The sequence below is a fragment of the Pseudomonas sp. AN3A02 genome, from assembly GCF_011765255.1.
GTDB lineage: Bacteria > Pseudomonadota > Gammaproteobacteria > Pseudomonadales > Pseudomonadaceae > Aquipseudomonas.
The window spans coordinates 1-56,114 of record NZ_JAARNI010000014.1 but is presented as its reverse complement, the minus strand read 5'-3'; the positions used below and the strand labels follow the sequence as shown (position 1 = coordinate 56,114).

Here is a 56,114-nt window from a genome sequence, read left to right as displayed (position 1 = left end):
AGGCGAGATTTGATCGCCAGGACCAGGTCTCCCGCAAAGCTATATCCCAGGGCCTTTACGATATCGTTGAGGAACTTTGGCGAGGTAATGTCAATTGCATACACACGGCACGGTTTTTTAAGCTTCAGCGCTTGACGTATATCCTCTTCAAGCCTGAGTCGATTAAACAGCCCCGTGGGTTGGTCTATAAAGTTGCGAGACCGCATGCCCTGTATGCGCATCATCACCAGCTCGGCGAAGCCGTTGAGCATCGCACTGTCACGCTCATTCATGGGGGGGCGGGAGACGGTGTCAATGATGCAGAGACTTCCCAGTGTAAAACCATCCTCCGTGGTCAACGGCGCGCCCGCGTAATAACGAATATGCGGCGGCCCTGTTACCAGGGGGTTGTGTTTGAAACGGGCATCCAGCGTCGCGTCCATCACCTCCAGCAGGGAATTGTCCAGCGTAGAGTAGGCGCAAAAAGAGACTTCTCGCGGTGTCTGCGTTTCTGTCAGTCCCACGCGTGCTTTGAACCATTGCCGGTGTTTATCGACAATTGAAATCAGTGCGATGGGGGCATTGAAGTATGCAGACGCCATCTCGACGATTTTTTCAAAGACGTCATCGTAGTCGCTGTCGGGTGGACAAAATTTCGCGACCTCTTTTAGCCGTTCAACTTCATTCGGCGGAATAGGAGCGCCTTCGCCCATGACAATCCTCGGAGTGGCTAAGTTCGTACAACAAAGTATCAGACAGTGCCATCATTATGATGTTATTTTTTCTATGCACCAGATAGCGCAAACGTATGCATCCGGGCGGCCACTCCCGGCAAACCTGCTCCCAGGGCATCGTGGTGCCAGGCATTTCCCCGCGTCTAGTTCACCCGGGGGGCTGCCTTGATGGCCATGTACTCATCCTTGACCGCCTCAAAACCATATTTCTCTTCAAGCCGTTTGACGATGAAGTGCCCCCGCGCCATGTCCTGATAGAAGTGGGTGAACAGCGTATTGATGGTCGCCCCGGTAAAGGCGCCCATCACGGGAACGGCCTGCGCCGCGAACTTGCTGGAAATGGTAAAGCCAAACTGGGTCGCGACCTTATCGATCAGGATCGCCAGCCATTTGCCAGCTTGCCCCGGGGACAAGGTGCTGATGGCCTTGGAACCCTGCTTGGCGGCGATCCCCGCCAGTTCCTTCGACAGTTGTTGCATGGCCTGGGTAGTGAAGCTGCGGGTCATGTAGTAACCCGTCTCCGTCGCATCGTCGGCCTGGCGGTTGCCGCCCATGGCAAACACCTCAATACACGCCTGCTTGGTCGCAAAGTCCCCCAGGTCAAAACCTTCGCTGCGCGCCACATCGGCGACCGCGCGCATCATGATGGTGGTGGAGATCGGCAGTTCGACAAACAGCGCCGCAAAACCGAAGGCCCCACCGATAGCGCCCGAGGTCGCCGCGAAGGCTTTGTGCAGCCGGGTCGAGGCCGGTTTTTTCGGGCTGTTCTCCAGGCTCTTCAGCGCCGCGCCGGCGGAGGAGTGCAGCGCCGCCGCCACGGCGCCGTTGATCCTTTTTGAAACCACCCCCGGCAATGCCTTCACCGCGCTTTCAATCGGTGAGCCGATCATGCCGGACAGCCTCGCTGTCAGGGAGGGTGACTCCAGCAGGCCGACGGCCCGCTTGAGTGCCTGGTAGTCCTCGGCGTTGTCTCTGATGCTCACAGGCGTCTCCATGAAGTTTTCCGGTTCTCATAAAACAAAGACACGCGAGGCGGGCCATCGTGCCGTCACGCTTTGCCCAGTATTGACCTGCGCACGTGCTTCGTTCGCCAGCGGGTCGTTTGGCGGTCAGTCATCTTGAACTCGGCTTTTTTTGTCAGGCTCGCGCGGGCAGCGATGGATTCGCTACTATGTGGTTCACCCGAACCCCGTCCGCCGTACCCGTTGGAGCCTCGAATGCCAAGCCAGAAGGACATCACCGCCGAGAGCGGCGCACCGATGATTCCTGATCAGCGCCGTGAGCTGATACTGCGTCAACTGCGCAAGCACCAAGTGCTGAGTGTTCATCAGTTGATGGAGATGTTCGATTGCTCGCACATGACCGTGCGGCGCGACATTGCGTTGCTGGAGCAGGAAGGCCGGGCGTATTCGGTCACCGGCGGGGTACGCATTGCCAGCCAGCTTCACAGCGAGCCGAGCCATCAGCTCAAGGCCGTGGTGGAGTTGCCGCAGAAACAGGCCATGGCCAGGCTTGCCGCGCGCTTGCTGCGTGCGGACATGACGGTTTACCTGGACGCAGGCACCAGTACGCTGGAGATCGTGCCTTACATCAAGGCACTCGCCGGCATGACCGTGGTGACCAACGACTTCGGCGTGGTACAGGCGCTGATGGACGCCCCGCAGGTGACGGTGATTCACACGGGCGGGCAGTTGGATCACTCCAACCATTCGTGTGTCGGCGGGCTTGCAGTGGCCACCCTGCGCCAGGTGGTCACCGACATCGCCTTTATCTCCACCAGTTCCTGGGACCTGCGACGCGGGATAACCACCCCCTCGGCGTTGAAGGTGGAGGTCAAGCAGGTGGCCATGCAGTCGGCGTCGCAAGTGGTGCTGGTGGCCAGCAGTTCCAAGTACGGCACCTTCAGCATGTACAAGATCGCTGGCCTGGAGCAGTTCGATATCGTCATCAGCGACGCTGCGTTGGCCCCCGCCGCAGCGGACGGCATACGCAAGCAAGGCGTCGAACTGATGTTGCCGTCCGACCTCACGTCTGCCTGACGGGTCTTTTCGGTCTGCTGCGAGCGCTGCGCAGGGCAGGGTAGCGTTGTTTAGCGTGCCTTCCAGTCCCGCAACCATTGCAGGCCGGCCGAGGTGTCGCCCCGCGGTCGGTATTCGCAGCCGATCCAGCCGTCATACCCCAGTTCATCGATCAGCTCAAACAGATAAGGGTAATTCAGCTCCCCGAGGTCCGGTTCATGCCGGTCAGGCACGCCGGCAATCTGGATATGGCCAATGCCACCCATGTCGCGGCGCAGCTTCACGGCCAGGTCGCCCTCGACGATCTGGCAGTGATAGCAGTCGAACTGGACCTTCAGGTTGCGGGCGCCGACCTCCTTGCAGATGGCCTGTGCCTGATCCTGGCGGTTGAGGAAAAACCCCGGCATGTCTCGAGTGTTGATCGGTTCCAGCAGCACTGTAACGCCGGCCTGCGCCGCTTGGGCGGCAGCGTAGGCAAGGTTTTCCAGGTACACGCCATGGTGCTGCGCTCGGTCGCTTTGCGACGGCAGCAAGCCGGCCATCACATGGATGCGGGTATTGCCCAGCACGGCGGCGTACTCCAGCGCCCGGTCGAAGCCGGCGCGAAACTCGTCCTCGCGACCCGGTAAGGTCGCGATGCCGCGCTCGCCCGCCGCCCAGTCACCTGGCGGCGCGTTGAACAGGGCTTGCACCAAGCCGTTGTCGCTCAGGCGTTGCTGAAGTTCCTGCGGACTGTACTCATAGGGAAACAGATACTCCACCGCTTCGAATCCGTCGGCGGCAGCAGCGGCGAAGCGCTCTAGAAACGGACGTTCGGGGTAGAGCATGCTCAGGTTGGCAGCAAAGCGAGGCATGTGAACTCCTTCAGACAAAAGGCCAGATCAACAGGGTGACAAGGAAACCCAGGGTACCCAGGAGGGTGGTGATCACCGTCCAGGTGCGCAGGCCGTCGGCCACATTAAGGCCGGCCAGTTTAGTGAAAATCCAGTAGCCGGCATCGTTGATGTGCGACATCGCCAGCCCGCCACCGCCCATGGCCAGGCACAGCAGGGCCATATGGTTGGGCGTCAGGTTGAGCGTGGCAATCAACGGGCTGATGATACCCGCAGTCGTCACCAGTGCCACGGTGGTCGAACCCTGCACCGCGCGCAGCAGCATGGTCAGCAAAAAGCCCAGCGCCAGCACCGGCAGCCCGGTGGTGCGCAGCAAGTCGGAGACCACCGCACCGATCCCGGTGTCCACCAGCACCTTGCCGAACACGCCGCCGGCACCGGCGATCAGGATAACCATGGCCACGCCAGGCAATGCCGAGCCGATCACATCGGACACCTGGGTACGGCTCCAGCCGCGACGGGAGCCCAACAGCCAGGCACACAGCAAGGTGTCGAGCAGCAGTGCCACCAACGGAGCGCCGAGGACCGTCATGATCGCCCGCAACGTCGACTCGATGGGCAGCAGCGACGTCGCCAGGGTGCCCAGCAGAATCAGGATGATGGGCAACAGGATCAGGCTGACGATCAGCCCGAAACCCGGCGCCGGAGCGGGCGGCAGCTTGGCAACGAGACTGCTGGTGGACTCTTCGAGGCCCATGTGCGCGACGGCGCCAGCCCCCTGTTCGACGTTCTGGGCGTTGCCGTTATGCCAGGCGCGCAGGTCATCGTTGGTCACGTGAGGGCCGTAGACTTCGGCACGGATATCATCGGACATCGGGTAGAAACGCCGCGTCATGCGTCCGGCCACGCGGTAGCCGACGTAGCACAGGAAGGCCGTGAGCGGCAGCCCGAACATCAGCACCCGGCCCAGGTCGGCGCCCAGTTGGCTGGCGGCCGCGACGGCACCTGGATGCGGAGGCAGGAAGGCGTGCACCGTGAGCAGCGCCGCGCACATCGGCAAGGCAAACATCAGCAGCGGTTTGCGGGCACGGCGGGCAACGCCATAGGCCAGCGGCATCAGGATGATCACCCCGACTTCGAAGAACACCGGCACACCGATGATGAAGCCGGCCACCGTCAACGCCAGTGGCGTGCGTCGGTTACCGAAGCGTTCGATCAGGGTTTTCGCCAGCGCCTCGGCGCCACCGGACAACTCGATGATGCGACCGATCATGGCGCCCAGGGCGATGATGATTGCAATATGGCCGAGGGTCTTGCCCATCCCGCCTTCGATGGTGGCGACCAGGTCTGCCGGTTTCACTCCGGCGACCAACGCCACCAGGATGCTCACCAGCATCAGCGCCACAAACGGCTGGAACTTGTACTTGAGGACCAGGAACAGCAGCAGCGCGATCCCAAGGCCGGCGGTTGTCATCAGAATAAGCGGGCTCATAGCATCCACCCTTCGCGCTGAACGTCCGGAAGGTAAGTGCCACTGTAAGGGTCAACACTGCAGTAGGGTTTGATCATGCTGGAATGTCCTGTTGTTTTTATTGTTCAGGCACGCAGTCGCGACAGCGTGGCTGCCTCGTCGCGAAGGCGTGCATCAGGGGCGTTACGGGTAAAACCGGAGACCTACCACTGGGCGCCGAAGGTCTCCCGCAGTTCGTCCAGTGCGGCCTGGTCCAGTGGCGCCGGGCGCGGGTTGCTCATCAGCCAAAGCCGTGCGGTTTCTTCGAGTTCTTCCAGGGCATAGCTGGCCTTGGACACGGAGCTTTCCCAGACCACCGGCCCCAGTCGTTCGAGCATCACGCCGCGTACGCGGTTGGCCAGTTGCGCCACCTGTTCGGCGACATTGGGGGCGCCAGGGCGTTGATAGTTGATCAACGGGATATGGCCCACCTTCATCACCTGGTACGGCGTCAGCGGCGGCAGGATGTCGTCCTGGCTCCACACCCCGGCCAGGGTCAAGGCCACCAGGTGCGTGGAATGGGTATGCACCACGCCACCGACGCCAGGGTTGCGATCGTAGACCTGGCGATGCAGGGCCAGGGTTTTCGACGGCTTGTCGCCCGACACCCATTTGCCCACCAGATCGACCTTGGCAATGGCCGCAGGATCCAGGCGCCCAAGGCAGGCGTCGGTGGGGGTGATCAGCCAGCCGTCATCGAGCCGGGCGCTGATGTTGCCGGCGCTGCCCACGGTAAACCCGCGCTGGTAGAGGCTGTGCCCAACCGTACAAATTTCCTCGCGCAGTGCGTTTTCGCGGCTCATTGCGCACCTCCGGCCAATTGCTTCAGGGCCTTGTCGAAAAAGTCCCGGCCGCCGAAGTTGCCGGACTTGAGCGCCAACGCCAGCGGCTCAACCGTGTTGCTGACGGTGGCCGGTACGCCGGGGTCGATCTGCGCGCCAATCTGCAACAGCTGTACGCCGAGGGCCTTGACTACCGCACCGGAGGTTTCACCGCCCGCGACAACGAAGCGCCGCACGCCGCTCTCGCGAAGGGCCTGGGCGATGGCGCCCAAGGCGTTCTCCACCAGCTCGCCCGCATGCTCGGCGCCCAGTTGCTGCTGGACCGCTTTGACTTCGTCCGGAGTACTGGTGGCGTAGATCAAGACGGTGTGTGGCTGGTTGCGTGCAAAAGCCACGGCGTTTGCCACCACCGGTTCACCGGCCGCCAGGGCCAGCGGGTCGATGCGCAGCGCTGGCCGCCCGGCCTCGATCCAGGCGGCAACCTGGCCGTTGGTGGCGATCGACGCGCTGCCGGCCAGCACCACTTCGCCGCCTTCCACCGTTGGCAGTGAGGCCGGGTCGAAGTCGCGCAGCTTGCCGGCACGGCGGAAGTTTTCCGGAAGCCCCAGGGCCAGGCCCGAACCACCCGTCAACAGTGGCAAGTCGGCGCAGGCGGCGCCGAGGGTATAAAGGTCCTGGTCGGACAGCGCATCGGCAACCGCCATGCCGACACCTTGGGCGCGCAGTTCGGCGATCTTCTCGCGAACCTGCGCAACGCCCTGGGCGATGCTGTCGTAGCGCAGCAGGCCAACCTTGTATGAGGTTTGCGACTGCAGCACGCGGACCAGGTTGGCATCGGTCATGGGTGTCAGCGGGTGGTGCTGCATGCCCGACTCATTGAGTAACTGGTCTTGCACGAACAGATGGCCACGGAAGATCGTCCGGCCGTTTTCCGGAAACGCCGGGCAGGCGAGGGTGAAGTCACTGCCCAGCGCCTTGAGCAGCGCTTCGCTGACCTGGCCGATATTGCCGGCGGACGTCGAGTCGAACGTGGAGCAGTACTTGAAGAAAATCTGCTCGCAACCCCGTGCGCGCAGCCATTCCAGGGCGGCCAGGGAGTCGGCGATGGCTTCGGCAACGGGCAGGGTGCGAGACTTCAGGGCAATGACGATGGCGTCTGCGTCCAGCCCGGCCGCGACTTCGTCGCTCGGAATGCCAATGCTCTGCACCGTACGCATTCCGCCGCGCACCAGCATATTGGCGAGGTCAGTGGCTCCGGTGAAATCGTCGGCAATGCAGCCCAGCAAAGGGCGTGCGGCAGGTAGGTTCATGGCGCGGTCCTTATACGGAGTCAGGCTTGGCGGTCGGCAGTTCGATGCCAGGGAAAATCTTGATCACCGCCGAATCGTCCTCACGCCCGAAACCGGCGCTGGAGGCCTGCATGAACATCTGGTGCGCGGTGGCCGACAGCGGCAGCGGAAACTTGCTGGCCCGTGCGGTATCCAGCACCAGGCCCAGGTCCTTGACGAAAATATCCACGGCGGACAATGGCGTGTAATCGGCCTTGAGAATGTGCGGTACGCGGTTCTCGAACATCCAGGAATTGCCGGCGCTGTGGGTGATCACCTCGTACAAGGCATCGGCGTCGACCCCTTCGCGCAGCCCCAGCGCCATCGCTTCGGCGGAGGCGGCAATGTGCACGCCCGCCAGCAACTGATTGATGATCTTGACCTTGGAGCCCAGGCCATGCACGTCGCCCAGGCGATAGACCTTGCCGGCCATGCCCGCGAGCACCGCATCCGCCTTGGCATAGGCTTCGGACGGGCCGGAAGTCATCATGGTCATTTCGCCGGCCGCGGCCTTGGCGGCGCCGCCGGAGATCGGCGCGTCCAGGTACAACAACCCGGCTTCTGCCAGGCGCTGGCCCAGCTCCACCGCATAGGTCGGCGCCACCGTGGCACAGCCAATCACCAGGCTTCCCGGGCGCAATGCGGCGGCCGCCGAGTGCTCACCAAACAGGACGGTCTCGGTCTGTTCGGCATTCACCACCACGGTGATGATCACATCGCATTCACCCGCCATCTGTGCCGGTGAGCTGCAGGCTACGCCGCCTTCGCTGGCGAACTGTTGTGTGACGGCTTCACGCACGTCACAGGCATGCACATTGAAACCGTTGCGCAGCAACGAGCGGGCAATGCCCAGGCCCATCGCGCCAAGTCCAATAACGCCTACGTTCTTATTATTCATGGGGGTTCCTGTTTTGTGGTCAGGGGGTGATACGTGTTGGGCTGATAATCCACCAGTGATCAGATTATGTGAAGTAATTTTTTCAAATAACATATTTTAACATTGGCGGTGTGAGCGTCGCGCAGGCTCGGGTGGCACCCGGCAAAGCGCACTAAATTGACGTCAAATAAAAAGGCTGCCGGGCTGTGTTTAGTTCCGTACCGGACAGCCGATAGCGCCTTTAGAGTCCATTGCTCTGAAGGGGTACGTCATGTTCAATAAAACGTTGAGAACAGAACTGGCGGCCAGGACGGCCGATGTTGCAGGGTACAAAGGATTGGTGGCTGCGCTTGAGCGCTCGATGGCCGTGGTCGAGTTCGACTTGAACGGCAAGGTGCTTCGCGCCAACGATAACTTCTTGCAGGCGTTGGGATACCGCCCGGATGAATTGAGTGCAACGTCACATCGGGACTTTTGCTTGCCTGCATTGACGAACAGCGCGGCGTACGGCGAATTCTGGGCCGCGCTTCGGGCCGGCAAATTCGTTTCCGGCACCTTTCAGAGGGTCAATAAAGACGGGCAGACGGTCTGGCTGGAGGCCAGTTATAACCCGGTGCTGGACGAACGTGGCCAGGTGTTGAAGGTCGTCAAGTATGCGCTTGTCGTCACCGACAAAGTGGCCCAGGAGGCCGCCACCCGCAGCAAGCTCGTGGCGCTGGACCGGGCCATGGCGGTGATCGAGTTCGACCTGAGCGGCAATGTGCTGGTCGCCAACGAAAACTTTCTGAATGTCATGGGTTATGGGCTGGCGGAACTCAAGGGTAAGCATCACCGCCTGTTTTGCGAACCCGGCCTGGTTAACAGCAATGAGTACACCGACTTCTGGCGTCGCCTGAATGCGGGCGAGTTTTTCAGCGGGCAATTTAAACGCCTGGGCAAGCACGGCCGCGTCGTGTGGCTGGAGGCAAGCTATAACCCGGTGTATGACGCCGACGGCAAGTTGACCAAGATCGTCAAGTTCGCCAGTGACATCACCGAGCGGGTCGAGAAATTCGAGGCCGACTCCCGCGGCGCTTCAAGGGCTTACCATATTTCTGCCGAGACCGAGAAGTTTGCCGAGCAGGGCACCCAGGTCATTCAAGAGACCGCCAGTGAGATGCGCCGCATTGCCGAAAACATCGGGGCGTCTGCGCGACTGGTGGGGCAACTGGGCGATCGCTCCGAGCAGATCACCGCGATCGTCAATACCATTCGCGGGATTGCCGACCAGACCAACCTGCTGGCGCTCAATGCCGCCATCGAGGCCGCCCGGGCAGGGGATCAAGGGCGAGGGTTTGCCGTGGTCGCCGACGAGGTGAGGCAGCTGGCGGGGCGCACCAGCCGCTCCACGGCGGAAATCGCCGAGATGATCAGCAAGATTCTCGCCGAGACACGGGACGCGGTCGTCAGCATGAATGCCACCCAGGAAGGTGCGCAGCGCGGCGTTACGCTGGCCGATCAAGCCGGTTCGGTGATTTTGCAGATTCGCAACGGCACCAGCGACGCGGTCGAGGCTGTGAGCATGTTCGCTTCCAAGCTCGATGAATCCGAAGTGATTCCAAAGACCGCCATCAGCTGGGTGGGGTAGAGCCTCAAGCTGCGCCTTGCTCTTGACGTCGAACAGGGAATAGAAAAAGCGCCACTCGTTGAGTGGCGCTTTTTTTTGCCCGCGCTGTTAGCGGTTCAAGCATTACCCTCAGCGAAATGCCTAGAACTTGAAGCGCCCCACCAGGCCCTTGAGCTGACCGGAAATATCCGTCAACCGTCCGGACCCGGTCTGTGCCGAATGCGCAAAGCCTTCCACCAACTGCGCGTCGGCATGGATCTGCGCGATGTGCCGGTTGATCTCTTCGGCCACCTGGTGCTGCTCCTCGGCGGCGGTGGCGATCTGGGTGTTCTGGTCGCGAATCGAGTCGACCGAGCCGCGGATCTTGTCGAAGCTGTCGCGAGCCTGCTGGATGCGTTCCACGCTGGTGTGGGACACCAGCAGGCTGCCTTGCATCTGCTGAGTGACTTCCTGGGTGCGGCGGGCGAGGTTGCCCAGCAGGCTGTCGATTTCGCCGGTGGAGTCGGCGGTGCGTCGCGCCAGGGCACGTACCTCGTCGGCGACTACGGCGAACCCACGGCCCTGGTCACCGGCACGTGCGGCTTCGATGGCGGCATTGAGCGCCAGCAGGTTGGTCTGTTCGGCAATCGAGCGGATGGTGTCGAGGATGGTGTTGATGTTTTTGCTGTCCTGCTCCAGTTGCTGCATCGTCTGGGTGGAGCGCTGCAGGTCTTCGCTGAGCTTGAGCACGCTGCCGGTGGCTTCGCCGATATGCTGCTGGCCGTCGTGTACATCGCGGTAGCCTTCGTCGGCACTCGATGCGGCGGCGCTGCAGGAGCGGGCGACTTCGTTGGCGGTCGCCACCATTTCGTTGAAGGCGGTGCTGACCAGCTCCACGGCCTCACGTTGGCGGCCTGCCGCCTGGTTCATGTTGTGGGCCACATCGCGGGTGTCGGCGGCGGCGGCTTGCAGGTCGGAAGAGGCATTGCCGATGCGCTGCACCAACTGGGCGATCATGCTCAGGAACTGGTTGAACCAGCCCGCCAGGCTGGCGGTTTCGTCCTTGCCCTGCACCTTGAGCTGGCGGGTGAGGTCGCCTTCACCTTCGGCAATCTCTTGCAGGCCGTCGGCCACCCCGCGAATCGGGCGCACGATCACGCTGGCAAAGCTGGCGCCGACAATCGCGAACACCACGGCCAGTGCGGCGGCGATGGCGGCGATCAGCCAAGTCAGGCGAGTGGCGCCGGCCATCACTTCGTCACGTTTGATCAGGCCGATAAAACGCCAGCCCAGGTCTTTGGAGCTGACCACGTTGGCCATGTAGGTCACACCCTCGATGTCGACCTGGGTCACGCCGTCGCCGCGCTTGGCCAGCTCGGCATAATTAGCGCCCAGGTCGGCCAACGGTTTGAAGTTGTGCTTGGCGTCGCTGGGGTCTACCAGCACGTTGCCGTTGGCTTCCACCAGCATCAGGTAGCCGCTGTCGCCGAGCTTGATGTTGCGCACCAGTTCGGTGAGTTGCTTGAGCGACACGTCCAGGCCGACGACGCCAAGGATCTTGCCCGCGTCGTCGGCGACGGTGTGCACGGTGCCGATCAGCGACACATCGTCTGGCGCCCAATAGTACGCGCCGGTACGCACGGTCTTGCCTGGCGCGGCGATGGCCGCTTGGTACCAAGGGCGCACGCGCGGGTCGTAGTTGTTCAGTTTGGTGTCGTCAGGCCAACTGGCGTAACCGCCGTCGCTCAGTCCCAGGGACAGGTAGGCGGTGCTGGGATGGCTTTTGGCGAACTGGTCGAAAATCCCCAGAAGGTCCTTGTTGGTCGTAGTCAGCGGGATTTGCGCAGCGTCGGCGCCGGCATAACTCTTGAGGTCCCTGGCCGCGACAACGCGCGGGTCTTTGGCCACGTATTCGACGTTCTGGCTGATGCCGTCGAAAAACTGCTTCATGCCGTTGTCGATCTGACGGATCTCGCGGCCGCTGCTGTCGAGGAAATTGGCCATGGCCCCCTCGCGCACATTCAGCACCACCAAAATGGCCACCAGGATGACCGGCAGACACGCGATGGCCGCAAAGGCCCAGGTCAGCTTCTGCTTGATATTCATGACTTCACCTGCGGGTATTTATAGTTTTGGCAAGGAGAAAACAGTAGCGTCGAACGTCGCATGTGTTGTTTTGAAGGCGGGTGTGGCCATGCGTACCCTCTGTGTATCGACTGCGGGGCGCTCACTTGAGGCCGAAAGAACGGTTTACCGGTGGGGGCTGGTGGTCTCAGTCCTCGAACACAGCGCCATCAAACGCCGCTGCTAAACGTGATGTATAAGTTTCTCAAACGTCATCAACCATCTTTTTCCGGCGTGATACGCTAGCCTCACTTTTGAATTGGCACTGGTCGTTCCCGCGTATACGGCGACAGTGAGGAGTGAACATGTCGAAAATTTCCCACCATGATCTGCGGCGCTCGTTTCGCGAGCTGCTGGCCTCCCAGCACTGCTTTCACACCGCCTCGGTGTTCGACCCGATGTCTGCCAGGATCGCTGCAGACCTGGGCTTCGAAGTCGGCATCCTGGGTGGCTCGGTGGCGTCGCTGCAGGTTCTGGCTGCGCCGGACTTTGCGCTGATTACCCTGAGTGAGTTCGTCGAGCAGGCCACCCGCATCGGCCGGGTGGCGCAGCTTCCGGTGATCGCCGACGCCGACCACGGCTACGGTAATGCCCTCAACGTGATGCGCACGGTCCAGGAACTGGAGCGTGCGGGCGTTTCAGCGCTGACCATTGAAGATACCTTGCTGCCCGCGCAGTTCGGGCGCAAATCCACCGACCTCATCAGCACGGAAGAGGGCGTGGGCAAGGTCAAGGCAGCCCTGGAAGCGCGGGTCGATCCGCAGCTTTCGATCATCGCGCGGACCAACGCCGCCGTGCTGCCAGTGGAAGACGTCATCCATCGCACCAAGGCATATCAAGAAGCCGGCGCAGATGGCATCTGCATGGTGGGCATCCGTGACTTCGACCACCTTGAGCAGATCGCCGAAGGCCTGACGGTTCCGCTGATGCTGGTGACCTACGCCAACCCGAACCTCAATGACAACGAACGCCTGGCCAAGCTGGGTGTGCGGATTGTGGTTGCCGGCCACGGCGCCTACTTCGCCTCGATCAAGGCCACCTACGACAGCCTTCGTGAACAGCGCAACCTCACGCGCAGCACGTCGAACCTGACCGCCAGCGAACTGACCCATACCTACACGTTCCCCGACACCTACGTGAACTGGGCCAAAGAGTTCATGGATGTCCAAGAGTGACAGTGGCGGCCTGACCAATGGTGTTGGCGCGGTGGTGATTCACCGCGCCCGGGCGTCACCGTCCTTGTCTAAGCTAATTCCATAAAATTATTTATTTTATTTTTTATAGAACAATATCCTCTAACTGAGTTGACCCTTGGTGCGCCGGGACTGGCGCTGCTCAAGCCTTATCCGCTCAGGAATCTATAAAAATGAAAACGCTGAAACTGGCCCGGAATCTCATTTCGGCCGTGGGCCTCGCTGTCCTTTCCCTAAGCGCTCACTCCGCCGACCTTACCATTGGCTACATCAACGGCATCGACCCCCTCAAACGCGCCATCGCCGACGGCGAATATGAAAAAGGCATCGGCCAGAAAATCGATTGGCGAAAGTTCGACGCCGGCCCGGCCGTCCTTGCCGCCATGGCTTCAGGCGATGTGCAGATCGGTAACCTGGGTTCCAGCCCGCTTGCCGCGGCGGCGTCGCGAAACATGCCGCTGGTGGCGTTCATTGTCAGCGCGCAGATTCGCAGCTCCGAGGCGCTGGTGGTACGCGATGGCAGCGGGATCAGAATCCCTGAAGACCTGATCGGCAAAACCATCGCCGTGCCGTTTGTGTCGACCTCCCATTACAGCCTGCTGGGCGCGCTGAAGCATTGGAACCTGGACCCGCGCAAGGTCAACATCGTCAACCTCACCCCGGCGCAAATCACCGCCGCCTGGAGCCGTGGCGATATCGACGGGGCGTTTACCTGGTCGCCTGCCCTGGGTGAAATTCGCAAGACCGGCAAGATTCTGACCGATGCTGCCGAGGTTTCGAATTGGGGAGCACCGACCTTTGAAGTATGGGTGGCACGCAAGGACTTCGCAGAAAATAACCCGAAAGTGGTAGCCGATTTTGCCAAGGTCAGCCTGGCAGCGATTGCCGATTACGCTGCGCATAAAAAGGACTGGACCGCTGATTCCGCACCTGTAAAAAGCATCGCCCGACTCACAGGCGCCAACGCTGCGGATATTCCCGAGCTGCTCGAAGGCTCATCGTTCCCGAGCGCCGCCGAACAAAAAAGCGCCCAATACCTCGCCGGCGGCACCGCCAGGGAAATCGGCAAAACCGCCGAATTTCTGAAAGAGCAGGGGAAAATCGAAAAAGTCCTGCCTGACTACTCCGCCTTTGTCAGCGACAAGTTTGTCGGAGAGTAACCATGGGCCTTACGCTTCGTCCTCTCGGCCCAACCATCGGCGCCGAGGTCGAGGGGCTGGACATGTCCCGGCCTCTGAGCGATCAGCAGCAGCACTGGGTGGAGCAAGCGCTGCTGCAGCACCAGGTGCTGTTCTTCCGTAATCAGGCAATTACACCTGCCGAACATGTGGCGTTTGCCGCGTGTTTCGGAGATTTGCACCGGCATCCGATCTATCCCCATGTGGACCAGCACCCTGAGTTGCTGCTGATCGACACCGCGGTGACCGACGTACGCGACAACGCCATCTGGCACACCGACGTGACGTTTCTCGCCGCGCCGGCAATGGGCTCCGTGCTGGCGGCCAGGCAGGTGCCGGCTTTCGGTGGCGATACATTGTGGGCCAACGGCGTGGCCGCGTTCGAGGCGTTATCGGCCCCCATCCGGCGCCTGCTCGACGGCCTGACCGCTACCCACGAATTGATCAAGTCCTTTCCCACCGAGCGCTTCGGCAGCACGCCCGAAGCACTGGAGCGCTATGAAAAAGCCAGGAAGGATCATCCGCCGCTGTCACACCCGGTGGTCAGGACGCATCCCGCCACGGGCCATAAGGCGCTGTTCGTGAATGAAGGCTTTACCACGCGAATCAATGAGCTGGAGGCGGCGGAAAGTGATGCGCTGCTGCGGCTGTTGTTCAGCCATGTGAGTCGCCCTGAATTTACCCTGCGTTGGCGATGGAAGGCGAATGATGTAGCTTTCTGGGATAACCGCATTACCCAGCATTACGCGATCGATGATTACCGTCCCAATAGACGGGTCATGCATCGCGCGACGATTTTGGGGGATGTGCCTTTTTGATGGAGAATCAGGCGATGGACCTGCCTTTGGTGATCAACCCGGACGACTATCTGGAAACCGAGTTCGGCCGGGAGTACACGCCTGAGCGCAATCGACAGGCATGGCAGCTCGCGTATGCACGCTTGAAGGAAGTACTGTCACAAGCGGTCGAGGGCTCTCATGTCTACGTGGTCATGGGCGTGCAGGGCGCTGGCAAGTCTCGCTGGGTGGCGGAAAACCTTGACCGATTGGGTCGCGGGGCGATCGTCTTCGATGCTGCCCTGCCGGCGCGGCGTCATCGGGAGGAGCTGCTTTCCATCGCGAGGGAATATGCAATCCCGGTGATCGGCATTCTGGTGAGTGCACCGCTGGCGTTGGCGCTGTCGCGAAATGCCCAACGCAATGCTGACAAAAGAGTGCCAGAGGACGCGCTGAAAAGCGTGTTCAGCATGCTTGAGCCACCCAGTGAAGATGAAGGATTTGTGTGGGTACAGACCATTGAACAACAGGCGCCGCTGCCCACAACCCTGCAAACTGCCCGGATGACCCTGGTTGCGCCTGATGTGGCGCTCGCAGAAGAACTCGCCGATGCCTTGAACGCCAGCTACGCACTGCACCGCCAGTTTCTCGAGTGGAGCAAGCCGCACTGGACGCTGGAGGACACGCAGGAAAGCCTCCAGCGCGCGATAAAAGACTTCGATGCACCTGCCGGGGAGAAAAGGTACTTTCTGTTATCTCGTGATGAGCCCCAGGCATTGGTGGGCTGTATCGGCCTGCTGCCGCTTGCCGATGAGGTTCACAGCTTCGAAATCGGCTATTGGGGTAATCAGGCTCACACCGGTCTTGGGCTGATGAGGGAGGCATTGACTGTTCTGGTTTCACAGTTGAGCGGGCACACACTACGCCTGACCACCTCTTCGGCGAACTTATCCAGCCAACGACTGGCTGAGGCAGCGGGGTTTGAATGGGTGGAAACCCTTCAAGGCGCGCGGCGCTGCGAGTACTTCGGGGTACGCGATACACTGGTTTACCGTCGGGTCGCACGCTGACCCTAGAGGTACTCACACTCCGCCCGTAGCAGCGATAGCTGAACCAAGTCCTGATGAGCCCCGTTCCAGTAACCCGCCTGCCTCAGCGTTCCTTCACGCACGAACCCGGCTTTTTCAAGCAGGTTCAGTGAGCGGGCATTGTCGGGATGAACCAGCGCCTCGATCCTGTTGAGTTCCATGTGCTGGAACGCCCATCGAACGGCGGCGTAAACCGCCTCCTTCATCAGCCCGCGGCCTTGTGCCGATTGCGCCATCTCAAAGCTGATCGCACAGCTTCGCCACCCACGATTCCATTTAAAGAAACCACAGGTGCCGATCAGCTCTGCCGTGGCGGTGTCCTCAATCCCCCAGCGAATGCCTGGGTTGGGCGACGTACGCCAACTGGCAAATACCTCAATCAATTGCTCCGCTTGGAGAGGCTCGGTCAGCGGATCGGTGCCGAACCACTTCATTGCCTCTGCGTCGCCATGAATCGCAAACAACGCCGCCGCGTCCTGCTGTCTCAGCTCCCTGAGGGTCAGGCGTTCGGTTTTGACGATGGGGAATTCGGACACTGGCGGCGTCACCTTTAAGAAAAACGATTCTCTAAGGTGTGTCTTACACGGCAAAAAATCAATCAAGTGGGCCCATGATCGCTGCCACGCAGCGTGTGGGGAGTGAAAGCAGAGCTGCTTTTATGTGGGAGCGGGCTTGCTCGCGAAAAACCTGAGAGCGCCGCGTTCATCCAGAATGCCAGCGTCATCGTTAACGACCTTCGCGAGCAAGCCCGCTCCCACATTTGGACCGTGCCCGCTTTAGCTTTTGATTTACAACACTCAAGCCGGCCGGGAGGCCGCTGTGCTCTTGATCTGCTTTTGATCTTAGGCGCCCCAATAGCCGCCGTTACCTAAACAATGGATATGCACACATCACCCCGCCCAGCGCCCCCCACATTGCACCCACGCCCCAGAGCCGATAGTCTTGCAAACCATTACCAAAAACCCAATCCCCTCGGGCCCATTGGGTAAAAGGAGAGGTTTGTGAACATCGGACAGTTCGCCTTTCAACGCCAGGTTGAAACTCTATACGTCGACCACAACAGCTGGCTGCGCACCGTGCTACGGCGCAAATTGGGCAACGCATTCGATGCCGCCGACCTGGCCCACGACGTCTACCTGCAACTCATGCGTAAGGGCCAACTCCCGCCCACCGGCGAATCCCGCCGCCACCTGACCCAAATCGCCAACGGCCTGGTCATCGACCTCTACCGCCGTCGCCAGATCGAAACCGCTTACCTGCAAGCCCTGACCCTCTTGCCCGAACCCTGCGCGGCCGATGAAGAAACCCGCGCCCTGGCCATCGAGGCCCTGATCGAAATCGACGCCGCCCTGCACAGCCTGCCACCCAAGGCACGCCAGGCCCTGTTGCTGTGCAAACTCGATGGCCTGAGCTACCGCGAGATCGCCGCCGAGCTGCAAGTCTCCGTCTCATCGGTGGAAAAATACATCGCCGCCGGCCTGCTGGCCTGCTACCAAACCCTGCACGGCTGACCCACAGCGATGTCGACCGAACAGCCAATCGCCCCCGTTATCATCGAGCGCGCCACCGCCTGGATGGCACGTCTATGGGCCGATGACGCCAGCGCCGAAGACCACGCCAACTGCCTGCGCTGGCGCGCCGAACACCCCCATCACGAGCTGGCCTGGACACGCCTGCTGGGCTTCGAGCAAAAACTCAACAGCGTCCCTGCCGCAGTAGCCAAGCACAGCCTGGCCGAACCCGAAGCCCCCGACTCCCTCAATCGCCGCAGCACCCTGCGCCTGCTCGGCCTGTTGGTCGCAGCCGGTGGCCTCACCTACGGCGTGCGCCGCACCGACGCCTGGCAACTGGCGAGTGCCGGCCATAGCACCCGCACTGGCGAAATTCGCGAAGTCGTATTGCCCGACGGCACTCGCCTGGTGTTGGGCTCGGCCTCGGCGATTGACGTGCAATTCGACGACCACCAACGCCTGGTGCTGCTGCGGGCCGGTGAGGTCTTCATCACCACTGCGCCTTCATCCCGGCCGTTTCGGGTGCAGAGTCACCAGGGCCTGTTTCAGGCGCTGGGCACGCGCTTCAGCCTGCGACAGTGCGACGACAGCTGCCAGTTGGCAGTGCTTGAGGGCGCCGTGCAGGTGCAGCCTGAGCAGGGCGCAGTCGCGCGAGTGGAAGCGGGGCAGGGTGCCACGGTTTCCAGGGACAAGGCGCAACCGACTGCGGCGGTGACCGATCGCAGCATCGCCTGGGTCAAGGGGCTGTTGTTGGCCGATGGCACCCGGCTCGACGAGCTGATCACCGAACTGGCGCGCTACCGCCCCGGTGTACTGCGCTGTGCGCCGGAGGTGGCGATGCTGCGGGTCAGCGGCGTGTTGCATCTGGAAAACACCGACCTGGCCCTGGACAATCTGGCCGCCGCGTTGCCGATACAAGTGGTGAAGCGCACCCGCTATTGGGTGACGGTAAGTGCCCCTGCCTGAAAAAACCTTGAGATTTGATTGAGGGTTTTGGCTGCTCGTTCGGAAGATAAGGTAAGGGCGAGCAAAGGCTCATTCAGTCAGGGAGACTTCATGAGTAACAAGGATGTGGCTGCGGCCAAACCCAGGGAGCGGGGCGCGGTCTCGCAAGTGTTGCGGCCGGTGCGCGGGCGACTGATCGTTGCGGCACTGCTGGCCGGTGTGGGCAGTATGCTGACGTTGGTGCCGCTGGGGGGCGTTGTGCATATCGCCAGGATCGCCCTCGGCGGGCCGTCGATGGCCCAGACATCGGTCGAGCTGTGGTTGACCATCAGTGTCAGCCTGGCGAGCCTGTTCGTGGGCTTGCTGTTGATGACGGTTGCAGAGACGGTCGCGCACCTGGCCGACAACCACCTCACTCGTCACCTGCGCCTGGCAATCGCTCAGCGACTGAGCCAGGTGCCGCTGGGCTGGTTCACCGAGCGGGCGTCGGGCGAGGTCAAGCAGGCGATGCAAGACGATATCGGCACCCTGCACAGCCTGACTGCGCATTTCTATACCACCGCGGGGCGTTGTGCCGGGGCCGTACTGTTGTCGGCGGCCTATCTGTTCACGGTCGACTGGCGCATGGCGCTGGTATCGCTGTTGCCGTTTCCGGGGTTTTTCCTGTTCTTCAATCATGCGATGAAAGCCAGCGGCAGCGCGATGCAGTCCTTTGTCGAACGCATGACCCGGGTCAATAACGCAGTCGTCGAGTTCGTCAACGGCATTCCGGTGGTCAAGGCTTTCGGTGCCATCGGCAAGGCCCACGCGGGCTACCGCAAGGCGGTGGATGATTTCAGCGAAGCCTTCGTTGAGTTCACCCGGCCGCTGGTGGGGACGATGGCCAACGCCAACGCAATGATCGCCCCGGTGACGGTGCTCGCGGTGGTACTGACGTTCGGCCTGGTGTTTGTCAGCCTGGGCTGGATCAGCGCCGTGGAGGTGCTGCCGTTCGCCATTGTCGCGCCGGGTATTTGCGCGCCGCTGATGCTGCTGAGTTACATCACTCACGACCTGAACAACGCCGTTGGCGCCGCCGAGCGTGTACAGGCACTGCTGGCGACGCCGGTGCTGGCGCAGGCGGAGCCGGGCTCCGAACGCTTGCCCAAAGATACCGAGGTGCGCGTGGAAAACCTCGGGTACGCCTACGACCCACGGAACCCGGTACTGTCAAACATCAGCTTCACCCTCAAGCCCGGTACCGTCACCGCCATCGTCGGCGCTTCGGGCTCGGGCAAGTCGACCTTGGCGCGCCTGCTGCTGCGCTTTTTCGACCCGACCGAGGGGCGTATCACCTTGGGTGGCGTCGACCTGCGGCAGGTCGAGACTTCGCAGCTCTACAACCTGATCGGGTTTGTGCTGCAAGAGGTACGCCTGGTCCACGCCAGCGTTGCCGAAAACATCGCCCTCGGCCGGCCCAGCGCCAGTCGCAAGGAAATCGAGGCGGCCGCACGGGCGGCGAATATCCATGAGTGCATCATCGGCTTGCCACGGGGCTACGCCTCGGTGATCGGCGAGGATGCGCAGTTGTCCGGTGGCGAGCAGCAGCGCATCAGCATCGCCCGCGCGGTATTGCTGGCGCCGCCGGTGCTGGTGCTGGATGAGCCCACGGCCGCCGCCGATGCCGGGAACGAGGTGGCGATCCAGGACGCGCTGTCGCGCTTTGCCCAGGGGCGCACGCTGTTGGTGATCGCCCATCGCCTCGACACCGTGATGCACGCCGACCACATCATCGTGCTGGAAAACGGCCGCATCGTTGAACAGGGCAACCATCCTCGACTGATCGCGCAGGAAGGCCGCTACGCGCGCCTGTGGGCGTCGGGCGGCTACAAACAGACCCGCGAACAGGCGCTGCCGACATGCTGAAAACCTTTATCGAACTGTTGGGCGACGACGGGCCAGTCTTGCATCGCTATGTGAGAAACGTGGTGTTCTACGGCGCGCTCTGTGGGCTGACCATCGCTGCGCTGGTGCCGGTACTGACCGATATGCTCAACGGTGATCTTGCCGAAGCAGCGCTGTGGCTGGTGGTATTCCTGGCGGCGGTGGCGACGTGTTGGACGACGCGACGGGAAGTTGAAAAGGCCGGCGTCGCGGTGGGCGTGGCGGTGCTGCAAGGCGGTCGCCAGCGGATCGGCGACCACGTGGCCGGGCTGCCTGTCGGCTGGTTTACCCCGGATAACACCGCGCGGCTCAACCAGGTGGTGACCCAGGGCATGATGACCGTGGCCCAACTGCCGGCCCATGTATTTACCCCGGTGCTCAGCGGCGTGGTGACGCCGTTGGTGCTGGTGCTGGCGCTGTTCGTGCTGCACTGGAAAATGGGCCTGATCGCCTTGTTGGCGTTGCCGATTCTCGGTGCCGCATTCTGGCTCAGCGCACGGCTTGGCCGGCGTGCCGACCGGGCGTTCCAACGCAGCTCGGCTGACACCAGCCAGCGCATGCTGGAGTTCGCCCAGTCGCAGTCGGTGTTGCGTGCGTTCAGTGGCGGCGGTAGCTCGGTGTTCCTGCAACGGGCGATTGAGCAGCAACACGCGACAGGGGCTCGCCTGATCCTGTTGTCCGCAACCTCGGTGCTGCTGAATACGTGGATGGTGCAGGTGGTGTTCGCCGCCTTGTTGATCGCCGCCGCATTGTGGCTCGACGCGTACCTGGGTAATCCCTTGCACGTAGGCTCGGTGATCGCGGTGATGGTGTCGCTGTTGCTGGTCAGCCGCTTCATTGACCCCCTGCTGGAGGTGGCCGGTTATGGCGAGACCTTGCGCGGCGCCGGGATGCAACTTGAGGCGGTGCGCGAGATCCTGGCCGCATCGCCGCTGAAAGAGCCGAGCGCCCCGCAATCCCCACGGGATGCCTCAGTGGAATTGTGCGACGTGAGTTTTCGTCACCCGGGTGGTCCTCGGGACGTGCTGCGTGGCGTGAGCCTGCGAATTGAACCGGGCAACATGACCGCGCTGGTGGGCGCTTCCGGCTCGGGCAAGACCACGCTGCTGAGACTGGTTGCGCGGTTTTTCGAGGTCAGCCAAGGCCAGGTGTGTATCGGTGGCGTGGATGTGCGACAGATGTCTGGCGAGCAGCTTAACGCGCAGATCAGCCAGATATTCCAGGACACGTACCTGTTCCAGGGCAGCGTCGCCGACAACATTCGCCTGGGCAAGCCTGACGCAAGCGATGTGCAAGTGCTGGAGGCCGCGCGGCAGGCCGGTGTGCAGTCGATTATCGAGCGTTTGCCCATGGGGCTGTCGACCAGTGTCGGCGAGGGCGGGGCACGCCTGTCCGGCGGCGAGCGCCAGCGTATCGCGATCGCCCGTGCGTTGATCAAGGGCGCGCCGATCCTGCTGGTGGATGAAGCCACTGCTGCACTGGACGCCGAGAACCAGGCAGTCATCGCCGAAACCCTGGCACGCTTGCGCGGCAAGTGCACGTTGATCGTGATCGCGCATCAGTTGTCGACGGTGGTGATGGCCGACCAGATTGTGGTGCTTGATGAGGGCCGGATCGTAGAGCACGGCACGCCAGAACAACTGACGGCTCGGCAGGGGCGTTATGCCCGGTTCCTGGCGCAACGGAGGGCGTCGAAGGGGTGGCGTATCGCCTAGTGGACCCGCCAGGAAGGCGGGTCCGAAGAGCAGGTTAGAGCTTCGGCAGTTGCCCGATGCGGCCCATCATTTCAGTGACGATCTGCAGGTCCAGCAGGAACTGGTCGACGGTCTTGAACTCGTTGTCGGTATGGCCGGTGTACTTGACCTCTGGCCGTGCCAGGCCGAATTGCACGCCATTCGGCAACTCATGCACCGAGGTAGCGCCGGCCGAAGTCCCGTACTTGTGCTCCATGCCCAGGTTCTCGCTGGCCACGGCCAACAGCGCCTTGACCCACTCGCCTTCAGGGTTGCGGTACATCGGCTCGGCGATCGAGTAGTCGAAGCTCACGGCCACGTGGTTCTGTTTAGTCCAGGCTGCCAGCTTGTCGGCGATTTCAGCCTTGAGCGCTTCCGGCGACTTGCCCTTAGGCACACGCAGGTTGACTGCCAGCTTGAAGGTACCGTCATCCTCACCGACATAGGTCAGCGACGTGGTCAGCGGCCCCATGAACGCATCGGAGAAGCCCACACCCAGTTTGCCGCCCAGGTAATCCAGGCCCCAGTTGGTGGCGGCATAACGCGCGGCATCGGTGAACTGGTTGTGCTTGAGCGCCACCTTGCCGTCGAGGCTGTTGAGGAAGTCGAGCATGCGGGCCACCGGGTTCACACCGGATTCTGGCTCGGAGGAGTGAGCGGACACGCCAGTGACGATCAGCTTGACGTCCTTGCCGTCGACCTTGACTGCCACTTCGAAGTCACCGCCATTGCGTTTGGCGTATTCGCTACCGGCCTTTTGCAGGCTGGCGGCCAGTTCGGCGGGCTTGTCGCTCAACAGTGTCACCACCGACGCCGACGGGATCTGGTTGGTGGCCTTGCCGCCGGTCATCGAGATGATTTCTGCGCCTTTGCCTTCAGCCTTGCGCTTGGGGAACTTGGCCATGACCGTGCCGTAGCCTTTCTCGGCGATCACCACCGGGTAGCCGCCATCCAGCGCCAGGTTGTAGTTGGGCGTTGGGTTGTGTTCGAAGTAGTACGGGATCGCGTCGCCGGAGGTTTCCTCGGTGGTGTCCACCAGCAGCTTGAAATTGCGTGCCAGCGGCAGTTTCTCTTCCTTGATCACCTTCATCGCGTACATCGCCACCACGATGCCGTTCTTGTCATCCTCGGTGCCGCGGCCATACATGCGGTCGCCGATCAGTGTGACCTTGAACGGATCGAGTTTGGTACCGTCCTTGAGCACCCAGTTTTCCGGGGTTACCGGTACCACGTCGGCGTGAGCATGAATGCCGACGACTTCATCGCCGCTGCCTTCCAGGGAGATCTCATAGACGCGATTGTCGATGTTGCGGAAGTTCAGGTTGAACGACTCGGCCAGACTCTTGATCCTGGCGGCGATCTTGATGAACTCGGGGTTGTCGTGCTGGGCCACGCCGGTCACCTGGAACGTCGGGATCTCCACCAGTTCGCGCAGGGTTTCAGTGGCGGCAGCGCCGTACTTCACCCGCGCATACAGGCCCAGCAGGCGATGGATTTCGTTCTGCTGGTCGGCGGTCAGGTCCTTGTTGTCGAGGAACGCGCTGATAGCTGGGCCGAGGTTGTCGCTCTTGGCCACGTCACTCTTGGCCAGGCTACCGAGAAACTGCCTGAAATCCTTGACCGAAGCGTCACTGAAGGTCTTCAGGATGATCGCATTCTGTTGCGGGGTGAGGTTGGCTTGAGCTTGGGTGGTGAACACCGAAAGGCTGGCGGCCATCAGGGTGGCTACGGCCAGTTGCTTGAGGGAAAAATCCATTGCTGAGGGCATTCCTTTGCAGGGAGTGAGTGAGAAATGTCTGATCATAAGGTCAGAAACAATTTCACACACTACCATCGGGAGGCTGGGGGAGGGGAGTGCTTGAGTAGGAAATTTCCCATAGAAATGCGCGATGACCCACAGAACGGAAAGCTCCGGTATGGTTCTGCGGTTAGGGTGTTATTTGTGCAAAGGAGTGGTGTTGATGATGCTTTCAGACCGTTACCGCGGCAGCCTGCTTGGGCTGGCCTGTGGTGATGCAGTAGGGACCACGGTTGAGTTCATGCGCCGAGGTTCGTTTGCCCCGGTCACCGATATGGTGGGTGGTGGGCCGTTCCAGCTTTTGCCTGGCCAGTGGACGGATGACACATCCATGGCGCTGTGTCTGGCCGAAAGCCTGCTGCGCAAGAATGGTTTTGACGCTGGCGATCAGATGGGGCGTTATTTGAACTGGTGGAAGTGGGGCTACCTGAGTGCTACGGGGGAGTGTTTCGATATCGGCACAACCGTTCGTGATGCATTGACGAAGTATCAGCACACAGGCGATCCGTTCGCGGGCTCCACCGACCCGTACTCGGCGGGTAACGGGTCAATGATGCGCCTGAGCCCGGTGGTTCTGTTCTGTTTCCCAGATGCCGAGCGCTTGCGGGAGTTTACCGTCGACAGTTCCCGCACTACCCATGGCGCGTTGGAGGCGATTGAGTGCTGCCTGGTGCTGGCGGAGTGTATTTCCAATGCGCTGCGTGGGGATTCGAAAGCGCAGGTACTAAAGGTTGACTATCTGGACTTGAGCGAACCCAAAGTTGTGGACATTGCTGATGGGCACTACCTCGATAAGGCGCGCAGCGACATCGTTGGTTCTGGTTACGCGGTGGCTTCGCTTGAGGCGGCGCTATGGTGTTTTCATCACGCCGAGAGCTTTGCCGAGGCCGTGCTGGCCGCGGCAAACCTGGGGGATGACGCCGACACTACGGCAGCGATCGTGGGTCAACTGGCGGGTGCGTATTACGGTGTGCAGGGTATTCCGATCGAGTGGTTGGGCAAGTTGTGGCAGCGTGAAGAGATTCAGGAGACTGCCGACGCGTTGTTTCAGGCGGCACAAGGCCAGGCAGCGGCACTTTAGGTATCCGTCAGCCCTTCAACTCCGCCAACTGTTTCCACTCAATCGAAAATCGCGCCAGGTATTTGCGTAGTCGGTCGGCATCGTTCGGCTGCGCCTTGGCTTGTCGGGAGACGCCGAACAAGCGTCGTCCGGCATCGGAAATGCTGTCGGACTGGAGGCACGTTTCGATCACGGCGTTAAGTTGCAGTTGGTCGAACAGGTCCAGTTCGGTATCGACGCCCAGGCGTGACAGCCAATCGTTTTGCGGCGACTCCAGGCCCCAGGCATAACGCAGTCGGTCGATTTCTTCCTGGGTCTGGCTTTCGTCGATGCGCCCGCTGTCCGCCAGAGTGGCCATGCGCGTGATGGAGGCAGACAGTTCGCGAAAGTTACCCAGCCAGGCCGCTTCGCTGGAGCAGGCAAAGGCGAGGTAGCGCCGCCGGGCTTCGAGGTTGAAGCGCACCACTTGGCCCTGTTCGCGGGCGTGGCGTTCCAGTTCGAAGTCGATGTTCGGTTCGATGTCTTCACGGCGCCCGGCCAGGCCCGGCAGGTCGAATGTCCAAAGGTTGATCCGGGCGTACAAGTCTTCGCGGAACAGCCCTTCCGCGACGCGGCCGCGCAGGTCGCGGTGGGTGCCGGCGATGATCAGGAAGTCGCTGGTGACTTCCTGGTCGCCGCCGAGAGGGAAGAAGCGCTTTTCTTCGACCGCCTTGAGCAGCATCGCCTGTTCGTCGAGCCCCAGTTCGCCGATCTCATCCAGGAACAACATGCCGCCGTCTGCTGCGCGGAGCAGACCATCGCGGGCGTTCTGGGCGCCGGTGAAGGCGCCTTTGATATGGCCAAACAGCGCCGACATCGCGCCATCGCCGCGTAAGGTGGCGCAGTTCACTTCAACAAAACGTCCCTGGACCTGATGCCGGCTGCGCTTGAGTTCGTAGATGCGCCGCGCGAGGAATGACTTGCCGGCACCGGTGGGGCCGATCAGCAGCATCGGTGCCTTGGAGCGCACGGCCACGCGTTCGATCTGTTCGATGGAGCGGTTGAAGGCCGGGTTGCGTGTGGCGATTCCGGATTTGAGGAAGGCCAGGCTTTCCAGGCGTTTGTGGGCGAAGCGTGATGCGATGCGGTCGTAGCGCGACAGGTCGAGGTCGATCAGTGCATGAGTGCCGGTGGCGCGTTCCTCTTCGTTGCGGCGGCGAGCCGGAGACGTCTGGATCAAGCGGGCTGGCAGATAGCGCGCTTCTGTCAGCAGGAACCAGCAGATTTGCGCAACGTGGGTGCCGGTCGTGATATGGACCAGGTAATCCTCGTGGTCGGTGTCGAAGCGGTAGCCGGTGGTGAAGTCGTGCAGTGCGCCGTACACCTCCTCGAAATCCCAAGGGTTCTTCAGGTGCATGGGGTGCAGCCGCACCTCGGTTTCCGGCGATACCTGCTGGATGTCGTCGCGTACCCGCTGAGCGAGGCTGATGTCTCGTGCGTCGACACCGTGAATCAGCTCCAGGCGATCAATCAATACTTCCTGCTGCTGGCAAAGGCCGACGCTGGGCCGCCAATGGTTCCAGCGATTGCCACCTTTGCCGACCCGGTCCAGGGTTGAACCGATAAAACCAATGGCGACCGTGCGCTTTTGAATCATGGCGATACCAAAATATAGATGACGATATGTAAGGATAAGTAATTTCTGAAGGAATTGTCATTGCAGTCGAGCTGATTAGTTATCTAAATTAAAAATATTCATATAAAAGAAATAGATAAGAATATTTATCGGCGAAAACAAAAACCTGGCATGGCAGCTGCAATAACTCTCGCAACGGAACACACAACAGAGCGAGACGCCACGATGGCCAACTCCCAGATCTTCAACACCCAGCAGGCGAAACTGCCTGCATGCGACACCTTGAACGCTACACAGGTACCGGCTTATGCCTACAGCGCCAAGCACAAGCTGGCCCAGTTGGCAGTCACCGGTTGCCTGAACCAGACCTTCCACGCCTCGGCCGAAAGCCAGCTGGAGAGCGTGTTGCAGTTGGCCAGCGAGCTGGACAGCCGCTATATCGCCAAGGTTGCGTGCTACGCCCGCCGCCAAGGCCACATGAAAGACATGCCGGCATTGCTGTTGGCCGCATTGGTGGCCCAACGTTCGGTGATGGTGCCGCAGGTGTTCGAACAGGTGGTGGACAGCGGCAAGATGTTGCGCAACTTCGTGCAAATCCTGCGCAGCGGTGTGACGGGGCGCAAGTCCCTGGGCTCGCAGCCCAAGCGCCTGGTGCAGAACTGGTTGAACACTGCGACGGAGCGTCAGCTTTTGCAGGCGTCAGTCGGTAATCAGCCATCGTTGGCGGATGTGGTGAAAATGGTTCACCCCAAGCCCACTGAACCATGGCGTGAAGCGTTCTTCGCCTGGTTGATCGGGCGGCCGGTGGATGTGCAAGCCTTGCCGGAGCTGACTCGGGCCTTGCTCGCCTTTCGTAGTGGTTCGACCACTGAGGTGCCGGCGGTACCGTTCCAGTTGCTTGGAAACGAGAAGCTCAGCAAAGAACAATGGGCTGCCCAGGCCGATAACATGGGTTGGCAGGCCCTGCGCACGAACCTTAATACCTTTGCACGCCAAGGCGCGTTCGAGGTGCCAGGGTTCGCATGGCAAGTAGCGGCGCGGTTGGCTGATGCAGAGGCGATCGCCAAGGCGCGGGTTTACCCGTACCAGTTGCTGGCGGCGTATCGAATGGCGGGGGATGACGTACCGGCCTGCGTGCGTGAAGCCCTGCAGGACGCTCTTGAGTTGTCCCTGGCCAACGTGCCGGTGTTGCAAGGTTCGGTGGTGGTTTGCCCTGATGTGTCGGGCTCGATGCACAACCCGGTCACCGGGTATCGCGAGGGCGCCACGAGCGCTGTACGTTGCATCGATGTGGCGGCCTTGATCGGCGCGGCGATCTTGCGCAAGCAGCCAGACGCACGCTTGATGCCGTTTGAAAACCATGTGGTGGATATCCGGCTCAACCCGCGTGACAGTGTGATGAGCAATGCGCAGAAGCTGGCCGCCATCGGCGGAGGCGGGACTAACTGCTCGGCGCCGCTGGCGAAAATTGCCGGGGCCAAAATGAAAGTGGATACGGTAATCCTGGTGTCTGACAACGAGTCGTGGATTGACGCCAGGCGTCAGCGCGGTACCGAAACCATGCGTCAGTGGGAGTTGATCAAGCAGGTCAACCCGCAAGCGCGGCTGGTGTGTATCGATATGCAGCCGGGTGCCACCACGCAGGCGGCAGACCGCCAGGACATTTTGAATGTGGGAGGCTTCAGTGATGCGGTATTTGATGTGGTCGCGCAGTTCGCCGAAGGGCGCTACGGTGCGCAACATTGGGTGCAGGCGATTGAAGCAATAGAAGTTTGATTTCACCGGCGCTGAATGCCGACGGGACTACATCCAAGACGTCTCGTCAGACCCTTGTCAGCGCCAGTGACGGCACGAATGCCTGTGGCTGTACATCTATGGTAAGCCGGTATGTTCCGGCGCTCAGTCACACTTTTTGTCGTGCCACCTTATTACGATTGCCTCGGCGAATGCCGGTGAAACTACAGTACGGAATGGTCGCGGGTTCGAGTCCCGCCAGTCGCAAGACTGTAGCTCAGCGGCAGAGCGTGCCGCATGTTTCACCCCTCTTTTGTCGCCGTCTGTTTACTTGAAACGCCGCGCCTGCGGCACATACAAAAAGAATCGAGATCATGCAAGAGAAGACCTACCAACTGCTGGAAGTTGCCAACGGCAAGCCCATCAAGCTCTGGACCCAAGGGGTACCGGTTGAGCCAGAGGCTCGCCAGCAACTGATGAACACGGCGAAGATGCCGTTCATTTTCAAACACCTCGCGGTGATGCCGGATGTGCATCTGGGCAAGGGCTCGACCATTGGCAGCGTGATTCCCACCGTGGGCGCGATTATCCCGGCCGCTGTTGGCGTGGATATCGGCTGCGGCATGATTGCCGCACGTACCTCGCTGACTGCCGCCGACCTGCCGGATAACCTCCACGGCCTGCGCTGCGCGATCGAGGCGGCGGTGCCCCATGGTCGCACCAGCGGACGTAACGGGCGTGACAAGGGTGCCTGGGACACTGTTCCGCAGCAGGCCGACCAGGTGTGGGCGGCGTTGCACCCACGCTTCAAAACGATCACCGACAAGTACCCGAAACTGAAGAACACCAACAACCGCCAACACTTGGGGACGCTGGGTTCGGGTAACCACTTTGTCGAAGTCTGCCTGGATGAAGCCAACCGGGTCTGGTTCATGTTGCACAGCGGTTCCCGTGGCGTCGGCAATGCCATCGGTAACCTGTTTATTCAATTGGCTCAACAGGACATGCGTCAGCACATCGCCAACCTGCCGGATCGCGACCTGGCTTACTTCGAGGAAGGCAGCCAGCACTTCGATGACTATGTGGAGGCGGTCGGCTGGGCCCAGGATTTTGCCCGTCAGAACCGCGAGATGATGATGCGGGCGGTGGTTGAGGCGACGCGCAAGGTGATCCACAAACCGTTTGAAGTGGCGCTGGAAGCGGTGAACTGCCACCACAACTATGTGCAAAAAGAGCGGCATTTCGGTGAGGAAATTCTGGTCACTCGCAAAGGTGCGGTGTCGGCAAAGAAGGGTGAGCTGGGAATTATTCCCGGTTCGATGGGCGCGAAAAGTTTCATCGTGCGCGGGCTGGGTAACGAAGAGTCGTTCTGCTCCTGCAGCCATGGCGCCGGCCGGATCATGAGCCGCACCAAGGCCAAAAACACCTTCACGGTGGCCGACCAGGTGCGCGCAACGGCCCACGTGGAATGCCGTAAGGATGCTGCGGTAATCGACGAGATTCCGATGGCCTACAAGGATATCGACCAAGTCATGCACGCCCAGCGCGAGCTGGTGGAAGTGCTGCACACCTTGCGTCAGGTGGTGTGCGTGAAGGGATAAAGTCTGGAATTTGATGGTTGTACAGGAGCATTCAAAATGAATAGGGAACAAGACGACCTTCACCCCCTCAGTCTCGCCATGCGCGAACGGGTCTTGCTCGAACTGGAGCGCATAGAGCGCGAGCGAAACGTCACGGTGCTGTATGCCTGTGAATCCGGCAGTCGCGCCTGGGGCTTTGCTTCCACCGACAGTGATTACGACGTGCGTTTCGTCTATGTGGAAAAGCCAGACTGGTTTGTCCAGGTGGATGCGCCACGGGACGTGATCGAACGTCCGCTGGACGACGAGCTGGATATCAGCGGCTGGGAGTTGCGCAAGACCCTCGGCCTGCTGCGTAAATCCAACCCGACGCTGCTGGAGTGGCTCGATTCGCCGCTGGTGTATCGCAGCGAAACGCCTGCGACCGCGCGCCTGCAGGCCCTGGCGGAAGCGTTCTACAGCCCGCCTGCGGCCCGCAGTCACTATTTGTCGATGGCCAGGAAGAACTTTCGTGGGTACCTGCAAGGCGACACGGTGCGCTTCAAAAAGTACTTCTATGTGCTGCGGCCGTTGCTGGCGGTGCGCTGGATCGACCTTGGGCTCGGACGGCCACCGATGACCTTTGCCGACCTGTTGTCGACGGTCACGGATCCGCTCTTGCTGGATGAAGTGGCGACGCTGCTGGCCCTGAAACGTAATGCCGGGGAAGCCGCCTACGGGCCCAAGCGCCCGGCGTTGCACCGGTTTATCTCGGCAGAGCTGGAGCGCGAGGCGCCCAAGTTGCCACGTACCCAGGAACACACTCATTTGCTGGACCACTACCTGAGGGAAACGGTAAAGCACTACGCATAAGGAATGGACATGAACCAGGATCTGATCGAGCTGGACGGCGCCATCGGCGGAGGCCAGGTGTTGCGCAGTGGCTTGAGCCTGTCGATGGTGACGGGGCGCACGCTGCGGATTAAAAATATTCGTGCCAGGCGCAGTCGGCCAGGGCTGTTGCGTCAGCACCTGACGGCGGTTCTGGCCGCTGCCCAGGTATGTGGCGCCCGGGTCGAAGGCGCCGAGCTGGGTTCCCAGGCGTTGCTGTTCGAGCCTGGCCTTATCCAGGGCGGGGACTATAAATTTTCTATCGGCACGGCCGGCAGTTGCACCCTGGTATTGCAGACAGTGTTGCCGGCGTTGCTGCTGGCCCCGCAAGCCAGTCGCGTCAGTATTTGCGGAGGCACCCACAATCCGATGGCACCTCCGCTGGATTTTCTTGAGCGCGCCTGGTTGCCGCAATTGCGGCGGATGGGTGCCAGAGTCGAGTTGACGCTGGTGCGTCACGGCTTTGTACCGGCGGGCGGTGGTGAGCTTGTGGCGTTTATACATCCGAGCACATTGATGCCGTTGCACCTCACCGAGCGGGGTGAATTGCAGGGCTCGCGAGCAACCACACTGAGTGCCGGGTTGCCTGTTCATGTCGCCGAGCGCGAACTGGAACGTGTGCGTCAGCGGCTGGCGATCAAGCAGGAGCAGCTGCACGCGGTGAACCTTGACGCGGAGCACGGGCCAGGCAATGTCCTGTTGCTGGAATATGCACATGCGCACGTCACCGAAGTGTTCAGCGCATTTGGCCAGGCCAGGTTGCGCGCAGAGGCGGTGGCCGATCAGGCCATCGAGCAGGCGCTCGAGTGGCTTGCCAGCGAAGCGGTGGTCGCCGAGCATCTGGCCGACCAGCTATTGCTGCCGATGGCACTTGCCGGCGGTGGCAGTTTCACCACGCTGCGGATGACCGAGCACCTGCAGAGCAACATGGCGGTGATCCAGCGGTTTTTGCCGGTGGTACTTGAGGGCCACGAACAAGGCCCTCAATTACTGAGGATTGAATGCCGGGCGCTGTAGTCTGGCCGACCGCGTACTGTAGGAGCGAGCTTGCTCGCGAAAAACGCCCAGGCACTGTGTTTATTCAGGCTGGACGCGTCATCGTTAACGACCATCGCGAGCAAGCTCGCTCCTACAGGAACCCGGTGCTCACCGCCACAATCAGGAACACCCCCAGCGCCGCACGGTAGATCACGAACGGCCAGGTGGAAAACCGCTCCAGGAACTTCATCAGGCCCCAGATCGCGAAGAACGCCGAGACACTGGCAACCACCAGGCCAAAGATCAAATGCGGCCAGGCATGGGCGGGCAGGTCGGCGTGGAACAGCACCCACAGCTCCTTCAGCCCCGCCAACGCGATTGCCGGCAAGCCCAGCAGGAACGAAAACCGCGCCGCTTCTTCACGCTTGAAATTGAGGAACAGTGCGGCGGTCAGGGTCGAGCCCGAGCGGGAAACCCCGGGAATCAGCGCGCCGATCTGCGCAATGCCGACAATCAGCGCATCCCGCAGGCGCATTTCGCCCACCGTGCGCTTATGCCTCGCGCTGAGTTCGGCCGCGGCCAGCAGCACGGCCATCACCAGGCAGGAAATTCCGATCACCATCAGCCCGCGCAACGGCGAGTTGCACGAGTTGAGCGTCGACGACAAGGCAATTCCGGCGATACCAATCGGAATCGTCGCCAGCACAATCGCCACCGCCAGCTTGAACCACTGGTTGTTGTAGTCGCCCTGGCGCACCGCGCTGATGCTGCCCACGGTGACCTGGCGCACATCCTTCCAGAAGTAACTGACCACTGCCGCCAAGGCAGCCAACTGCATGGCCGCGGAAAACGCCGAGCCGGGATCCGGCCAGCCGAGCAGGGCGGGCACGATGCGCATGTGGGCGGTGGAAGACACGGGCAGTAATTCGGTGATGCCCTGAATGATGCCCAGAATGCCGATTTGCAGGTAATCCAGGGACGCAAAGCCGACATCGAGGCCGCTGGTGCAGACGTTTGTCAAAGTACTTATCCTGAAAACGAAGGGAGGGAAGTGGCGCGGAGTTTAGTCTAACTTTGTAATGATTTTGTAGTTGACAAGAGAAAACTGTGATCTGTTCAGCCAACAGAAAGCTTTGCCGGTGTATTGGCATTGCCTGTGGCTTTGTTGACAATGGCGCCCTGTTTTTTTGCCGAGATGCCCATGCCTGCAATCCCCGATACCACCGTCGAATTGATCGAAACCGGCCCGGAACACGCCGCGCTGATCGCCAACCTTTACCAGTTCTACGCCTACGAGTCCTCGGACTGGGAACAGGAAGACGTCGAGGTGGACGGGCGTTTCTACATCCATGAGGAGCACCTGGCCCGCTACTGGGAAGACCCGCAGTGGAGCGCCAACCTATTGCTGGTCGACGGCTTTATCGCCGGCTTTCTGCTGATCGAAGGCAGCGAACTCCCCGGGATCGACGCGCTGGAACTGGCAGACCTGTTCATCTTGAAACGCTATCGCCGCAAAGGCATTGGCCGCGCCATCGCCACTCAGGTCTTGAGCAGTGGCGAGGCGAACTGGCTGGTGCGTTTCTATGATCAGGATGAAGTGAGCCAGGCGTTCTGGCGCACGGTATTGGATAACCTGCCCCGTCCGGTGCAGGCCATTGAGCTGGATGATGAGCCGAACCTGCTGAGCTTCCTCGTGACCCGGGCGGCGCTGCACTGAGGCATCAGCTGAACGCTGCGCCAGCCCCTGCACTGAACAGCGCCGCCTGCATCGTCTGAGGCGGTTGCCCGAATGCGCGCAGGAACGCCTGGCGCATCCGCTCGCGATCACCGAACCCGGTCTCGCGGGCGACCACTTCCACCGGATGGCGGCTGGTCTCCATCATCGCTCGCGCAGCTTCTACTCGCAGGGATTCGATGGCCTTGGCCGGGGTTTGCCCGGTCTCCTCGCGAAACACCCGGCTGAACTGGCGCGGGCTGAGCCGCGCCACGGCCGCCAATGCCTCGACTGAAAGGTCGTGAGTCAGATTCTCCCGAGCGTAGGCCAGGGCCAGTTGCACGCGGTCGGATTTGGGGTCCAGTTCCAGCAGCGCCGACAGTTGCGACTGTTCGCTGCCACGCCGCTGGGCAATCACCAGCTTGCGCGCGATGCGGCGGGCGAGGTCGCTGCCCAGATCGTTCTCCACCATCGCCAGCGCCAGGTCCACCCCGGCGCTCATGCCGGCGCCGGTCCAGATCTGGCCGTCGACGACGAACAGTTTGTCTTCCTCCAGGCGAATCTGCGGGTAGCGCTTGGCAAACGCCGGCGCATGCAGCCAGTGGGTGGTGGCGCGCTTGCCCTCGAGCAACCCGGCTTCGGCCAGCACGAAGATGCCCATGCACAGCGAAGCAATCCGTCGGGATTGCTTGGAGGCCGCCTGGACCAGCTTCAGCAGGTTGGCATCAGGCAGTTGGAACTCCAGGTAGCCGCTGACGATCAATGTGTCATAACCCTCGGGCCGGATCGGTGTGCTGTTCACCGAGAACCCTTGGGACGTCATGATCGGGCCGCCACTCTCCGACACCAGGTGAAACTCATACGCCTGCTCGCCCCGCAGCAGATTCGCGCACTCGAACACCGAGCCCAGGCTAAGGCTGAGGGATTGAAAGTTCGGGTAAACCATCAGCGCAATGCTGTGCATCTCATCTCTCCAAGGGGCGCGGAGCGGTGATTGTCGGCGTGTAACCGGTAAACGGCAACCGGCTTGGCACAATGTCCGGAATCCTTGCGGACATGACATTGTGCGGTTTTGGCCCGGCTCCTAAGCTTCATTCCATTCCAACCCACATCACTCCGAGGCACTGGCACATGAAAGTATTGATGGTTTTGACTTCTCACGACCAGCTGGGCGACACCGGCCGCAAGACCGGTTTCTGGCTCGAAGAATTTGCTGCTCCCTACTACGCGTTCAAGGACGCCGGGGCCGATGTGACCCTGGCCTCGCCAGCCGGTGGGCAACCGCCGCTGGATCCGGTCAGCGACCTGCCGGATTCGCAAACCGACCAGACCCGCCGCTTCGCCACCGACCCGGCGGCCCAGCAGGCCTTGGCCACCACGCTGAAGCTGGAGTCGGTGAACGCCGGCGACTTCGACACCGTTTTCTACCCAGGCGGCCACGGCCCGCTGTGGGACCTGGCAGAGTCGAAAACCTCCATTTCCCTGATCGAAGCCTTCGAGCGTGCCGGTAAGCCGATTGGCTTTGTGTGCCACGCCCCGGGCGCCTTGCGTCACGTCAAGGCCGTCAACGGCGAGCCGCTGGTCAAGGGCCGACGCGTCACCGGCTTCTCCAACTCCGAAGAAGCCGCGGTTGGCCTGACCGACGTGGTGCCGTTCCTGATCGAGGATGATTTCAAGGCACTGGGCGGCAAGTACGAGAAGGGTGCCGACTGGCAGTCCTTTGTGATTGAAGATGGCCTGCTGGTCACGGGGCAGAATCCTGCCAGTTCCAGTGACGTGGCCAAAGCGCTGTTGAAGCTGACCGCGTAACCCGCTAAATCCCCCAAAAGTAAGTGATTGGCGGCTCCCCTGACCGGGAGCCGGCCACTTCTGCACGCCCGAAATTCGCTTCTGGAACCCCCATCATGAGTAACAGCGCTTTAGGTACCCCGATCAAACTGGGGCACCACACCCTGAAAAACCGCATCGTCCTGCCGCCACTGACCCGCCAGCGAAGTGCCCAGCCCGGTGATATCGCCACGGACCTGATGGCGCTCTATTACCGCCAGCGCGCCACCGCCGGCTTCATGGTCAGCGAGGGCACGCAGATCGAGCCCCGCGGCCAGGGTTATGCCTGGACCCCGGGCATCTACACGCCGGAGCAGATCGACGGCTGGCGTACCGTGACCGATGCCGTGCATGCCGAAGGCGGCGTGATCTTCGCCCAGCTTTGGCACGTCGGCCGCGTGTCCCATCACGATCTGCAACCCGACGGCGCAGCACCCGTCGCGCCGTCGGCGATCCAGCCGCAGCAAGCCAAGGCATTCGTTGCAACCGGGCCCGGCACCGGTGAGTTGGTGCAGCCGCCAGAGCCCCGCGCCTTGGCTACTGCCGAGGTCAAGGAACTGGTGGGGCTGTATGCCCAGGCTGCAAAAAACGCGTTAGCCGCCGGCTTTGATGGTGTGGAGATTCATTCGGCCAACGGCTACCTGGTCAACCAGTTCATCTCGGCGCATTCCAACCAGCGCGAAGATGAATACGGTGGCTCGCTGCACAATCGCCTGCGTTTTTTGCGGGAAGTTGTCGAGGCGGTGGCCGAAGTGGTCGGCCCGGAACGCCTGGGTGTGCGCTTTGCGCCGTTGTTCAGCGGCACTGATCAGGATCGGGTTTACATTGGCCTGGTCGAGGAAGATCCACATCACACCTACATTGAGGCGATCAAGATACTTGAGGCCACCGGCATCGCCTACGTGTCCATCGCCGAGGCTGACTGGGACAACGCACCGGAATTGCCCGAGTCGTTCCGCCGGGCTGTGCGCGACACCTTCACCGGTCGCATCATCTACGCCGGCCGCTACACCGCAGAGCGCGGCGTGCGACTGGTGGAGGCGGGGCTGGCGGACCTGATTGCATTCGGCCGGCCATACATTGCCAACCCCGACTTGCCCCAGCGCCTGCTCAACGGTTGGCCGCTGAACCCGTTGAACGCTGCCGGCCTGTATGGCGGCACGGAAGTGGGCTTTACCGATTACCCGGTGTACGCCGGGTAAATGGTGCTACTCGGTCGGGTACTTGTGAAACGCCGAATGCTGTTCCGCACGTGCCGCATGGCGCTGCAAGTGCGGGAACGCATCGGCCTTCACGACGTTGGCTATCTTGAGCTGGGTGAAGGACCAGGCGACCGCCACCGTCAGGCTCGCCTGGGTCAGCGGCGCGTTGCTGTCGCGCGCCGCCACCAACGCCTCCAATAACGAATAAGCCTCCAGCAGTTGCCCGGTCACGCGGTCGATCCACGGTTGGTGCAGTTTTTCGGCGGGCCGCAGGTGGTGTTCGTAGACGATCTGCACGGTTTTTTCGCACGCGGCCAGCGCCAGGCCGATCACTTGCAGATCCCGGGCAAGTGTCACTGTTTGCTGGGGCAACAGCTTTTTGTCAGCCGGCGCCAGGGCTTCCAGGTATTCGAGGATCAGGCCGGAATCCATCAGCACCGTCCCGTCGTCGAGCACCAGCGTCGGTGCCTTGACCACCGGGTTGATCCTGGAAAACTCATCGAAGGTGCTGAACACCGACAGTGCCTGGTGTTCAAACGCGACACCGTACAGCTCCAGGGAAATTGCCACGCGGCGCACGTAGGGCGAGTCCAGCATTCCGACCAGTTTCATGAAGCCTCCATTTACCGCAGTGTTAAATTCAGATTACTTTATCGGGGGATCCACCCCTGCAATATCGATCTTTTTTATCACGAAAGGTTAGCCGCGCTTACATGAACGCTTTCCCCCCCTTGACCGCACTGCGCAGTTTCGAAGCCACCTCCAGGCTTGGGAGCGTGACCCTGGCCGCCAAGGAATTGCACGTCACCCACTCGGCGATCAGCCAGCAGATCAAGGCGCTGGAGGAGATGGTCGGCCTTACCCTGTTTGTGCGTGAAGGTCGCGGTCTGCGTGTCAGCGAGGATGGCCGCTTGTACGCGCTGCAAATCCGCCAGGCGCTGGCGGACATTGAGCACGCTACCCTGACGATCCAGGCCCAGCCGAAAATGGGCGAGCTGGTGGTGGCCGTCATCCCCTCGTTTGCCCGCGCCTGGTTGATCCCCAGGCTGCCGGCGTTTCAGCAGCGTTACCCGGACATCAACATCCGCCTGCAAGCCAGCCTGACGGTTTCCAACCTGCATCAGGAGTCGGTGGATATCGGCATTCGCATGGGCAAGGGCGACTGGGAGGGCGTGGAGCAGACGTTACTGTTTCATGACGAACTGGTGGTGGTCGCGGCGCCACACTTCAACGGCGGGCACCTGCCGTGCACGCCCGCGCAGATCATCGAGAGCCGGATAATTCACAGCACCGAATCCTGGCTGCCGTGGTGCCAGGCGGCCGGTGTGGACATGGCGGTTGAGCGTCAGGGCCTGTGCAGCAACGATTCGAACCTGGTGCTGGAGGCGGTGCGGCTGGGGCAGGGCATCGCGCTGGATCGGCGCAGCCTGGTGCAGGACGCCATTGGGCGAGGTGAGTTGGTGCAGTTGAGTGAGATCACCGCACCGTACCCTTATCCGTATTGGCTGGTGTGGCCGCCACGGGAGCGTGCGGCGAACAAGCAGCGGGAGTTTTCCGAGTGGTTGTTCGCCGAGGCGCAAGCGTATCAGGCCCTGTTGAAACCCCAGGCCTGACCCGCAGCGTTTTTTCAGTCCACCCGCAACACAATCTTGCCTATGTGATCACCACCTTCCATCCGCGCATGGGCCTTCGCGGCGTCGGTGTAGGCATACACCTCATCGATCATCGGCAGGCAGCGCCCGGCCGACAGCACCGGCCACACGTATTCGCGCAGTTGTGCGGCAATCGCGGCTTTTTCTTCCCGGGTGCGTGAGCGCAACAACGAGCCGGTAACGATCGCGCGTTTGCCGAGAATCGCCAGCAGGTCGATGTCCTTGGCGCGTGCGCCGCCCAGGAAGCCCAGCATCACCAGTCGACCTTCCATGGCCAGGGCGCTGATGTTGTCGTTCAGGTAGGAGCCACCCATGATGTCGAGGATCACGTTGACGCCCTGGCCAGCGGTTTTGTCAGCGATGACCTCGGCGAAATTCTGTTCTCGGTAGTTGATCGGCTCGGCCCCCAGCTCGCGGATGGCGGCGCATTTTTCTGCGCTGCCGGCGGTGGCGAACGCTTCGATACCGAACTCGCGGCAGAGCATCAGCGCGGTGGTGCCGATGCCGCTGGTGCCGCCGTGGATCAGCACGCGCTGGCCTTTATGCGCGCCGCCGATGCCGAACAGGTTGGCCCATACGGTGAAGAAGGTTTCCGGAATCGCTGCCGCGTGAATCCAGTCCAGGCCATCGGGAACCGGCAAGGTCTGGCTGGCGGGCACTGCGCAGTACTGCGCATACCCGCCGCCATTGGTCAGGGCGCAGACGTTGTCGCCCAACGCAAACTCGCTGACGCCTTCGCCCAGGGCGACCACCACACCGGCCACTTCAAGCCCGGGAATCGGGCTCATGCCGGGTTTCATCGGGTACGTGCCGGCGCGCTGCAGGGCGTCCGGGCGATTGACGCCGGCGGCGTGCACGCGGATCAGCACTTCGCCGGAGCCGGCGACAGGTACCGGCTCCTGGCGTGGTTGCAGGACTTCGGGGCCGCCGGGGCTGGTGATTTCGATCAGGGTCATTTCGTGGGGCAGAGTCATTTGAGCGCACCTGTAGCAATGAACGTATGGGTTGGGACCGCGCCCGTTACCGAGCGGTTCAGCCTGCTGGCGATCCTGGGTATTTTTTCTGGTGCCCAGCATAGCCGTGATGAGTGATGCAATAATGCTGCGATTACACGTCACAATGATGCAAAACCGCATCGCAGGGAGAAGCCATGAACTGTGACGATGCCCGGGTATTTCTCGCGGTGTGCCGCGAGTCCACATCACGCGGTGCCGCGCGGGTGCTGGGGGTGGATCAGGCCACCGTGGGGCGGCGGGTCAATGCCCTGGAAAAGTCCTTGAACGCGACGTTGTTTTTGCGCACCTCCGAAGGCTATGCGCTGACAGCCGTGGGTGAGGCCGCGTTGCAATCAGTGGAGAAAATGGAGCGTTCGGCCATTGACCTGGAACGTCAGGTCCAGGGCCTGGACGACCGCCTGACCGGCACCGTGCGGGTCACCACCACCGACTCCCTGGCCATCGACTTCTTGATCCCGGCCATCGCCCGGCTGCACGACGCGCACCCTGACGTGCGCGTGCAGATGGACGCTTCGACCCAGATCCTGAGCCTGGCCAAGCGTGAAGCCGACATCGCCGTGCGCAACACCCGCCCGGACAACCCCGACCTGATCGCCCGGCGCATCGCCCGCTGGCCGGTGGGGCTGTTTGCCTCGCAGGCGTATATCGACCGCCACGGCGTACCGGAACCGGGTAGCCTGTTCGAAGGGCACGACCTGGTGGTGTACGAGCCGCACCTGCAAAGCCAGAAAGACATGACCCTGGTCTCCGAGCCGCTGGGCCGTGGGCGCATCGTCGCTGCCTTGAGCTCCAGCCTGCTGGTGCGCCGGTCCATCGCTGCGGGCCTGGGCATCGGTGAGATCCCGGTGATTTCCGGCGAACGGGACGGTCTGGTGCGGCTGTGGCCGGACCGTACGCGGCCGTTGCCCTACGATGTGTGGCTGGTGACCCACGCCGACTTGCGGCATACCGCGCGGGTGCGGGTGGTGATCGATGAGATCGTCGCCGGGTTTGCCGACACGGGTGAGTAAGGTCCCAGGTCAGCACAACGCTGCAATTTCCGAGGCGTCCGTGGCCGCACAATCGGCTCCGGTTCCGGCGTAAAAACGTCGGTAAACGTCACGGGAACAGGTCGCTTATGAACGCATCACAACGGGAAGAATGGGCACGGGATTTAGGGCTGCTGTTTTTGCGGGTCAGCGGGGGATTGTTCCTGCTGTGGGTCCATGGCCTTCCCAAGCTGCTGGACTATGGCGAACAGTTGAAGGTGATCGAGGATCCTTTTCACCTGGGGGCGAGCGTGACACTGCTGCTGGCGATTTTCGCCGAAGTACTGTGCCCACTGTTGATCATTTCCGGGGTGCTGGTGCGCCTGGCCTGCTTGCCGATCCTGAGTGTGCTGTGGATTGCCATGTTGGTGGTGCATCCGCAATGGACACTGCTCGAAGGGCAGTTTGGCTGGCTGCTGTTGATCATTTTCACCAGCATCCTGATTGCCGGGCCCGGGCGAATAGCGTTCAACCAGCGGTGGGTCGGCGCGCTGCGTTACGCCTGAATAAAAAAGGCCGGGTGCAAACCCGGCCAAAAGGAGTGGAGCAGGGTGATGCAATCGCTTCAGCGCTTCAGGAACGCCAGCAGGTCGGTATTCAAGGCTTCGGCATGGGTGACCGCGAAGCCGTGTGGCGCATCCTTGTACACCTTCAATTCGGCGCCCTTGATCATCTCGGCGGCCACCTTGCCGGTGGTTTCGAACGGTACGATCTGATCGCCATCACCGTGGATCACCAGCGTTGGCACGTCGATCGTGGCCATGTCTGGGCGGAAGTCGGTTTCCGAGAATGCAGTGACGCAGTCCACGGTGGACTTGAGCGAGGCGAGCAGGGCGATCTGCAAGGTCTGGGTCAGTACGCCCTCGGAGACTTTCTGACCCTTGTTGATGCCGAAGAACGGTGTGTTGAAGTCGGAAATGAACTGCGCGCGGTCCTTCAGCAAGCCGGCCTTGATGCCGTCGAACACATCTTTGGGAACACCTTGCGGGTAGTCGGGTTTCTGGCCGAACAGCGGCGTCACCGCCCCCAGCAACACCAGGCCGGCAACGCGCGCGCTGCCATGGCGCGCGATATAGCGGGCGACGTCGCCACCGCCCATGGAAAAGCCCACCAGCGTCACGTCTTTCAGGTCCAGGTGGTTGATCAGTTCGGCGATATCGTCGGCGAAGGTATCGTAGTCGTTACCGGTCCAGGGTTGGTCCGAGCGGCCAAAACCACGGCGGTCAAACGCGATGGTGCGGTAGCCGCGGCTGCTCAGGTACTCCATCTGGTATTCCCACATGTCCGCGTCCAGCGGCCAGCCGTGGCTGAACAGCACGGGTTTGCCGCTGCCCCAGTCCTTGAAGTAGATTTCGGTGCCGTCTTTGGTGAGGAATGTGCTCATGGAAACTCCTTGGGTGAGTACGAATGCAAAGGCTGACTATTGTCGAACAGGCGCTGGCAGCGCTTGTACGGGTGTGCTTGGTTGGGTTTACCAGCTGAACTTGAGTTCGACCCCCAGGTAATTGCTGTCATGCCCGCCGGCATCCCGCAGCGTCTGGCCGACCGCGTAGTGCACGGCCTCGACGGCGCCGGTGAGGTTGGGGGTAAACCCGTAGTCGGTGCGAACTTGAGCATAGGCGCCGGTCCAGCGTTCGCCCTGGCCTGCGGTTCCGGCCACCGGCAGGTTGGGCTGGGTGTAGACCGCGTCTGCGGTGGTTTGCCGCCAGAGCAGGCCCACGGCGGTCTGAACGCTGAGCTTGGCGATGGGCTTGACGGTGATCGACGGCTTGACGTGAATCAGGTTGCTGTAGCCCGTATAACCCGCCAGGGAAAAGTAGTAGCCATTGGGGAACAGCGGGTTGAACGTCCCTACCGTGCCGTCACCGGCGTGGCGGTCGCCCGAGGCGATATCCATCTGCAGTCCCAGGCGCGGTGTCCAGGCCAGGCTGTCGAAGGTGTAGCCCACGCGGCTGCCGCCACCCCAGGCACGGATATCCTTGTGCCCCACCGAGCCACCTTGCAGCATGGCTTCAATGTCCCAGTCAAAGCCCAGTGCCGCGCCGCCCAATCGCGCGTCGAACAGTTGGCGTTTTTCATCGCCGTCGCCGTCCAGGTAGTGGGCATCGCTGCGTTCATACACCCCGTAATAGGCCGACAGCTCATTTTTGCCACCCACCAACCGCTCGACCCGCAGCATGTGAAACTGCGCGTCAGCGTTGGATTTATCGTCGAAGTGCCGCTCGTCCTGGTACTGCACCGGGTGGCTGGCGATCCCGATAAAACGCCAGTTCGAGGTTTCCCAGTCAGCCCACAGCGCATCAAAGGACTGGCGCACATTCGGCCCATCCCGTGATGAGATGAAGCGCTGCAAGTCGAAGGCGAAGTCCTGCCGGCCGACGCGGCCCTTGAACGTGCCGGCACTGAAGGTGTTGATGTATTCGGCAAAGGCCAGGCGCAGGTCGACACGGTTTTGGTCGGCGCCGCCGATTGACGTCTTGTCATAGGCCCGGGCGTCTTCCAGCTGGGTGAACACCCGCCAGTTTTCATTCAGATGCAGGTCGGCATGCATCTGGAAACGCTGGATCAGGTAACGGTCACGGGCCACGTTATTCACGCCGAAACCGCCCGCGTCATTCATCTCGAAGCGCTCGCGCAAGGTTGCGCCCAGGGACAGGTAAGTGAACGGGTTGGCACTGGACAGCGGGATGTACTTCAGGCTGTCCAGGGGTTGGGGGCGCAGCGTTGGGTCCTTGAGCACGGACCAGTCTTCCTGCCAGCGGTTGGCCTTGATCGCTGGCCGTGTCGCTTGCTCGTCAGCGTGGGCGCTGCCTGCCAGCAGCGACCACAGCACCGCCAGGCTCCAGCCCGTGCCGCGGATCATTTTGCCCCGCTGAGCTGGTGAATCTCCGCGACGTAACCGCCCGGGAATTCCACCAGCGCGCTGCGCCGGCCCTTACTGTCAAGCGCCGGAACCAGCACCTTGGCACCGGAGCCAGTGGCTTTGCCCAGCGTGTCGGTCAGGTCGGCCACCTGGTAGCCGGTGGTTTCATGGCCGAAGGGGTAGGGCAGTTGGCCGTTGGTGACCAGTACCGCCATGTGCCCGAACGGCGACTCGATATCGACGCGGCGATAGCTGCCGCTGGCCTGGCCGATCTCGACCGCCGGGGCATGCTTGTCATCGGCCAGGACTTTGCCGTGGGAAAACCCGATGAAGGATTTGATGAACGTGTCGGCACGGTCGCTGGAGACATACACGCGGTTCTCCGGAACGGTCTGGAACGCCGCGTAATCCGGGGCCTTGGTGTGCCAGTAGAGCTGCATATTCACACCGCCCGGCCACTGGATCACCGCATCACGGCCAATGGGGTCGGGAAAATCACTGACAATCACCGCCGCGCCGTTTTCCCGGGCAGCCTTGAGTGCAAGGTCCATGTCCTTGACCAGGTAGCCGTTGCGCTCCTGGCCGAACGGATGCGGGACAGGCGTGGTGAAGCCAAACAATGACACCGTGCCGGCCGGCGTCTGCAAGAGTTGCGAAGTGGTGCTGCTGGGCACCGGCAGTACATTCACCACCACCTGGGCCGTGCTTTTGCCGCCGAACGTGGCGAGAAAACTCTGGGCAAAGCGGTCCACGTCAGCCGGGGCGACATAAACGTGGCTGGTGTCGTATTGCGGCGCCACGGCTACGTTCGGGGTTGCGGCAAACGCGCTGCCCATCATCTGTACGGCCAACAACGTCAAGGCCAGCGGTATCGTCATTACTTTCTTGCGCATGCCCACTCTCCAGCACTCTTTAGCGTGATCGAAAGCCGTCAGCTTAGGGACCGGGCCGCCCTGCGGATTGTATGGACGTGCTCGGTTGAACGGTTCAGCGTCTATGCTGGTCAACTGACTTCAACGTCTGATTACGCAGGTGAACGAAATGGCCAAGACTTACAGCTATGCCGCCAGGGATCCCAAGGATTCACTCAAGCCCTTCACATTCGAGCGTCGCGCCCCCGGGGCCGACGACGTGCAAATCGACATCCTCTACTGCGGCGTCTGCCACTCGGACCTGCATACCGTGCGCAACGAATGGCACAACACCTTGTACCCGTCGGTGCCGGGCCATGAAATCGTTGGCCGGGTGACGGCGGTGGGCGCCAATGTCAGCAAATTCAAGGTAGGCGACCTGGCCGGTGTCGGCTGCATGGTCGACAGCTGCCAGCAGTGCGAATCCTGCGCCGAGGGCGAAGAGCAGTACTGCGAAAACGGCTTCACCGGCACCTACAACGGCCCGGTGTTTGGTGGCGAAAATACGTTCGGCGGCTACTCGGACAATATCGTGGTGAAGGAGAAGTTCGTCCTGCGCATCTCCCATGACGAGAGCAACCTGGCGGCGGTCGCGCCGCTGCTGTGCGCAGGCATCACCACCTACTCACCGCTGCACCACTGGAACGTCGGGCCGGGCAAGCGCGTTGGCGTCGTCGGCCTGGGTGGCCTGGGGCATATGGCGGTGAAAATCGCCCACGCCATGGGTGCCTACGTCGTGCTGTTCACCACCTCGCCGAACAAGCGCGAAGACGGCCTGCGCCTGGGCGCCGATGAAGTGGTGGTATCGAAGAACCCGGATGAAATGGCCAAGGTTGCCAACTCCCTGGACTTCATCCTCAACACCGTGGCTGCGTCTCACAACCTCGATGCCTTCCTCAACCTGCTCAAGCGCGACGGCACCATGACCCTGGTGGGTGCCCCGGACAGCCCGCACCCGTCGCCGACCGTGTTCAACCTGATCTTCAAGCGCCGCAGCCTGGCCGGATCGTTGATCGGCGGCATCCAGGAAACCCAGGACATGCTGGATTTCTGCGCCAAGCACGGGATTGTCTCGGACGTCGAGATGATCGACATCCAGAGCATCAATGAAGCCTACGAGCGGATGCTCAAGGGGGATGTGAAGTATCGGTTTGTGATCGATATCGAGAGCTTGAAGAAAGAAAAGAACGCGGCCTGATTAATCACCGCAGAACCACTGTGGGAGCAAGCCCGCTCCCACATTTTGATCTTCGCTATTGTCTAGACCGACAGGTGCTCATACAAAATCGTCGCACCCACCAGCATCAGCACCACGCCGCCGACCATCTCGGCGCGCTTGCCCACCACAGTCCCCAACACCCGGCCGAGCATCATGCCGATGGTCACCATGGTCATCGTCGCCAAACCAATAGCCGCTGCCGCCACCAGGATATTCACGTCGACAAACGCCAGGCCCACACCGACCGCCAGTGCATCAATGCTGGTGGCAAACGCCGTCACGGCAAGAATCATGAACGAGTGCTGGCTCGGTTTCTCTTCCTCTGGATCATCGGCTTTCATGCCGTTGTAGATCATGTGCAGGCCCAGGCCGACCAGCAAGGTAAAGGCGATCCAATGGTCCCAGTCCTGCACCCAGCGGGTGGCAGCCTGGCCAATAGCCCAGCCGATAATCGGCGTGATGGCTTCGATCACACCAAAGATCAGGCCGGCCCGCAGGGCTTCGGTCAAACGCGGTTTGTGCAGGCTGGAACCTTTGCCGATGGCCGCCGCGAAGGCGTCCGTGGACATGGCAAGGGCGAGAAGGATGAGGGAAATGGGGTTCACGGTAAGACTTCCAGTCGGGCTATATGAGTCAACGACACAACCACACGCCCGACTTCAGGCATGGATGTGTCGCTGGTCTCACCAACCAAAATGGTGTTCGCACCACGGCATGTTGCCGAGAATGTTGATACGAACGCTTCGAGAATCCGAAGCAGGCTACTCCCCAACGAGGTGGCGGATCATAGCCTTGGCTACATGAAAATTTTGTTAACCGTGCCTCACGGATGCTCCAGATGACACCGTACCTGCTGACTCATCCCGCCGGTCAACCGCTGCGGCCGTTCGCAGCCTTGGGTACGGCGCGGGCAGCGATCAAGGAAAAAGCACCCGCCCGGCAACACCCGGTTCCCCGGCAACTCGGTGGGTGCACTGACGTAGGCATCATCCAGCGCCACCCCCAGCTTGGGCACCGCCTCCAGCAGCAGCTGGGTATACGGATGCTTCGGTTGCTCCAGCACTTGCTCGGCACACCCCAGTTCTACAATCTGCCCCAGGTACATCACCGCCACCCGGTCGGCCATGTGCCGCACCACGGACACGTTGTGGGAGATCAGGATGTAGGTCAGCCCCAGTCGGCGTTGCAGCTCGGCGAGCAGGTTGAGGATTTGTGCCTGGACCGAGATGTCCAGGGCCGAGGTCGGCTCGTCCAGTACCAGGATGCTCGGATTGGAGGCGAGCGCGCGGGCGATGGCGATGCGTTGGCGCTGGCCACCGGAAAACTGGTGCGGGTAGCGGTCCAGGTATTCGGCGCGGATGCCCACTTGGGCGGCGACCTTGGCGGCGATGGTGCGCATTTCACCCTTGGGCGTGTCGCCGAGGGCGAACAACGGCTCGGTGATGATTTTCCAGATGGGCAGGCGCGGGTCGAGGGACGATTGCGGATCCTGGAACACGATCTGCACATGGCGGTGACGTTCCCGGGCGCTTTCGTAGACCCAGTCGACTTCGCCGTCGCTGGGCTTGACCAGGCCCATCAACAGTTGGGCGAGGGTGCTTTTACCACAGCCGGATTCGCCGACAATCCCCAGGGTTTCCCCGCGGCGAACCTGCAAGTCGATGCCGTTCAGGGCGTGGGCATAACCGCGCGGGCGGCCCAGCCAGTCGGTTTTCACCGGGAACTTGACCCGCACATCCCGCAGGGCCAGCAGTGAATCTTGAGGCACTGTCATTACATCGACTCCCCGGCAGTCAGCCAGCACGCGCTTTTGCGGGTGCCGGCAGGGTTGATCAGATCCAGGCGCGGACGCTCGATGCACTGGCTCATGGCCTGGGGGCAGCGTTCGCGGAAGGTGCAGCCTGAGGGCAGGGCGGCGAGGTTGGGCACCTGGCCGGGGATGGTCAGCAGGTCGTCGCCGGGCTTTACCTGTTCCGGCAAACCGCTGAGCAGGCCCTGGGTGTAGGGATGGCGCGGGTCGCTCATCACTTGGGCGGTTGGGCCTTCTTCCACCACCGCGCCGGTGTACATCACGTAGACCCGGTCGCAGAACTGCGAAACCACCGCCATGTCGTGGGTAATCAGCAAAATCGCGGTGCCGCGTGCCCGGGCTTTTTCCCGCAGGAGCAACAGCACCTGGCGTTGCACGGTGACGTCGAGGGCGGTGGTGGGTTCATCGGCGATCAGCAACTGTGGGTCGCAGGAAAACGCCAGGGCGATCATCACCCGCTGGCGCATGCCGCCGGAGAGTTCGAAAGGGTAACTGTCGAGCACTTGCTCGGGGTCGGCGATGTGCATGTCCCGCAGCAGGGCGATGGCCTTGGCGCGGGCGGCGGCTTTGCTCAGGCGCTGGTGGTGGATGATCACGTCGAGCATCTGCCGGCCAATGCGCCGGGTCGGGTTCAGCGCGGTCATCGGCTCCTGGAAGATCATCGCCGCGTCCCGCCCGCGAATCTGCAACAGCTCCTTCTCGCTGGCAGCCAACATGTCGCGGCCAAGCATCTGCAAGCTGCCGGCGGTGATCCGGTAACTGCGTTCCGGCAGCAGGCGCAGGCTGAGCATGGCGGTCACGGATTTGCCGGAGCCGGACTCACCCACCACGCCGACCACTTCGCCGGGGTTGACGTGTAACGACACGCCGTTGAGTGCCTGGACGTTGTTGCGGTAAGCCGGGAACTCCAGGCTCAGGTTATCGATGGCAAGGACTGCCGGACTGGACATGGTCATTTCCCCTGTTGCCGTGGGTCGAGCAGGTCACGAACACCGTCACCCAGCAGGTTGAAACCGGTCGCGGTGACCAGGATCGCCAGCCCCGGAAAGGTCGAGTACCACCAGTTGTCGAGAATGAAATTGCGCCCGGTAGCAACCATCGCGCCCCATTCGGCGGTGGGCTGCTGTGCACCCAGGCCGATGAAACCCAGGGCCGAAGCCATCAGGATCGCGCTGCCGATGTCCAGGCTCAGTTGCACCAGCAACGGCGGCATGGCGTTGCGGCCCACGTGCCACGACACGATGTGCCAGCGCCCGGCGCCGAAGGTCTGGGACGCCTTGACGTAGCCCATCTGGCGAATGCTCAGGGCTTGGCCGCGGGCCAGGCGCACGTAGAACGGAATACGCACCACGGTGATCGCCAGCATCGCGTTGAACAGGCTCGGGCCCAGGGCTGCGGCCAGGGCCATGATCAGCACCAGGGACGGCACCGACAGCATGATGTCCATCAGGCGCATGATCAGGCTGTCGAAACGCCCGCCGATAATCCCCGACAGGCAACCCAGCAAGCCGCCCACCAGGCAGGATGAAAACGCCACGAACAGGCCGACGCCCACCGACTGGCGGCTGCCGTACAGCACCCGGCTGAACAGGTCGCGGCCGACTTCATCAGTGCCGAACCAATGCTCGGCGGAAGGTTCGGCCAGGCGTTGGGCCAGGTTCAAAGCGTTGGGATCATGGCTGGCCAACCAAGGGGCGAAGGCCATGCAGATCAGCACGATCAAGGTGATGGTCAGGCCGGCGATGGTCAGCGGGCTGCGGCGTATTTGATAGCCCAGGTACTCCATTCGCGCGCGCCAGGTGGGGCGCTGCTCCAAGGGTACCGGTACGGGCATGGTCACGGGTGCGGTCATCTCAATTCACCTCGCCGATGCGTGGGTCGACCACCCGGTAGAGCAGGTCGATCAGCATGTTCAGCAGCACATAAATAAACGACACCATGATCGCGAAGCCCATCACTGCCGGGAAATCCAGGGACTGGATCGACTTCACCACATAGGCGCCCATGCCCGGCCAGGCGAACACGGTTTCGGTGAGCACGGCGCCGTACAGCAGGTCACCGAGGGTCAGGCCGAGTACGGTGATCGACGGGATCAGCGCATTGGGCAGGGCGTGGCGCAGGATCACTGCCCAGCGCGACAGGCCGTAGGCACGGGCGGTGCGGATGTAGTCCTCGCCCAACTGGTCGAGCATCGCCGAACGGATCTGCCGGGCGACCACGCCGAGGTTGACGAAACCCAGGGTCACGGCGGGCAGGATCAGATGCTCCAGGGCATTCAGGAACAGCGGAATATCGCCGGCCAGCAGCGAGTCGATCAGGTAGAAGCCGGTAATGGTGCGTGGCGGTTCGAGGCCTTCATCCAGCCGACCGCTGCCGGGCAGCCAGCCGAGTTGGCCGTAGAACAACACGATCAGGCCCAGGCCAAGCCAGAAGGCCGGCGTGGAAATGCCGGTGACCGCCAGCGTTCGGGCGATCTGGTCGATGGCGCGGTTGTGATACACCGCTGACAACACGCCAAGCGGTACGCCCACCAGCACCGAGAGCAACAGGGCGGCAACCGCCAGTTCCAGGGTCGCGGGGAAGAAGGCTTTCAGGTCTTCCAGCACCGGGCGGCTGGTGCGGATCGACGTGCCGAGGTCGCCGTGCAGCAGGTCGCTCATGTAGCGGCCGTATTGCTGGTACAGCGGCAGGTCGAGGCCCAGTTGATGACGGATGTTCTCGACAATGGCGTCACTGGCCCGGTCGCCGGCAATCAGGCGCGCCGGGTCACCCGGGATCAGGTGGGAGATGCAAAAGGTAATCAGCGAAACGCCGACGACGACCAAAATCAGGCCGAACAGGCGTTTGCGCAACATATTCAGGAAGGCCATGAGGGCTCCTCGGTAACACAGGACGGGCAGCGTTCAACTGTAGGAGCGAGCTTGCTCGCGAAGGTCGTCAATGATGGCGCGCTGATCCTGAATGAATGCGGCGCTCTCGGGTTCTTCGCGAGCAAGCTCGCTCCTACAGGGGTATCGAGATCAAGCGGCAGTTACTTACTGATCTCAGCCACGTTGAACACCTGCTCCAGCATCGGATGGAACACATAACCCTTCACCGACTCACGCATCGGCAGGGTGTAGTTCTTCTGATACAGGTAGGCGTACACGCTATCCTTGAGCACGATCTTCTGGGCTTCCTGGTACAGCTCGGTGCGCTTGGCCGTGTCGTTGTTGGCCGCCGCATCGCGAATCAGCTTGTCCACCACCGGGTTGCTGTAGAACGAGCGGTTGCCCGGCAGCCCTTGCAGGGAGGAGTCGAACCAGAAGTTCATGTACATGTAGGGATCGGAGAAGTCCGGCGCCCACGAGCCGATGGACACGTCGAAGTCACCCTTGCCCAGGCGCTCGCGCATGGTGGCGTTGGCCAGTTTTTCCATCTTCAGGTTGATCCCCAGCGGCGCCAGGCTGGCTTGCAGGGTCAGGCCGATGGATTCCCAGTCCGGGTCCTTGTCGGAGTACATGTAGTTCAGGTTGGTGATTTTTGTCGGGAGCTTCTTCAGGTTGGCGCCGGCGCTGTCCAGGTCCTGTTTCATCAATGGCAGGCTCGGGTCATTGGCCCACATGCCGGCGGGAATCGGCCCGTTCATCAACTTGGCCTGGCCCTTGAGGATGCCGTCGACAATGCCTTTGTAGTCCACCGCATCAACGATTGCCTGGCGGGCGTTCTGGTTGTTCAGCGGGGCTTTCTGGTTGTTCAGGTACAGGTAGGTCACCCGCAGCGACGGGAACTCCTTGATCACCACGTCTTTCTTTTTGGCCAGGTTGGTGAGTTGGTCCTGAGGCATGTCTTCGGCAATGTCCAGATCACCGCGTTCCAGTTGCAGGCGGCGTACCGAGGCTTCGCTGATGATCTTGATCACCACCTTGTTCAGCGCGGGCTTGGCGCCGGCGTAGTAGGTGTTGGGTTCCAGGGTCAGGCTCTGGCCCTTCTGCCAGTTGGTCAGGCGGAACGCGCCGGAACCGGCGGTGTGGGTGGATAGGTAGGCGTTGACGTCGCCCTGTTTCACCACGTCCGGGTTGATGATGCCGGCGCCGTTGTGGGCGAGGGTGTAGAGGAAGGGCGCGTAGGGTTTGGTCAGGGTGAAGCGCACGGTCAGCGGGTCGACCACGGTGACTTTCATGTCATCCGGGAACGCGCCCGACGGGCCTTGCTTGAGCTGCATCACGCGGTCGAAGGAGAACTTCACCGCATTGGCATCTACCTCGGCGCCGTCATCGAACTTGTTGCCGGGCTTGAGTTTGAAGTCCCACACCAGGCCGTCGGCCGAGGTGGTCCAGCTGTCGGCGAGGTCGCCCTTGACGTCGGTGCTGCCCTTGCCGTTTTCGACTTTGTAGGCCACCAGTTTCTGGTACGCCGGGTACGTCACCGCCCAATCGTTATTGTCGATGGTCACGGCCGGGTCGAGGGTTTGCGGGTCGGCGGCCTTGCCGATCATCAGGGTGTCTTTGGGCGCGGCCGCACTTGCCGATTGCCACGCGCCCAGGCTCAGGGCGGCGCACAGCAGGGAGAGTGCGAGGGTCTTGCGGTTACTTGGGGTCATGCCGGTTTCCTTGATTATTTAGAGGAAAAAGCGGGTTGGTTTATTTTTATGAAATCTATAACCGGGCAGTTGGAGCTAAAGGGTGCTGCTCATTATTGTGATGGTACGTTCCTTGTGATCAGTGTGACTCCTCAATTAATGGGAAAAGTTCGGCGTCCGGCAATTCGTAATGCCACCACTCGGTGGCAATCGCCTTGAAGCCGGCGCCGAGCATGATGCCCAACAACAGCAGGCGGTTGCGCTGCACCTGCGGCGGCAAGTCGGGGTAGAACTGGTGGGACTTGGGCTCCATGGCATCAAACGCCGTGCCCATGTCCAGTGGTGTGCCGTGTTCATCAATCAGTGTCAGGTCGACGGCCACGCCGCGTGTGTGGTGCGAGCCCAGGCGCGGGTCGCGCACGTAGTCCGGGTTGGGCAGGGCTTGCCACAGCAACTGCTGGGCGTAGGCCGGCCGATAGGCGTCGTAGATCAGCAGGGTCATGCCGGCCTGGCGTGCCAACAGGCTCGCCTTGCGCAGGCAGGCCGCCGCTTCAGTGTGCAGCAGGCAGCGGGCGTTGCGGTAGATCACGGTGCCTGCCAGGTTGTCGGCACTGGCGTAGATCAGGTCGACCTGTACCGGGTACTCCGGTGGGGCGATTTCTACCAATGGGCTGGTATTCACTCAAAGATTTCCTTTCCAGGGTCAGGATTCGAACTGGCCGAAGGCCTGTTGCAGGGCGCGGTTTTTCGCCAGGCGTGCGTCCAGGCGCTCGCCGTAGCGGTCAGCGACCGCGGACACCATCAGGTTGAACAGGCACGTCAGGGGCGCCATGGAGTCCCAGAACTGGCCAACATCGGTTTTCAGTTGCAGCAGGTCCAGGTCGTAGTCCCGGGCCCAGGGGCATTGCAAATCGGTGATCAGCGCCAAGGGTAGACCCTGGGCATTCGCGGTCTCGCAGAACGTGGGGGTGATGCTGGAATAAGCGCGGAAGTCCGCCGTGATGGCGTAGGGTTTTTCAAAGCCGGAGTTCAGGGTCTCGGCGTAGATTCCCGACAGGCCGTCGACGTAATAGACCTTGGGGCGAATGTATTCCAGGTGACTGTGGAACGCGTTGAGGATGCCCCGGGTGGACTGGATACCGAGGATAAACACGGCGTCGGCGTCCACGATGTGCTGCACAATATCGGCAAAACCCTGACTGCGGGCCAGGCCGTAGACGTGCTGGATGGCTTCGATCTCGCGGTTGAGGGAGCGGTCGAGGGCGTCTTCCTGATCGTTCTCCTGGCGAAAGGCACCCAGGCGGTCGGTGATCAGCCAGGACGCTTGCGGGTCGCCACGCAGGCCTTGCTTGACGTCATCGAGGTTGCGATAACCCAGGGTTCGCAAAAAACGTCCCACCGAAATCCCGGTGGTACCGGCCTGTTGCGCAATGCTGTCGGCGGTTTCGAACGGTAATTGCTGCAGGTTGCCCAGCAGGTAAGTAGCGATGCGCTTGCCGGTGGGCGTGAGCGTCGGGAACTGCTGTTCCAGCGTGCGCTGGAAGCTGTTTTTATCCATGACGTTTTCGCGGAGACCGGTCATTGATGTTACTCAGGTTTCATGATTTTGATGTCTGTTAGAAACATAACATCGGCAATCGCGATAACACAATGGCTTTTTTTCGAGCGGGTACGCAGGAGGGGGACAAGCGACGATCAAGGCCGCTGGGGTTTCACCGATGTGCCGAAGGTATTGCCCATACGCACGCTGGTCGCCGCTGGCGTAGAGAGCCCGATCTGGTTCGGCTTGCGCTTTTCGATGGGCACCTGCTGCGCTTCCTGGTTCTTTTGCGTGGCTTTTGCGGCGTCCGGGTTGTTGCCCATTTGCTGGCTCAGGCAGCCATAGTCCGGCGCCTTGTAGCCATCCACATTGACCTCGGCGCAGCCACTGGGAGCGCCTTCGGCGTGGGCCATCAGCGGCAGGGTTGCACACAGCAACAGGCGGGCGAGGGTCGGGAACAGGTTCATCAGTGCCTCCTGGCGCGCCCTGGGAAATGGGCGGGTATAGGGCAAAAGTGTAGTGCAGCGGGCTGGCCGTCACCGTGATGTTTTTTTTGCTGGCACCGTAACATCAGGTTCATAAACGGGCCTCAGGATGACGGTTTTGTAGGCTATGTCGGACGTGTTGCGATGCTGAGCAGGGGGGCTTGGAGGCGCGCGGGCTGCTGCCTGGCTCTGCTGTTGGGGCTGGCGCAAAGCGTGCGCGCCGAAGTGATCCTGGACCTGCCTGCCCAGAACCTGGACAACGCCCTCCAAGCGTTCAGCCGTGCCACCGGCATGGCGGTGCTGGTGGACCGTGAATTGACCCGGGGCCGGCGTTCCATCGGTGTACATGGCCGCTACAGCGCGCAGCAAGCCCTGGGCCTGCTGCTGACAGGGAGTGGCTTGATGGCGCGTTATGCCCGCAGCGATGCGTTCACCTTGCAAGTCCCCGAGGTCAGCCAGCCGGCAACCACCCGAGGGCTGAAGGCCGGCCATGCAGCACGGATCAACAACAGCTACGCCACGGCCTTGCAGCAGGCGATCGAGCGCAGTTTGTGCCGTTCGCCCCTGACCCGCCCCGGCAGTTTCCGGGCGCTGGTGCAGGTGTGGGTCAACGGTGACGGGGTGATCGAACACAGCCGCCTGGTCAGTTCCACCGGCGACCTGCAGCGTGACGAAGCGCTGGTACGCGGCCTGGGCTCCACCCGTGTCGAACGCCCGGCGCCCAGTTCACTGCGCTTGCCGGTGACCTTACTTTTGATGCCCGATTCAACAGGAACACGCATGGAATGCACAGCAGGGGAAGGAGTTTCCGGGGCATGAAAGACACCGGCCACAGCACGATGGTCAGCCTGTTCCTGGCGTCCTACGAGGACTTTAAGGTACGCCTGCGCAAGCGCCTCGGGTCCGAGGACCTGGCCAACGACGTGCTGCACGAAACCTACCTGCGGGTCGACCGCATGGAGGTGCCGCCGAACCTGGCGCAACCCAATGCCTACCTGTACCGCATGGCCCTGAACATCGCCGCCGACCGGCGCCAGGCGGATGCGCGGCTGCTGACCGGCAGCGAAGTCGAAGAGCTGCTGCAGACTGTCGATGAAGCCCAGGACCCGTCGCGGGTGGTGGGTGGCCAGCGGGAAATCCAGTCCTTGCTCAAGGCCCTCTACGAGCTGCCGGCGCGGCGGCGTCAGATCCTTATCGCTGCGCGCCTGGAAGAGGCGCCGCATCTGGAAATCTCCAAGCGTTTCGGGATTTCCACGCGCATGGTCGAAAAGGAAATCAAGGCCGGGCTGGGCCACTGCGCGCAGCGCCTTGAAAGAAAAGTGATCCAGCGGTTCGGTCCCGGGGCCGGAAAACCGTCTTAGTGATTGAGTCCCTGATAATCCGTTGAGTACCTGCGCGCTTGAACATTTTTAACTTCCCCGCTGCCCGGAATGTGCCAGACAACCCCCTGCACGATGAAGCGCGTGATTGGCTGGTGCTGCTGACTTCGGGCAGGGCCACCGTTGCGGATGCCAAAGCGTTGCGCCAGTGGTGCGCCCAGAGCCCGGAACATGCCCGGGCGTTCGAGCAGGCCAAGGTGTTATGGCAGCAATTGGCACCGGCCGCCGAGCAGTTTTCCCGGCCACGGCATTTTGGGCGACGGGCGTTTTTGGGTGGGGCGATTGCGGCGTCGGCGGCGGTGTTTATGGTGCGGTTTACCGTGCCGGGTGGATTTGCCGGGTTGACGGCGGATTACCGCACCGAGGTCGGCGAGCAGCGGCGGGTGGAGTTGAGTGAGGGTGTTCGGCTGGAGCTCAATACCCAGACGCGGATCAGCCGGCGTGAAGGTGGGATTGAGTTGGTGGAGGGGGAGGTTGAGGTGGTTGCCAATGCTGCGATGCCGCTTCAGGTTCAGGCTGGTGGAGGGTGGTTGAGTGCGGCTCGGGCGCGGTTCAATGTGCGCAATACGGATCACAGTGTGTGTGTGACGTGCATTGATGGGGCGGTGTCGGTGGCTGTGGGCGGGCGTACGGTTCGGCTTGAGGGTGGGCGGCAACTGACTTATGACGCTGGCGGTGTGGGTGAGCCGGTGGCGGTGGATGTGCAGGCGGTGGTGGCCTGGCGGGAGCAGGTGTTGGTGTTTGATAACGCGACGTTGGCGACGGTGGTGGATGAGATTAATCGCTATCGGCCGGGGATGTTGCTGCTGATGAATGCGGAGTTGGGCAAGCGGCGGGTGCAGGCGCGGTTTAGTTTGCATCAGTTGGCGGGGGTGGCGCTTTTGATTCGCGATGCGTATGGGGCTAAGTGTACGGAGTTGCCTGGGGGGGTGGTTTTGTTGAGTTAGTTTGGTGTGTATATCCGTTATTTAGGTAACGGCCACTTAGGGTTCCGCTCTTACAGCCATCCCTTTCAAGGTCTTGGTTTAAAATCCCCTAACCAATCCAGTCAGGGCGACGAAACTATGTGGGACAAGGTTTTAGAACGGTTTGAAAAACTAGCACCAGCCAGTGTCATGACCAAGTTGGTCTTAGAGCAGGCGGTAGATGCCGAGT

The 56,114-nt window shown here is 61.7% G+C and carries 52 protein-coding genes, 3 pseudogenes and 1 riboswitch (1 of these 56 running past the window's edge); of the genes and pseudogenes, 27 read left to right on the top strand and 28 right to left on the bottom strand.

Translation table 11 applies throughout. The annotated features are described in order from the left end of the window. On the bottom strand, positions 1–692 hold the beginning of the coding sequence (locus HBJ59_RS29320; RefSeq protein ID WP_167665572.1) for a GGDEF domain-containing phosphodiesterase. It extends 1,105 nt beyond the left edge of the window; the window shows 692 of its 1,797 coding nt (coding positions 1–692); its start codon is at positions 690–692; the stop codon falls past the left edge of the window. A 164-nt stretch (positions 693–856) separates the two neighbouring features. Beyond that, entirely contained in the window at positions 857–1,708 is an 852-nt protein-coding gene (locus HBJ59_RS29315; RefSeq protein WP_076016411.1) for an EcsC family protein, read from the bottom strand. Between the two features lie 222 nt (positions 1,709–1,930). Between HBJ59_RS29315 and HBJ59_RS29310 the strand changes: the two genes are divergently transcribed. Continuing rightward, complete coding sequence (locus HBJ59_RS29310) at positions 1,931–2,752, top strand: DeoR/GlpR family DNA-binding transcription regulator (protein ID WP_167665571.1); 822 nt, start codon at positions 1,931–1,933, stop codon at positions 2,750–2,752. A 50-nt stretch (positions 2,753–2,802) separates the two neighbouring features. On the opposite strand, the gene otnI is transcribed toward HBJ59_RS29310, so the two are convergent. The 5 genes from otnI to ltnD all read right to left on the bottom strand — a co-directional run bounded on the left by otnI (position 2,803) and on the right by ltnD (position 8,175). Next, positions 2,803–3,585 carry a 2-oxo-tetronate isomerase gene (gene otnI / locus HBJ59_RS29305; RefSeq protein ID WP_167665570.1) on the bottom strand — a complete coding sequence of 261 codons (783 nt, stop codon included), beginning with the start codon at positions 3,583–3,585 and terminating at the stop codon, positions 2,803–2,805. Between the two features lie 10 nt (positions 3,586–3,595). Continuing rightward, positions 3,596–5,056: an SLC13 family permease gene (locus HBJ59_RS29300; protein WP_167665569.1), complete on the bottom strand. Its 1,461-nt coding sequence runs from the start codon at positions 5,054–5,056 to the stop codon at positions 3,596–3,598. 182 nt (positions 5,057–5,238) lie between these two features. Beyond that, positions 5,239–5,877 carry an aldolase gene (locus HBJ59_RS29295; RefSeq protein ID WP_167665568.1) on the bottom strand — a complete coding sequence of 213 codons (639 nt, stop codon included), beginning with the start codon at positions 5,875–5,877 and terminating at the stop codon, positions 5,239–5,241. Beyond that, on the bottom strand, positions 5,874–7,166 hold the full coding sequence (gene otnK, locus HBJ59_RS29290; RefSeq protein ID WP_167665567.1) for a 3-oxo-tetronate kinase: 1,293 nt from the start codon (positions 7,164–7,166) through the stop codon (positions 5,874–5,876). Before otnK ends, HBJ59_RS29295 begins: the two co-directional genes overlap by 4 nt. Before the next feature lie 10 nt (positions 7,167–7,176). Continuing rightward, positions 7,177–8,175: an L-threonate dehydrogenase gene (ltnD, locus tag HBJ59_RS29285; protein WP_083676702.1), complete on the bottom strand. Its 999-nt coding sequence runs from the start codon at positions 8,173–8,175 to the stop codon at positions 7,177–7,179. Between the two features lie 157 nt (positions 8,176–8,332). On the opposite strand from ltnD, the pseudogene HBJ59_RS32150 reads away from it, so the two are divergent. Together HBJ59_RS32150 and HBJ59_RS32145 are read left to right on the top strand one after the other, a co-directional pair. Beyond that, positions 8,333–9,097, top strand: a pseudogene (locus HBJ59_RS32150) (PAS domain-containing protein); the annotation flags it as partial. Then, positions 9,071–9,688: a methyl-accepting chemotaxis protein gene (locus HBJ59_RS32145; RefSeq protein ID WP_371103561.1), complete on the top strand. Its 618-nt coding sequence runs from the start codon at positions 9,071–9,073 to the stop codon at positions 9,686–9,688. The pseudogene HBJ59_RS32150 and the gene HBJ59_RS32145, both read left to right, overlap by 27 nt. Positions 9,689–9,808: 120 nt before the next feature. Here the strand turns inward: HBJ59_RS32145 and HBJ59_RS32140 are convergent. Together HBJ59_RS32140 and HBJ59_RS32135 are read right to left on the bottom strand one after the other, a co-directional pair. Further along, positions 9,809–10,351 (bottom strand): annotated as a pseudogene (locus HBJ59_RS32140) (methyl-accepting chemotaxis protein); the annotation flags it as partial. 321 nt (positions 10,352–10,672) lie between these two features. Further along, positions 10,673–11,650 (bottom strand): annotated as a pseudogene (locus HBJ59_RS32135) (cache domain-containing protein); the annotation flags it as partial. Between the two features lie 425 nt (positions 11,651–12,075). Here HBJ59_RS32135 and HBJ59_RS29270 point away from each other — a divergent pair. The 4 genes from HBJ59_RS29270 to HBJ59_RS29255 all read left to right on the top strand — a co-directional run bounded on the left by HBJ59_RS29270 (position 12,076) and on the right by HBJ59_RS29255 (position 15,987). Then, positions 12,076–12,945, top strand: a complete 870-nt coding sequence (locus HBJ59_RS29270) for an oxaloacetate decarboxylase (RefSeq protein WP_076016403.1) — start codon at positions 12,076–12,078, stop codon at positions 12,943–12,945. Positions 12,946–13,136: 191 nt separating this feature from the next. Next, entirely contained in the window at positions 13,137–14,123 is a 987-nt protein-coding gene (tauA, locus tag HBJ59_RS29265) for a taurine ABC transporter substrate-binding protein (RefSeq protein WP_076016402.1), read from the top strand. Positions 14,124–14,125: 2 nt separating this feature from the next. Continuing rightward, positions 14,126–14,959 (top strand): taurine dioxygenase, encoded by an 834-nt coding sequence (gene tauD, locus HBJ59_RS29260; protein ID WP_167665565.1) that lies wholly within the window; start codon positions 14,126–14,128, stop codon positions 14,957–14,959. Positions 14,960–14,973: 14 nt separating this feature from the next. Further along, positions 14,974–15,987, top strand: coding sequence for a GNAT family N-acetyltransferase (locus HBJ59_RS29255; RefSeq protein ID WP_076016400.1), 1,014 nt, complete (start codon positions 14,974–14,976; stop codon positions 15,985–15,987). A gap of 2 nt (positions 15,988–15,989) precedes the next feature. Here the strand turns inward: HBJ59_RS29255 and HBJ59_RS29250 are convergent, their stop codons facing one another. Then, positions 15,990–16,541 (bottom strand): GNAT family N-acetyltransferase, encoded by a 552-nt coding sequence (locus tag HBJ59_RS29250; protein ID WP_076016399.1) that lies wholly within the window; start codon positions 16,539–16,541, stop codon positions 15,990–15,992. Between the two features lie 465 nt (positions 16,542–17,006). On the opposite strand from HBJ59_RS29250, the gene HBJ59_RS29245 reads away from it, so the two are divergent. The 4 genes from HBJ59_RS29245 to HBJ59_RS29230 all read left to right on the top strand — a co-directional run bounded on the left by HBJ59_RS29245 (position 17,007) and on the right by HBJ59_RS29230 (position 22,099). Continuing rightward, entirely contained in the window at positions 17,007–17,516 is a 510-nt protein-coding gene (locus HBJ59_RS29245; protein ID WP_076016398.1) for a sigma-70 family RNA polymerase sigma factor, read from the top strand. A 9-nt stretch (positions 17,517–17,525) separates the two neighbouring features. Further along, positions 17,526–18,482, top strand: a complete 957-nt coding sequence (locus HBJ59_RS29240; protein ID WP_167665564.1) for a FecR domain-containing protein — start codon at positions 17,526–17,528, stop codon at positions 18,480–18,482. 90 nt (positions 18,483–18,572) lie between these two features. Next, positions 18,573–20,366: an ABC transporter ATP-binding protein gene (locus tag HBJ59_RS29235; RefSeq protein WP_167665563.1), complete on the top strand. Its 1,794-nt coding sequence runs from the start codon at positions 18,573–18,575 to the stop codon at positions 20,364–20,366. After that, entirely contained in the window at positions 20,360–22,099 is a 1,740-nt protein-coding gene (locus HBJ59_RS29230; RefSeq protein ID WP_167665562.1) for an ABC transporter ATP-binding protein, read from the top strand. Before HBJ59_RS29235 ends, HBJ59_RS29230 begins: the two co-directional genes overlap by 7 nt. 34 nt (positions 22,100–22,133) lie before the next feature. Here HBJ59_RS29230 and HBJ59_RS29225 read toward each other — a convergent pair whose 3' ends face one another. Beyond that, positions 22,134–23,873, bottom strand: a complete 1,740-nt coding sequence (locus HBJ59_RS29225) for a dipeptidase (RefSeq protein WP_167665561.1) — start codon at positions 23,871–23,873, stop codon at positions 22,134–22,136. Between the two features lie 205 nt (positions 23,874–24,078). Here HBJ59_RS29225 and HBJ59_RS29220 point away from each other — a divergent pair, with 205 nt between their 5' ends. Further along, positions 24,079–24,996 carry an ADP-ribosylglycohydrolase family protein gene (locus HBJ59_RS29220; protein ID WP_218586002.1) on the top strand — a complete coding sequence of 306 codons (918 nt, stop codon included), beginning with the start codon at positions 24,079–24,081 and terminating at the stop codon, positions 24,994–24,996. Positions 24,997–25,003: 7 nt separating this feature from the next. Here the strand turns inward: HBJ59_RS29220 and rtcR are convergent, their stop codons facing one another. After that, on the bottom strand, positions 25,004–26,611 hold the full coding sequence (rtcR, locus tag HBJ59_RS29215) for an RNA repair transcriptional activator RtcR (RefSeq protein ID WP_076016392.1): 1,608 nt from the start codon (positions 26,609–26,611) through the stop codon (positions 25,004–25,006). Positions 26,612–26,815: 204 nt separating this feature from the next. Between rtcR and HBJ59_RS29210 the strand changes: the two genes are divergently transcribed. From HBJ59_RS29210 to rtcA, 4 genes are all read left to right on the top strand, one after another. Then, entirely contained in the window at positions 26,816–28,366 is a 1,551-nt protein-coding gene (locus tag HBJ59_RS29210; RefSeq protein WP_167665560.1) for a TROVE domain-containing protein, read from the top strand. Positions 28,367–28,698: 332 nt separating this feature from the next. After that, positions 28,699–29,925: an RtcB family protein gene (locus HBJ59_RS29205; RefSeq protein ID WP_167665559.1), complete on the top strand. Its 1,227-nt coding sequence runs from the start codon at positions 28,699–28,701 to the stop codon at positions 29,923–29,925. Between the two features lie 36 nt (positions 29,926–29,961). Next, positions 29,962–30,756 (top strand): nucleotidyltransferase domain-containing protein, encoded by a 795-nt coding sequence (locus tag HBJ59_RS29200; RefSeq protein ID WP_167665558.1) that lies wholly within the window; start codon positions 29,962–29,964, stop codon positions 30,754–30,756. Positions 30,757–30,765: 9 nt separating this feature from the next. Continuing rightward, a complete protein-coding gene (rtcA, locus tag HBJ59_RS29195) occupies positions 30,766–31,791 on the top strand; it encodes an RNA 3'-terminal phosphate cyclase (RefSeq protein WP_167665557.1) in 1,026 nt (341 codons plus the stop codon). 112 nt (positions 31,792–31,903) lie between these two features. Here rtcA and HBJ59_RS29190 read toward each other — a convergent pair whose 3' ends face one another. Next, on the bottom strand, positions 31,904–32,773 hold the full coding sequence (locus tag HBJ59_RS29190; RefSeq protein ID WP_167665556.1) for an undecaprenyl-diphosphate phosphatase: 870 nt from the start codon (positions 32,771–32,773) through the stop codon (positions 31,904–31,906). 189 nt (positions 32,774–32,962) lie between these two features. Between HBJ59_RS29190 and HBJ59_RS29185 the strand changes: the two genes are divergently transcribed. Beyond that, entirely contained in the window at positions 32,963–33,469 is a 507-nt protein-coding gene (locus tag HBJ59_RS29185) for a GNAT family N-acetyltransferase (protein WP_029616027.1), read from the top strand. A 4-nt stretch (positions 33,470–33,473) separates the two neighbouring features. On the opposite strand, the gene HBJ59_RS29180 is transcribed toward HBJ59_RS29185, so the two are convergent. Beyond that, on the bottom strand, positions 33,474–34,430 hold the full coding sequence (locus tag HBJ59_RS29180) for a GlxA family transcriptional regulator (protein ID WP_167665555.1): 957 nt from the start codon (positions 34,428–34,430) through the stop codon (positions 33,474–33,476). Between the two features lie 167 nt (positions 34,431–34,597). Here HBJ59_RS29180 and HBJ59_RS29175 point away from each other — a divergent pair, with 167 nt between their 5' ends. Then, complete coding sequence (locus HBJ59_RS29175) at positions 34,598–35,275, top strand: type 1 glutamine amidotransferase domain-containing protein (RefSeq protein ID WP_076016386.1); 678 nt, start codon at positions 34,598–34,600, stop codon at positions 35,273–35,275. A 95-nt stretch (positions 35,276–35,370) separates the two neighbouring features. Continuing rightward, positions 35,371–36,495, top strand: a complete 1,125-nt coding sequence (locus HBJ59_RS29170) for an alkene reductase (protein ID WP_167665554.1) — start codon at positions 35,371–35,373, stop codon at positions 36,493–36,495. A gap of 6 nt (positions 36,496–36,501) precedes the next feature. On the opposite strand, the gene HBJ59_RS29165 is transcribed toward HBJ59_RS29170, so the two are convergent. Next, positions 36,502–37,107 carry a glutathione S-transferase gene (locus HBJ59_RS29165; protein ID WP_167665553.1) on the bottom strand — a complete coding sequence of 202 codons (606 nt, stop codon included), beginning with the start codon at positions 37,105–37,107 and terminating at the stop codon, positions 36,502–36,504. Positions 37,108–37,208: 101 nt separating this feature from the next. Here HBJ59_RS29165 and HBJ59_RS29160 point away from each other — a divergent pair, with 101 nt between their 5' ends. Next, positions 37,209–38,108, top strand: a complete 900-nt coding sequence (locus HBJ59_RS29160; protein WP_167665552.1) for a LysR substrate-binding domain-containing protein — start codon at positions 37,209–37,211, stop codon at positions 38,106–38,108. Positions 38,109–38,122: 14 nt separating this feature from the next. Here the strand turns inward: HBJ59_RS29160 and HBJ59_RS29155 are convergent, their stop codons facing one another. Next, entirely contained in the window at positions 38,123–39,121 is a 999-nt protein-coding gene (locus tag HBJ59_RS29155; RefSeq protein ID WP_167665551.1) for an NAD(P)H-quinone oxidoreductase, read from the bottom strand. 176 nt (positions 39,122–39,297) lie between these two features. On the opposite strand from HBJ59_RS29155, the gene HBJ59_RS29150 reads away from it, so the two are divergent. Further along, a complete protein-coding gene (locus HBJ59_RS29150; protein WP_167665550.1) occupies positions 39,298–40,173 on the top strand; it encodes a LysR family transcriptional regulator in 876 nt (291 codons plus the stop codon). A gap of 107 nt (positions 40,174–40,280) precedes the next feature. After that, the gene (locus tag HBJ59_RS29145) at positions 40,281–40,697 is read left to right on the top strand and encodes a DoxX family protein (protein ID WP_167665549.1); all 417 of its coding nucleotides are present in this window, start codon (positions 40,281–40,283) and stop codon (positions 40,695–40,697) included. A 59-nt stretch (positions 40,698–40,756) separates the two neighbouring features. On the opposite strand, the gene HBJ59_RS29140 is transcribed toward HBJ59_RS29145, so the two are convergent. The 3 genes from HBJ59_RS29140 to HBJ59_RS29130 form a co-directional block, all read right to left on the bottom strand. Further along, positions 40,757–41,575, bottom strand: coding sequence for an alpha/beta fold hydrolase (locus HBJ59_RS29140; RefSeq protein WP_167665548.1), 819 nt, complete (start codon positions 41,573–41,575; stop codon positions 40,757–40,759). 87 nt (positions 41,576–41,662) lie between these two features. Beyond that, positions 41,663–43,054, bottom strand: a complete 1,392-nt coding sequence (locus HBJ59_RS29135; RefSeq protein ID WP_167665547.1) for an alginate export family protein — start codon at positions 43,052–43,054, stop codon at positions 41,663–41,665. Continuing rightward, positions 43,051–43,947 (bottom strand): glyoxalase, encoded by an 897-nt coding sequence (locus HBJ59_RS29130; RefSeq protein WP_167665546.1) that lies wholly within the window; start codon positions 43,945–43,947, stop codon positions 43,051–43,053. Before HBJ59_RS29130 ends, HBJ59_RS29135 begins: the two co-directional genes overlap by 4 nt. 148 nt (positions 43,948–44,095) lie before the next feature. Between HBJ59_RS29130 and HBJ59_RS29125 the strand changes: the two genes are divergently transcribed. Beyond that, the gene (locus tag HBJ59_RS29125; protein ID WP_167665545.1) at positions 44,096–45,163 is read left to right on the top strand and encodes an NAD(P)-dependent alcohol dehydrogenase; all 1,068 of its coding nucleotides are present in this window, start codon (positions 44,096–44,098) and stop codon (positions 45,161–45,163) included. A gap of 62 nt (positions 45,164–45,225) precedes the next feature. On the opposite strand, the gene mntP is transcribed toward HBJ59_RS29125, so the two are convergent. The 9 genes from mntP to HBJ59_RS29080 form a co-directional block, all read right to left on the bottom strand. Continuing rightward, complete coding sequence (gene mntP / locus HBJ59_RS29120; RefSeq protein WP_167665544.1) at positions 45,226–45,789, bottom strand: manganese efflux pump MntP; 564 nt, start codon at positions 45,787–45,789, stop codon at positions 45,226–45,228. A gap of 10 nt (positions 45,790–45,799) precedes the next feature. Continuing rightward, a riboswitch (yybP-ykoY riboswitch) is annotated at positions 45,800–45,966 on the bottom strand. A gap of 41 nt (positions 45,967–46,007) precedes the next feature. After that, entirely contained in the window at positions 46,008–46,958 is a 951-nt protein-coding gene (locus tag HBJ59_RS29115) for an oligopeptide/dipeptide ABC transporter ATP-binding protein (protein ID WP_017475343.1), read from the bottom strand. Further along, positions 46,958–47,950, bottom strand: coding sequence for an ABC transporter ATP-binding protein (locus HBJ59_RS29110; protein ID WP_167665543.1), 993 nt, complete (start codon positions 47,948–47,950; stop codon positions 46,958–46,960). The genes HBJ59_RS29115 and HBJ59_RS29110 overlap by 1 nt, the downstream gene beginning before the upstream one ends. Further along, positions 47,947–48,828 (bottom strand): D,D-dipeptide ABC transporter permease, encoded by an 882-nt coding sequence (gene ddpC / locus HBJ59_RS29105; protein WP_032868129.1) that lies wholly within the window; start codon positions 48,826–48,828, stop codon positions 47,947–47,949. The genes HBJ59_RS29110 and ddpC overlap by 4 nt, the downstream gene beginning before the upstream one ends. Before the next feature lie 19 nt (positions 48,829–48,847). Beyond that, the gene (locus HBJ59_RS29100) at positions 48,848–49,864 is read right to left on the bottom strand and encodes an ABC transporter permease (protein ID WP_017475340.1); all 1,017 of its coding nucleotides are present in this window, start codon (positions 49,862–49,864) and stop codon (positions 48,848–48,850) included. 161 nt (positions 49,865–50,025) lie between these two features. Beyond that, complete coding sequence (locus tag HBJ59_RS29095; protein WP_076016374.1) at positions 50,026–51,576, bottom strand: ABC transporter substrate-binding protein; 1,551 nt, start codon at positions 51,574–51,576, stop codon at positions 50,026–50,028. Between the two features lie 118 nt (positions 51,577–51,694). Then, positions 51,695–52,237 (bottom strand): D-alanyl-D-alanine dipeptidase, encoded by a 543-nt coding sequence (gene ddpX / locus HBJ59_RS29090; protein WP_063029126.1) that lies wholly within the window; start codon positions 52,235–52,237, stop codon positions 51,695–51,697. 21 nt (positions 52,238–52,258) lie between these two features. Beyond that, entirely contained in the window at positions 52,259–53,113 is an 855-nt protein-coding gene (locus HBJ59_RS29085) for a MurR/RpiR family transcriptional regulator (RefSeq protein WP_032898755.1), read from the bottom strand. Between the two features lie 137 nt (positions 53,114–53,250). Beyond that, positions 53,251–53,562 carry a hypothetical protein gene (locus tag HBJ59_RS29080; protein ID WP_167665542.1) on the bottom strand — a complete coding sequence of 104 codons (312 nt, stop codon included), beginning with the start codon at positions 53,560–53,562 and terminating at the stop codon, positions 53,251–53,253. A 162-nt stretch (positions 53,563–53,724) separates the two neighbouring features. Here HBJ59_RS29080 and HBJ59_RS29075 point away from each other — a divergent pair, with 162 nt between their 5' ends. From HBJ59_RS29075 to HBJ59_RS31315, 4 genes are all read left to right on the top strand, one after another. Next, positions 53,725–54,399: a secretin and TonB N-terminal domain-containing protein gene (locus HBJ59_RS29075; RefSeq protein WP_076016372.1), complete on the top strand. Its 675-nt coding sequence runs from the start codon at positions 53,725–53,727 to the stop codon at positions 54,397–54,399. Beyond that, positions 54,396–54,941, top strand: coding sequence for an RNA polymerase sigma factor (locus tag HBJ59_RS29070; protein ID WP_076016371.1), 546 nt, complete (start codon positions 54,396–54,398; stop codon positions 54,939–54,941). The genes HBJ59_RS29075 and HBJ59_RS29070 overlap by 4 nt, the downstream gene beginning before the upstream one ends. A gap of 38 nt (positions 54,942–54,979) precedes the next feature. Then, positions 54,980–55,906: a DUF4880 domain-containing protein gene (locus tag HBJ59_RS29065; protein WP_167665541.1), complete on the top strand. Its 927-nt coding sequence runs from the start codon at positions 54,980–54,982 to the stop codon at positions 55,904–55,906. 6 nt (positions 55,907–55,912) lie between these two features. Beyond that, positions 55,913–56,114 (top strand): hypothetical protein (locus HBJ59_RS31315; protein ID WP_218586001.1); only part of this gene is annotated, 202 nt, incomplete at its 3' end.

Excerpts from the sequence above, each read along its gene's own strand:
- HBJ59_RS29315 (WP_076016411.1), bottom strand. The coding sequence starts at position 1,708 with ATGGAGACGCCTGTGAGCATCAGAGACAACGCCGAGGACTACCAGGCA.
- HBJ59_RS29310 (WP_167665571.1), top strand. The coding sequence starts at position 1,931 with ATGCCAAGCCAGAAGGACATCACCGCCGAGAGCGGCGCACCGATGATT.
- otnI (WP_167665570.1), bottom strand. The coding sequence starts at position 3,585 with ATGCCTCGCTTTGCTGCCAACCTGAGCATGCTCTACCCCGAACGTCCG.
- HBJ59_RS29300 (WP_167665569.1), bottom strand. The coding sequence starts at position 5,056 with ATGAGCCCGCTTATTCTGATGACAACCGCCGGCCTTGGGATCGCGCTG.
- HBJ59_RS29295 (WP_167665568.1), bottom strand. The coding sequence starts at position 5,877 with ATGAGCCGCGAAAACGCACTGCGCGAGGAAATTTGTACGGTTGGGCAC.
- otnK (WP_167665567.1), bottom strand. The coding sequence starts at position 7,166 with ATGAACCTACCTGCCGCACGCCCTTTGCTGGGCTGCATTGCCGACGAT.
- ltnD (WP_083676702.1), bottom strand. The coding sequence starts at position 8,175 with ATGTTATTTGAAAAAATTACTTCACATAATCTGATCACTGGTGGATTA.
- HBJ59_RS29270 (WP_076016403.1), top strand. The coding sequence starts at position 12,076 with ATGTCGAAAATTTCCCACCATGATCTGCGGCGCTCGTTTCGCGAGCTG.
- tauA (WP_076016402.1), top strand. The coding sequence starts at position 13,137 with ATGAAAACGCTGAAACTGGCCCGGAATCTCATTTCGGCCGTGGGCCTC.
- tauD (WP_167665565.1), top strand. The coding sequence starts at position 14,126 with ATGGGCCTTACGCTTCGTCCTCTCGGCCCAACCATCGGCGCCGAGGTC.
- HBJ59_RS29255 (WP_076016400.1), top strand. The coding sequence starts at position 14,974 with ATGGACCTGCCTTTGGTGATCAACCCGGACGACTATCTGGAAACCGAG.
- HBJ59_RS29240 (WP_167665564.1), top strand. The coding sequence starts at position 17,526 with ATGTCGACCGAACAGCCAATCGCCCCCGTTATCATCGAGCGCGCCACC.
- HBJ59_RS29235 (WP_167665563.1), top strand. The coding sequence starts at position 18,573 with ATGAGTAACAAGGATGTGGCTGCGGCCAAACCCAGGGAGCGGGGCGCG.
- HBJ59_RS29230 (WP_167665562.1), top strand. The coding sequence starts at position 20,360 with ATGCTGAAAACCTTTATCGAACTGTTGGGCGACGACGGGCCAGTCTTG.
- HBJ59_RS29225 (WP_167665561.1), bottom strand. The coding sequence starts at position 23,873 with ATGGATTTTTCCCTCAAGCAACTGGCCGTAGCCACCCTGATGGCCGCC.
- HBJ59_RS29220 (WP_218586002.1), top strand. The coding sequence starts at position 24,079 with ATGATGCTTTCAGACCGTTACCGCGGCAGCCTGCTTGGGCTGGCCTGT.
- rtcR (WP_076016392.1), bottom strand. The coding sequence starts at position 26,611 with ATGATTCAAAAGCGCACGGTCGCCATTGGTTTTATCGGTTCAACCCTG.
- HBJ59_RS29210 (WP_167665560.1), top strand. The coding sequence starts at position 26,816 with ATGGCCAACTCCCAGATCTTCAACACCCAGCAGGCGAAACTGCCTGCA.
- HBJ59_RS29205 (WP_167665559.1), top strand. The coding sequence starts at position 28,699 with ATGCAAGAGAAGACCTACCAACTGCTGGAAGTTGCCAACGGCAAGCCC.
- HBJ59_RS29200 (WP_167665558.1), top strand. The coding sequence starts at position 29,962 with ATGAATAGGGAACAAGACGACCTTCACCCCCTCAGTCTCGCCATGCGC.
- rtcA (WP_167665557.1), top strand. The coding sequence starts at position 30,766 with ATGAACCAGGATCTGATCGAGCTGGACGGCGCCATCGGCGGAGGCCAG.
- HBJ59_RS29180 (WP_167665555.1), bottom strand. The coding sequence starts at position 34,430 with ATGCACAGCATTGCGCTGATGGTTTACCCGAACTTTCAATCCCTCAGC.
- HBJ59_RS29175 (WP_076016386.1), top strand. The coding sequence starts at position 34,598 with ATGAAAGTATTGATGGTTTTGACTTCTCACGACCAGCTGGGCGACACC.
- HBJ59_RS29170 (WP_167665554.1), top strand. The coding sequence starts at position 35,371 with ATGAGTAACAGCGCTTTAGGTACCCCGATCAAACTGGGGCACCACACC.
- HBJ59_RS29165 (WP_167665553.1), bottom strand. The coding sequence starts at position 37,107 with ATGAAACTGGTCGGAATGCTGGACTCGCCCTACGTGCGCCGCGTGGCA.
- HBJ59_RS29160 (WP_167665552.1), top strand. The coding sequence starts at position 37,209 with ATGAACGCTTTCCCCCCCTTGACCGCACTGCGCAGTTTCGAAGCCACC.
- HBJ59_RS29155 (WP_167665551.1), bottom strand. The coding sequence starts at position 39,121 with ATGACTCTGCCCCACGAAATGACCCTGATCGAAATCACCAGCCCCGGC.
- HBJ59_RS29150 (WP_167665550.1), top strand. The coding sequence starts at position 39,298 with ATGAACTGTGACGATGCCCGGGTATTTCTCGCGGTGTGCCGCGAGTCC.
- HBJ59_RS29145 (WP_167665549.1), top strand. The coding sequence starts at position 40,281 with ATGAACGCATCACAACGGGAAGAATGGGCACGGGATTTAGGGCTGCTG.
- HBJ59_RS29140 (WP_167665548.1), bottom strand. The coding sequence starts at position 41,575 with ATGAGCACATTCCTCACCAAAGACGGCACCGAAATCTACTTCAAGGAC.
- HBJ59_RS29135 (WP_167665547.1), bottom strand. The coding sequence starts at position 43,054 with ATGATCCGCGGCACGGGCTGGAGCCTGGCGGTGCTGTGGTCGCTGCTG.
- HBJ59_RS29130 (WP_167665546.1), bottom strand. The coding sequence starts at position 43,947 with ATGCGCAAGAAAGTAATGACGATACCGCTGGCCTTGACGTTGTTGGCC.
- HBJ59_RS29125 (WP_167665545.1), top strand. The coding sequence starts at position 44,096 with ATGGCCAAGACTTACAGCTATGCCGCCAGGGATCCCAAGGATTCACTC.
- HBJ59_RS29115 (WP_017475343.1), bottom strand. The coding sequence starts at position 46,958 with ATGACAGTGCCTCAAGATTCACTGCTGGCCCTGCGGGATGTGCGGGTC.
- HBJ59_RS29110 (WP_167665543.1), bottom strand. The coding sequence starts at position 47,950 with ATGACCATGTCCAGTCCGGCAGTCCTTGCCATCGATAACCTGAGCCTG.
- ddpC (WP_032868129.1), bottom strand. The coding sequence starts at position 48,828 with ATGCCCGTACCGGTACCCTTGGAGCAGCGCCCCACCTGGCGCGCGCGA.
- HBJ59_RS29100 (WP_017475340.1), bottom strand. The coding sequence starts at position 49,864 with ATGGCCTTCCTGAATATGTTGCGCAAACGCCTGTTCGGCCTGATTTTG.
- HBJ59_RS29095 (WP_076016374.1), bottom strand. The coding sequence starts at position 51,576 with ATGACCCCAAGTAACCGCAAGACCCTCGCACTCTCCCTGCTGTGCGCC.
- HBJ59_RS29085 (WP_032898755.1), bottom strand. The coding sequence starts at position 53,113 with ATGGATAAAAACAGCTTCCAGCGCACGCTGGAACAGCAGTTCCCGACG.
- HBJ59_RS29080 (WP_167665542.1), bottom strand. The coding sequence starts at position 53,562 with ATGAACCTGTTCCCGACCCTCGCCCGCCTGTTGCTGTGTGCAACCCTG.
- HBJ59_RS29075 (WP_076016372.1), top strand. The coding sequence starts at position 53,725 with ATGCTGAGCAGGGGGGCTTGGAGGCGCGCGGGCTGCTGCCTGGCTCTG.
- HBJ59_RS29070 (WP_076016371.1), top strand. The coding sequence starts at position 54,396 with ATGAAAGACACCGGCCACAGCACGATGGTCAGCCTGTTCCTGGCGTCC.